This window comes from Microcoleus sp. (assembly GCF_041354475.1).
Classification (GTDB): Bacteria; Cyanobacteriota; Cyanobacteriia; order Cyanobacteriales; family Microcoleaceae; genus Microcoleus.
On sequence record NZ_JBGJZU010000044.1, the window covers coordinates 1 to 52,501 of the forward strand.

The window sequence follows — 52,501 nt, forward strand, 5'->3', positions numbered from 1 at the left end:
CCCCCCCTAGGGGGGATGGAAGAAGAAACCACCCCCTACCCCCAAGGAAGAACCCCCCCCTACCCCCCCCTAGGGGGGATGGAAGAAGAAACCACCCCCTACCCCCCCCTAGGGGGGAAACAAGAAGAAACCCCCCCCTACCCCCCCCTAGGGGGGAAACAAGAAGAAACCACCCCCTACCCCCCCCTAGGGGGGATGGGGGAAGGAAGAAGGAAGAATTGGATTACTTATTTGTTACCGGGAATTTTGTGTTTAATTTTGCATATTGTGGGGTGGAGTTTATATAATCGCCCCTTAATTGAAGAGCCGGGAATGGCGTTAAAAATAGGAATTATTCAAGGTAATATTCCGAACGAGATTAAGTTTGACTCCCAGGGCTGGCGTCGGGCCTTGGAAGGTTACACGGCGGGATACAAACAGTTAGCAGATAGAGGCGTGGATGTTGTGCTAATTCCAGAGACGGCTTTGCCTTTTTTCTGGACAAATGACTATCAGCGTTCTACTCTGTCTTTTTATCAAGCAATTCTCGATCGCGGTGTTCTGGCTTTGGTGGGAGGCTTTGGACAGGAAGGGGATGGTATGACTAATAGCTTATTGGCGATCGACAAAACCGGAGAAATTCTCAGTCGCTATGATAAAACTAAGCTCGTACCTTTAGGCGAATATATCCCTTTTTATGAAATTTTAGGGGGGATGATTAATCGGCTTTCTCCTTTAGACGCGCATTTAGTACCGGGAAATTCCAAACAATTGTTTGATACACCTTTTGGCCGCGCAATTGTCGGTATTTGTTACGATTCAGCGTTTTCAGAAATTTTTCGATATCAGGCGGCGAATGGGGGTGAATTTATGCTAACAGCTTCCAATAATGCTCATTATAAACCGCCGATGTTGGCTCAGCACCATGCTCTTGATGTGATGCGGGCAATTGAGACGGATCGATGGGCGGCGATCGCAACTAATACGGGTTATTCTGCTTTTGTGAATCCTCACGGTGAGACGCTGTGGATGTCGGGAATTAATACTTATGAAGTCCAAGATGCTACTATTTATCGCAAGCAAACTCAGACTTTGTATGTACGGTGGGGCGATCGGCTGACACCTTTACTGTTGGTTTTGGCTGGATTGGCCGTAGTTTGGTACCGAATCGTCTAAATTATTTTAAAGCTGTTTTCAAAGATTTATTTCTTGGTTTATGCGCTAATTTTAGGGATTTGTAAAAGTAAATACATCTATTGATTTAGGATTGCTATAGTTAATGTTTGTTTAAATTTTGTTTAAAAGTTTAGTTGTCTGCGATAAATCCAGTTTCAATACTTGCTATAAATAGACCATGAGTTATCATTAAAAAAACCTTCGTCTTGTCGATTGAGAGTATGACTGCCATTCCTCAAGCTCAATCTAAGTTGATTCACCACTGTATTAAATATCTCACGACTGAGTATCAGTATATTTACGGAGAAGAACAGCGGGAATATCTCGATTTATTTAGTTTGATAGGTCCACAGATTCTAGAGGCGATCGCGAATTGCGATGCGCCCTATCACAATCTAGAACACACTGTTCAAGTGGTTTTAGTTGGTCAGGAAATTCTCTCTGGCAAACTCCTTTGCAAAGAACAGGTTTCTGCCCATGATTGGCTGAATTTCATTGTGTCTTTACTTTGCCATGATATTGGCTACCTGAAGGGAATTTGCAGCCAGGATTGCATGGCAGAACATATTTTCGTGACAGGGGTTGATGGTGATAGTATTAACATTTCTCCGACAGCTACGGGTGCTAGTTTAACACCATATCATGTGGATCGTGGTAAGTTGTTTGTAATTGAAAATTTTAGTAAGTATGAGTTGATTAATTTAGATATTATTCAATTAAATATTGAATTAACTCGTTTTCCTGTTCCTAAAGACCACTTACACCAAGACACACTTGATTTTCCGGGTTTGACTCGCGGGGCTGATTTAATTGGTCAGTTATCCGATCCATCTTATCTGTTTAAGTTACCTGCTTTATTTTCCGAGTTTGAAGAAGTAGGTAGTAATAAGTTATTGGGATACTCAAATTATCAAGATTTAAGGGCTGGTTATCCTCGGTTTTACTGGCACGTTGTATCTCTTTATCTGAAAGATAGTATTCGCTATTTGGAGATGTCTCCCTCTGGTTGTGCCATTCTGGATAATTTGTATGGCAACCGCACTACTGTAGAAAAAGAGCTAGATTGTCTTTATAGTGGTAGCAAGACTAATATTTTTAAGAGTTTGTCAAGTTGGTTAAATAAACATTATAGCAATGAGATAATTTGAGATAAAACTAAGGAACACTATATGCCAGTTGCGTAAGTCGTGTGGGTATGCAGTTTTTTGGTTTTGTAGTTATTAATTGTTACTTAAATAAACAGTTACTATTCCTTAACGTTAGCATCGTAGTATCTGTCTTTGGGAGTGAACAACGATCGCAAATTGGGAAAAAGTGCTATGGCCACCAAGTTAATTATTTCGGGCTACATGGCAAATCCAGCCGGTACAGATAGCCCTTACGAGTATTTGCAGGTAATTGCTACAGAGGCGATCGACTTTGCAGCGACTCCCTACACCGTGGTGTGGGCAAATAATGGAACTGCACTCGCCAACGGATGGGTTAGCGGGGCTGCTTTGACTTACGGTTTCAGTCTTAATTCTGGCAGTCTTGCTGCTGGACAAGTTGCTTATGTAGGTGGTTCTGGCAAACTAATTAACGGTGTCGCCACTACAGATATTTCTGGGGCAAATTGGCTGAAAACTATCAACACTGGTACAACTGCGGGTGATGGTTTTGGAACTTTTAACACTACCGGTGTTTTTGGCAATGGAGGCCCTAATGCTGACGGGATTGCAATTTTTGATTTTCCGGTTGCCAGTATAACTAACACAACTGTTCCGATTGATGCTGTATTTTTTGGCACGGGTGTAGGGACGGCAAATCCGGCGAGTGGCGGTTATGTATTGCCAACAAATGATATCTACAACAACGCCCAAGGAACTTTTGGGGATGGAACTAATACAACTCTTTTTCCCGATACTGGTAGCGGCGGGGCGTATACTAAATTAACTGGAACTTACAATGCCAGTACGGGTACTTGGACGACTGCGCGCACAGGTACTATTGTGAGCAATCCTACTGCACTGGCAAATATTGCTACAGGAGTTACGATCGCCACAACCACTCCTTTACCCGACTTAACCATCACCAGCAGTGCCCCTGCTACAGCAACTGTTAACACTCCCTTCAACTACACGCTGACATTGGCCAACAGCGGTACTGCTGCTGCGACGGTCGTTCGCGCCAATTTCACTTTACCTGCGGGGGTGACTTACAATTCGGCCTTGGGTACGGGTTTTACTGCGACTCAAGCGGCGGGAGTTGTAACTTTTACTGGCGGTACGATCGCGGCTGGCAGTAGCATTCCTCTAACTGTTAATGTGACTCGTACTACTGCGGGCACTGTCACCAGCCCTGTTGGGGCCGCAGTTGCAGATCCGGCACCTGGTACGATCGCCGAAAGCAACGAAACCAACAATTCCTCGACTACCGCCGTCACTACAACTGTGACAGCGACTGCTAACACTCCGCCGACGATCGCACCGAGTGCAGCTTCTACATTTTTAACAGTTCCTAGCTTGTCTGGCGTCATCAACGACCCCACAGATCCGGCTAAGAATTTCGGCGTTAACTTTACTCTAGCTGATGCCGAAACTGCTGTTGCCAACCTGACATTAACCGCAACCAGCAGCAACACTGCTGTGGTTCCCAATGCCAATTTAGCTATTAGCGGAACTGGCGCAAGTCGCAATCTGAAAATTAATCCTGTGGGTGTCGGCTATGCTGACGTGACTGTAACTGTAAGTGACGGTATAAACACAACATCTACTGTTCTGAAATACGCGGCTTCGGCTGCTTCTGTCACTCCGACAATTAGCCGTTTTCTGACTGGAACAAGCGATGCGAGTACGGCGATCGCGATCGACTCTAACTATATGCTAGTTGGCGACGACGAAGACCAAGCCCTTCGTTTGTACGATCGGGCCAATTCCGGTTTACCAGTCAAAAGCTTTGACTTTACCAACTCTCTTGGTTTGACGGATATCTCCGGCGGCCTTCCCAGAGAAGTGGACATCGAAGCTTCTACCCGACTCGGCAACCGCATTTACTGGATGGGTTCCGAAAGCAACGCTAGCAGTGGCAACTCGCGGCCGAATCGCAACCGCTTGTTTGCTACCGATATCTCCGGTAGCGGTGCGACAACCAATCTGACTTTTGCTGGCAGATACGACAACCTGAAAGGCGATTTGATCGCGTGGGGAGATACTAACGGTTTCAATTTTACTGCTAGTGCGGCTGCGGGCAAAATCCCAGAAGCTACTACCTTAGACGGTTTCAATATCGAAGGTTTGACGTTTGCACCTGACAACACTACTGGCTATGTGGCATTCCGGGCTCCGCAAGTTCCAGCAAGCGATCGCACTAAAGCTTTGATCGCACCGATTACCAACTTCACAGACTTAGTAACGGGAAAGGCTGCTAGCGCTACAATTGGTGCTCCAATTCAATTAGATTTGGGTGGCCGGGGAATTCGCAGTATCGATCGCAATGCTAACAACCAATACCTAATTGTCGCAGGCCCAGCCGACAGCGCTACGGGTACTGCCCCGAAAGATTTCCGGTTGTATACTTGGACTGGAAATGCTGCTGATGCGCCTCAAGTGCGATCGGCAAACTTGACTGCTTTGAATGCAGGTGGCAGTTTTGAATCAATCGTAGAAGTGCCGAGTAACTTAACCGATAGCAGTCAAATTCAGCTATTAGTTGATAACGGCGACAATGTGTGGTACGGCGACAACATTATCTCAAAAGAATTGCCCCAGGACAACTTCCAAAAGTTCCGCAGCGATACGGTAACTTTAGGTAGTTCTCCGGTTCGCATCCGCAACATTCAAGGCGCAAGTCATACATCATCTTTAGCCACTCAAACTGTTAGCAATGTTCCCGGTGTAGTCACAGCCTTAATTGGGACTGGTAGCGGGCGCGGTTTTTATATGCAAGACCCGACTCCCGACACCGGGCCTAATCCGAATTCTACATCGGAAGCGATTTTTGTGTTCCTAGGAAGTTCAACAATACCCAATCCTACTGTCGGACAATCGGTACAAGTAACTGGTCGAGTAGACGAATTCCGCCCTGCTAACAACGCCACCAATCTTACTACTACCCAAATTAATGCTACGGTTGCTGGGGCTGCTGTAGGGGCGATCGCATCTATCGGTACAATTACTCCAACTATCATCGGTACCGGCGGCCGCATTCAACCTACAACCTTCATTCAAAACGATTTCACTACTGCCGGCAATGTAGAAACTGGTGGTGATTTCGACCCGACAACAGAAGGCATCGACTTCTACGAAAGTTTAGAATCAATGCTAGTACAAGTCAACAATCCCGTAGTTGTCGGCCCCACAAACGAGTTTGGCGAATTCTACGTTTTGCCAGATAACGGCGCAAATGCTACGGGCAGAACTAATCGCGGCGGAATTGCCGTTTCTGCGACTGATTTTAATCCCGAACGGATTCAAATTGACGATACTCTGCTGAATCCTCCCACCAATGGCAGCTTGTCACCTGTTACCAACGTCGCCGACAAATTAAGCACAGTTACGGGCGTTATCGGTTACAGTTTCAGCAATTACGAGCTTTTAAATACCACTCAAATTCCTCAAGCCAGCGTTACATCTGGCGGACTGACTAAGGAAGTTACAAACCTAACTGGAAATGCCAGCCAGCTAACAGTTGCTACTTTCAACGTCGAGAATTTAGACCCCAGCGATACTGCCAAATTCCCAGCCATCGCCAGCCGCATTGTCACCAATCTCAAAAGTCCTGACATTATCAATGTAGAGGAAATTCAAGACAACAACGGCGCGACAAATGACGGTGTAGTTGCTGCGGATACAACTTACAACACCTTAATTTCCGCAATTAAAACAGCGGGTGGTCCGACTTATGAATTCAGGCAAATTAACCCTGTAAACAACCAAGACGGTGGCGAACCGGGCGGCAATATTCGTGTCGGATTTTTGTTTAATCCCAGCCGCGTTACTTTTGTCGATCGCCCTGGCGGCACTTCCACAACCGCAACCACAGTTAACACGGTTAGCGGCGCGCCCGTACTGTCAGCAAGTCCAGGCAGAATTGACCCGACAAATGCAGCATTTAATACCAGCCGCAAGCCTTTAGTCGGTGAATTTGTATTCAACGGCCAGCAAGTGTTTGTAATTGCCAATCACTTCAACTCCAAAGGAGGCGACCAACCGCTTTTCGGCCCCAGTCAACCACCTGTTCTCAGTTCAGAAACTCAGCGCCTCCAACAAGCACAAATTGTCAACAATTTTGTGGATAGCATTTTGGCAGTAGATGCCAATGCGAATGTAATTGTGGCTGGAGATTTGAACGATTTTCAGTTTTCAGAACCGCTGAATGTTGTCCGGGGAATACCAGGGGGTAGCGGTACACCTGTGCTGCAAAACTTAATCGAAACTCTGCCGATAAATGAGCAGTACACCTATAATTTCCAAGGCAACGCGCAGGTTCTAGACCACATTTTAGCTAGCAATAACTTAGCTAAAAACTTGGCCGGATTTGATGTTGTTCACATCAACTCAGAATTTGCCGATCAAGACAGCGATCACGATCCGAGTGTCGCCCGGTTTAACATTGCCTTGCCTACTGTCACTATTACTGCGACAGACGCAGCAGCAGCCGAATCTGGTGCAAATCCTGGTATTTTCCGCATTACGCGATCGGGCAGTACCGCACTCCCGCTGACAGTCAATTATACAACTGCTAGCGGTACGGGTTTTGCCACCAGCAATGATTACACACCAAATTTAACGGGTAGCATTATCATTCCGGCAGGTCAATCTTTTGCGGATGTTACTATTACTCCCATTGATGACAGCCTTGTGGAAGGTAGCGAGGCTGTGAAGCTGACTTTAGTCGGTGCGGCTGCTTACAATTTGGGGGCTGCTGGTACTGAAACTGCTTCCGTGGCGATCGCCGATAACGATATATCAGCGCCGGGAACCTTTAATTTCAGCAGTGGCACTTACAGCGTTAATGAAAATGGCACAACCCAAACAATTACGGTTAATCGTACAGGTGGCAGCAATGTCTCCGCCTCTGTCAGTTACGGCACTGCTGACGGTAGCGCCACCGCCGGAAGTGACTACACTGCTACATCGGGTACGTTAAACTTTCTTTCTGGTGAAACTAGCAAAACTTTCACTATTCCCATTACTAACGACACCTTAGTAGAAGGTAATGAAACTGTAAATCTCAGCTTGACAAATGCCACAAATAATGCTAGTTTGGGCAATCAGAAAACGGCGATTTTGACGATCGTAGATACGACACCCACTCCCACACCAGCGCCCACTCCCACACCAGCGCCTACTCCCACACCAACGCCTACTGGTACGCCCACACCCGATCTAACCTGCATTGGCGATCGCATTGAACGACCAAACCTCGATCGACCAAATCCAGTCGATAATATCATCAACGGCAATTCCGGCATCCCGATCGGTACTCCCAAAAATGACGGTTATTTTGGCAGCAACAGCCCCAATATATTCGATGCCAAAGCAGGTAACGACAACCTAATTGGTGGCAACAGCGCCGACATTTTAAACGGCAACGAAGGCAACGATTTCATTAACGGCTACAAGGGAGACGATATCCTGTTGGGTGGCAAAGGAAACGACATCATTCTTGGCGGTTTTGGTAAAGATGTTATTTTCGGAAATCAAGGAAACGATTCACTTAACGGGCAAGAAGATGATGACTTAATCTTGGGTAATGAAGGTAACGATTTTATCGATGGCGGTAAAGGAAACGATACTTTATTCGGCGGAAACGGTGAGGATTTAATGCTAGGTAGCGAAGGCAATGATACTCTCTTCGGAGAAGTTGGGGACGATACTTTGTCTGGCGATGCCGGAAATGACCTAGTTTATGGCGGTCAAGGCAATGATTTAATTGACGGCGGTAAGGGCAATGATTCGATTTATGGAGACCAAGGTAACGATACGCTTCTCGGTTGCGAAGGCAACGATATCTTGTTTGGAGGTTTAGGCAACGACAGCTTAATTGGCGGTTTGGGCAATGACACGTTTGCGATCGGCAATAATCTGGGATTGGATATTATTTCCGACTTTGTGAAAGGAGAAGATGTGCTAGGATTGTCTAGTGGCTTGAGTTTCAACCAATTGGAAATTAGCCAGAGTAATAACAGCACTCTGATTAAAGTGAATGGTATTGCGATCGTCTCTTTAACCGGAGTGAATGCTTCACAAATTGGACTTAACGATTTCCGACTGATTTAAGCAGATCAGATCCTATCTATCGGTAAGGTACGCAGTGCGTACTTTACCGATAAGTAATATCAAATCCGGTAGCATCTGAATGATTCAGATCTCTATTCTCTCCCTCTGTGTCCTCTGTGTTCTCTGCGGTTAAATCATTCCGATGCAGCCGGAAACGATATAACTCCGAAGTTTTTATCTTAATTGATTGCTCTGACTACTACTTTTCCACATGATTGTGAACACTAGGAGACAAAGAAATTAAATCTTCGATATTGCGCTGAATGGTAGCACAAATATTATCCAAGGGCAAATCATTAGTATCGTGACCAAAAGGATTTTCGATTTCAATGCCGATTTCTTCGATTCCGAACAAAGTAAAACTAATTAAAGCTACTACTGGGGCCGTTCCCCAACCCAAATCTTTCACCATTTGAAATGGCAGTGCTAAGGAATAAAGTAACAATAGCTGTTTTAGATGAATCGCGTAAGCTAGAGGCATAGGGGTTCTCAAAATTCGCTCGCAACCACTCAAGGCCTCAATCATGTTATTGACTAACTGATTCATCGCAGTCAACCGATAGACATCAAGGTTATTTTTATCGTGCTGTTGGGTCAAGTAATCTGCAATCCAAAAACCAATTTCGAGTGGGGGATTGTTCATTTGTTTGAGAACTTCATACTGATATGGCAATACAAACGGCTCTATTTCTGAGTTAATTTTCTCTTGGCGTAGGTGCAACTTCAGTGCGATTGCAAAAGCAATTAATAACCGTATAGCTGACTTTTTCTCAAGGAAATCCTCCGGCTTATTGTCGCTAATAGATACCCATATTTGACGCGCCAAATTCCGAACAGCAATGATTAAAGTTCCCCAAATTCTCCTACCTTCCCAAAAGCGATCGTAAGCCGTATTTGTCCGAAAGACTAATAATAAACCGAGGACAATGCTGGGCACAACGCTAGACAAGATTGGTAAAGATACTGGAATACCAAGAGAGTACAGCAGTGAAATAAAAAAACCAAAACCAGCGCAGAGTAAAACACGAGGTAAAATTGAGGGAATGACAGACCCACGAAACTTTAATGCAGTTTGAAACCATGGTCGTTTTTCAGCAGTCATCTAAATCTCCTCTTTAGCTAAAATCAAGAATCAGGGAATGTACGGGCTGTGTAAATGCTTGCTAGGCTTCATTTTTACCTCCCAGGGGAGTTTGAAAGTATAGCATCTAGGTAAACAGTCTTTGAATTTTACCAAAAGACTCATCTTTAGGACAATTTTCAAATCTAAAATTTAAAATCTAAAATTGATTAATTCCGGTACTTAAATTAGCTAATATTAGCTATGTATCTTTAAACGCAATTTTCCGTGCCAGATATACCCACTTCTAATTCCTCCCATCTTCATCGGTTGCCGAACCAACGGTGGCAAATCTATGCGCCTCAACCACAGCAAGCGGAACAGTTTGCTAGAGAAATTGGTTTGTCGCCACTGTTAGCCCAGGTACTGATTAATCGGGGCATCGATACACTGACAGAAGTGCAAGGATTTGTAGAGCCGGAATCTCTGGTTTTGCCACAGCCAATGGATGAGTTTCCTGATTTGGCGGTGAGTGTGAGATTGTTGCGGGAAGCAATTGCCAAAGGAAGCAAGATTGCGATTTGTGGGGATTATGATGCTGATGGGATGACGAGCACGGCTTTGTTGCTGCGAGCTCTGAGGGCTCTGGGGGCGAAGGTGGATTATGCGATTCCGAGTCGGATGCGGGAAGGTTATGGGATTAACGATCGCATTGTAGAAGAATTTCACTCGGAAGGTGTCGCTCTAATTCTCACTGTAGATAACGGAATTGCCGCTTTGGGGCCGGTGAAAAGAGCGCGAGAACTTGGCGTACAAGTAATTATTACAGACCATCACGATTTGCCGCCACAACTACCGCCGGCGGATGCGATTCTGAATCCGAAATTAATTGCTGAATCTTCGCCTTATCGCGGTTTAGCTGGGGTTGGTGTGGCTTATGTTTTGGCAATTTGTTTAGCTCAGAGTTTGCAGCAAGTTGGCGGGTTGGTGAATCCGCTGCTGGAGTTATTTACTTTGGGAACTATTGCGGATTTAGCACCTTTGACTGGGGTGAATCGTCGCTGGGTGAAGCGGGGTTTGCGGCTGTTGCCTCACTCGCAATTGGCGGGGATTCAGGCTTTGATTCAGGTGGCTGGAGTGCAGCATGGAAGTGCGGAAACTCCTTTGATTCCCAACTTTAAACTCAAGGGCGGGCACGGGGGCACCGCCCCTACAACTCAAAATTCCTTAAAACCTGAAGATATTGGTTTTAGACTTGGACCGAGGATTAATGCTGTGGGTAGGCTGGCTGACCCTCAAATTGTGATAGAATTGTTGACTACGGACGATCGCGATTTGGCTCTGCAAAGGGCGATGGAGTGCGAACAAATCAATCAGCGCCGCCAGGAGTTGTGCCAGGAAATTGAAGAGGAAGCTATTGCTTGGTGCGAGGAAAGTTCGCTGAATTTGCAGCAGGAACGGGTTTTGGTTGTGGTAAGGCCTGGTTGGCATCACGGGGTGATTGGGATTGTGGCTTCTCGGTTGGTGGAGCGTTATGGTGTGCCGGTGTTTATTGGTACTTTTGAGGGCGGGCACGGGGGCACCGCTGAGGGCGGGCACGGGGGCACCGCCCCTACGGATGCGCCCTCTCAGATTGTGCGGGGTTCGGCGAGGGGAATTCCTGAGTTTAATGTATTTGACGGGCTGAATTTTTGTGCGGATTTATTAACTAAATTTGGTGGACACAAAGCAGCGGGCGGTTTTTCTATGCCTGCGGAGAATCTGGCCAAATTCCGCAGTCAACTTGCGGTTTTTGCTAATCAATGTTTGCAGCCAGAACATCTCAAGCCGCTGGTTTCTGTGGATGTGCAAGCGGATTTATCTGAGATTAATTTGGAGCTTTATCGACAAATTGATGCTCTGGAACCTTGCGGGATTGAAAATAAGGCTCCTGTGTTTTGGACACCGAATGTTTGTATAACTGAACAGAAAATTGTTGGGAAAGGAAATCATCTGAAACTAACTGCCAGTCAAACTGGAAAAGTATCAGCAAGTTTACAGGGTATTGCTTGGCGTTGGGGTGAATATTTTCCTTTGCCTCGGTTGGTTGATATTGCTTACCGATTGCGGGAAAATTCTTTTAATGGCAAGATATCGGTGCAGTTAGAGTTGTTGGGTGTTCGACTGGCTACTGGTGAGGCTGATTCTAGGCCGTTGGTTTCGGGGAAGGCTGAGTTTGATTTTTCCGATCGCACTTATGCTTGTAGTTTATCTCGATCGGGCGATCGGACTGAGTTGAGAATTCGCAACTCCGTCGGGCAGGTGTTAGCGGTTTCGCCTGGACAAACCACTGGTTTGTTGGGTAATAGCCGGGAAAATGCTAGGGAAGTCGATTTGTCTAAACCTTTCTTTTACAGCTTGATTCAAGCTGCTAAAAATGCCTTGGGGATTTGAAGTAAACTCTAGGGGGAGTGGAAAATTGGCAATTGGCGATCGAATTTTGAGAAATCTGAATGGTTAACAACTCAAAGCTCCCAACTCTCGATCGCCCGGTATCATACTAATCTTAGAGATCGCCGCCTCTAGCAGCCAATAGAAAAATCACGATCGGGCCAGAAAGCACGACTGCTGCGAGCAAAGCGACCTGAACAATTAGTTGGATGTTGACACTGCCAGCACCGCTGAACAGATCGGTTATAAAGTCCATGTGTCCTCCTGACTGTAGTTAGTTAGTCTAGATTGTTGAATTAGAAAATCCGTCTCTGATTTTACCGGGCGAGGGGCCCTATTTTTTAAGAAAGTTTACAAAATTCAACTTTTTAGCGATCGGCTTCATCCTCCGCCCTCAGACAAAGGGAGGGGGCTGGCGAAACGGGTATCGCCCGATCGAGCCACCAGGGCTAGATCCGGAGATCGCCATCCCAAGTTTTGACCAAAAGACGAGCGGGAAGCCCCTGATATCATTTCCGGTTACACCGTCAGGTGATGTTGACAGTTGACGGTTGACAGTTGACGGTTGACGGTTGACGGTTGACGGTTGACAGTGAACTCGAATTTACTATTCCGATGAAGAGAGGATTTGATATGACTTGAGGGATGGGATAGATTGTACGGGTTTTTTGAACAGAAATAATCCGCAGCCGCCACACAGTGCGATCGTCAATACACCACTAATTATAGAAAATTTACCTTTTTTTTGAATCATCAAGTGTCTGCAATTTCCCTGTGGTTAATGGTGATAGGCGATCGCACTGCCCTGTCTCATGGCGTTTAATTCAAGGCCCAATGCACCAGAGTCCGAACTCCAAAACCCGTAGCCCCAGGGCCGTTGTAGCCATTTTCTTTTTCAATCCAAACCGGGCCAGCAATATCTAAATGCGCCCAAGGAGTATCCTTCACAAACTGCTTTAAAAATAGAGCCGCCGTAATCGAGCCACCAGCACGAGGGCCAGTGTTTTTCATGTCAGCGTGCAAAGCTTTCAATCCCTCAAAATACTTCTCTTCCATCGGCATTCGCCAAAACTTTTCCCCAGCCATTTCTGAAGCAGCGACAATTTCCGATGCCACACTATCTTGAGGACTCCACAAACCAGCAATATCATCACCCAAAGCAATTACACAGGCACCGGTGAGAGTTGCTAAATCTACGATCGCATCCACTCCCAATTTATCAGCAAATACCAAAGCATCAGCCAGGGTTAAACGCCCTTCTGCATCGGTATTGTTAACTTCGATAGTTTTGCCATTAGAAGCTGTGAGGATGTCTCCAGGGCGCATAGCGTTGCCGCTGATCATGTTTTCAGTCACGGCACTGATAAAGTGAACTTCCACATCGGGTTTGATGTGACCGATCGCCTTGGCAGCACCCAAAGTAGCCGCCGCACCGCCCATATCGACTTTCATGATTTCAATGCCACTGCCCGTTGGTTTGATGTTCAAACCGCCGGAATCGAAAGTTAATCCTTTGCCCACAATGGCGATTTTGCGTCGCGGTTTGCCTTCTGGTTTATAAATCAGGTGAATGAATTTTGGTGGCAAGTCCGATGCTTTGGCAACGCCCAGAAATGCTCCCATACCCAGTTTTTCGCAGTCTGCTTGCTCCAATATTGTTAATTCTAAACCGCATTCAGCAGCAAGACTTTGGGCAGTTTCTGCCATGGTAATTGGGGTCACGAAATTGGCTGGGGCTGCGACTAATTCCCGTGCTAAAATGACTCCGGCAGTGATTTGTCTGGCGCGGACGATCGCGCTTTCGCTACCGACAAAACCCAGCAAGTCTACTTGCTCGATCGCACCGCTTTTGTCTTCGGATTCCGACTTGAAACGGTGATCTTGATGGACGGCAAGTTCTACACCTTCGACGATCGCACTAGCTGTAGCATCCGGCGCATTTTGCCACACCGGAAAGCTAAGAGCGAGGGTTTTACATTTTTCCTTTTTCGCTAGCTTGGCACACATACCTGCTGCTTGTCGCAGAGTATCTAATTTTAAGTTTTCAGCAGAACCTAAACCGACGATCGCAATTTTACGTAGCAGACTTTTGCCCCCAACACGGGTAATGGCAATCGTACCAGCTTTGCCCTGAAAATCTGTTTCCAGTAGCAGCTCTTTCAAAGTGCCTGTAAGCTGTTCATCTAATTGTGCCAAGTCGCCGGTGAGCTCTACCGCGTCTTCAAATAGACCAATTGCCAGGGCATCTCCTGTCCACACAGAGCGGGGTGTATCGGTGACTCGAAATTCCATGTTTTGATTTGCTGTTAAGATTTTAGATTTTGATTGTACTTTGTCCGGCCTGGTTTGTCGCTTTTTATTTTTCCAAAATATATAGAGCGATCGGACAAATTCCCCAGTCCGCGTCAAAATAAATTCTGGTACTATACGGCGAAGTCTCCCTTTGCTGATGTCAGGCACCGCCGTCAATCATCTGTTTCCAGGCAGGCTAGAACCTCCTTACTTTCTTAAATTATCCCATGCTAAAGCGACGCAAAACTCAACTTTCTGTTTTAATGGGTGTTTCAATTTGCGTTATGGCGATCGGCTCTTTGCTGATCTTCGCCAAATTGATGGGTGTCGGCCCGTTCCACAAAGCTCAACCAGCTAAGGACATAGCCAATGCGGAATCGGAAGTTACAAGCCTGGTATCCCTGTCTGCGGTGGAGAGGGCGACGAAATTAGATGCGATCGCCACCAGTAAGTCTGCACCGACAAATCCCCAACAGCAAGTCTCCTCTCAAAGCCGCGCCCGCTACCTCCTGGCCACGGATTTAATCCAGCAAGGAAATCCCGCCAAAGCATTAAATTTATTGGACAAATTAGAGCAAGAATATCCACTTTTAGCCTCTCACATTGCCCTGAAACGAGCAGAAGCTTACCAATTAAGTGGCGATCGTGACAAAGCCGAAACAGCTTGGCAGTCACTGCTGAAAAATTATCCCAATGACCCAGTAGCTGTGGAAGCCTTATATGTTTTAGGCAAATCCAAACCCGAATATTGGCAGCAGGCCATCACTCAATTTCCCGCCCATCCCCGCAGCGTAGAAATTGCCCTGGCTAAGTTAAAAGAAAATCCCAATCAGCCACCGTTGATGCTGATAGTAGCAAAACACGGTCATTATGTCAATAATTATGGTACAATTTTAGAACAATTGGTGCAGCAAAACAGCAGCGCCTTGAAACCGGAAGATTGGGAAGAAATAGCTTTTGGCTATTGGGAAAAACAAGATTACGGCAAAGGAGCGATCGCCTACGGGAAAGCTCCCCGCACCGCCAAAAATCTTTACCGCCAAGCTCGCGGTTTGTGGCTAGATGGGAAAATACCAGAATCGAAAATTGCCTATCAAGAATTAGTCAACCAATTTCCCGATGCCGAAGATACCGGTTTAGGCTTAATCAGGCTCTCGCGCTTGAACGAACCCAAAGATGCGATCGTTTTGCTCGATCGAGTCATTAGCAACTTCCCGAATCATGCCGCCGAAGCTTTATTCGATAAATCCCAACTCCTAGACAAATTAGGCAGCGCCACCTCTGCCTCCGACACCCGCAAACTACTCTTAAAAAAATACAACAATTCCGATAAAGCAGCAGAACTGCGATGGACTGTCGCCCAGCAATTTGCCAAAGCCGGAGATCTGAACTCAGCTTGGCAATGGGCCAGAGAACTCACCACCCACAATCCCGAAAGCGAACTAGCACCAGAAGCAGCATTTTGGGTAGGCAAATGGGCAAAACAAATCGGTCGGGAACAGGACGCAAAAACAGCTTTTGAATACACTATTTTACGCTATCCCGAATCCTACTTTGCATGGCGATCGGCTGTAGTTCTCGGCTGGCCTGTAGGCGACTTTACCACAGTCCGAGACCTATCTCCCAATGTAGTCCGCCCCCCTCAGCGCCTGGAACCAACCGCAGGTTCTCCAGTTTTGAAAGAACTCTATCAATTAGGTCAAGACAGAGATGCTTGGAAACTGTGGCAAATAGAATTTAAAAACCGAGTAGAACCCAGTATTTCCGAGCAATTTACCGACGGTTTAATGCGAATTGGTGTCGGAGATAACCTAGACGGTTTGTGGATGGTTGGGAGTTTGCGCAACCGGGAACAACCAGAAGAAAAAAAGGAATATTTAGCCCTGAGACAGCAGCCAAATTACTGGCAAGCATTATATCCATTTCCTTACTTACAAAATATTGTACAATGGTCTCAAGAACGCAAAATTAACCCACTTTTGGTGACATCATTAATTAGGCAAGAATCCCGATTTATGCCCAAAATTAAATCCGCAGTGGGAGCCACAGGTTTAATGCAAGTCATGCCGGAAACAGCAACCTGGGTTGCCGATAAAATTAACCTCAAAAAGTATTCATTGGAAAATGTAGACGACAATATTAAACTCGGTACATGGTATTTAGGTCACACCCACGACGAATACAAGAATAACTCAATGTTAGCTGTGGCTAGTTACAATGCTGGACCTAATGCAGTAGCAGATTGGTTGAAGAGATTTAGTTTTAGTGACCCGGATGCTTTTGCCGAGAAAATTCCGTTTCCTGAAACAAAAGGATATGTGAAATCGGTATTTGAAAATTACTGGAATTATCTGCGAATTTACAATCCTGAAGTTAGCAAGTTAATCGCCGATAATTATGCTGCTTCTCAAACAAAACCTAAGCCTTAATCGAAGAATCCGGAATAAATTTTATGGTCTCAGAAAGAGATGACTAATTACTACTAACTACTCCCTCACCATGCTAGAGCTCCTACTAATCAGTATCTTAGGATTTATCGGCAGTTTTGGACACTGCGCTGGAATGTGTGGCCCGCTGACAGTGGCATTTTCCTTGTCCATTAACCCCAAAGATAAATTAGCTTCTTTCCGCTTTAATTTACTCTTAAATTTGGGCAGAATTTTTGCCTATGCCTTAGTTGGGGCAGCCATTGGTGGAGTAGGTTCGGTATTAATTGCTGGGGGACAAATGGCTGGGATTGGTAGCGGAGGGCGACGGGCGATCGCACTTCTTACTGGTACTATGCTAATTTGGTTTGGATTAGTACAAATTAAACCAGATTTACTGCCACATTTGCCATTATTGCACCCAATTTCCCACCATCGCATCAGTCATGCAATGACTAAGATTTCCACTCAAAAAAGTTGGTGGATACCATGGGCTTTGGGTTTGCTTTGGGGTTTCATTCCCTGTGGTTTCCTGTATGCAGCACAAATAAAAGCCGCAGAAACCGGAAACCCAATTTTGGGTGCGACAACGATGTTGGCATTTGGAATGGGTACGCTACCAACAATGCTGGGAGTCGGGTTTTTTGCTAGTAGATTCAGCGCCCACAAACGCAGTCAACTCTTTCGCGCTGGTGGTTGGGTGACAATGGCGATCGGCATAATTACTCTGTTGCGAACCGATGAAATGGTTGATGTTACGGGCCACGCATCCCTACTATGCTTGATGCTAGCACTGATTGCGCGTCCGGTTAGTCAGTTTTTCGCCCCACTTTTGCGCTATCGTAGAGCTTTGGGTGTTGGAGGGTTTGCGATCGCCCTTGCCCACACATTTCATATGCTAGATCATACCCTGCAATGGAATTTTGACGCCCTATCTTTTATGTTGCCTCAGCATCAGTTAGGGATGATAGCTGGGATAGTGGCGCTACTGTTGATGATACCGGCGGCGGTTACAAGTTGCGATCGCCTTCAAGACTATCTAGGCAAACTATGGCGGCAAATCCACCTATTAACTATACCCGCTTTCTTGCTGTGCACCCTTCATGCAGCCCTCATCGGTTCCCACTATCTCGGCGGCTTTGAATGGAACTTGCACAATCAACTGTTGACAGCCGTGTTAGCGCTGGTTACGCTATTAGTTATTTTTGTGCGATCGCGCCTATTTTGGTCTCTCTTATCACTGGATAATTTCTATGTTTCGCCTGTCAAACAAAAGTAAAAATTTAGGATTATTAGTTTTCTTGGGATTGCTAATTGAAACAGGAATAAGTCCCATGCCCCCCTTAAAATTAACTTCAGTGTTAGCCCACGAAGTCGAAGTATCAGGAGATGTCGCCACCACCTTTCACCTAGAACCAAACCACAATCCCCGCGCCGGAGCAACCGCAAAAGTGTGGTTTGCACTAACTCGCAAGGGCGGTATAATTATCCCCTTAGAGCAGTGTAACTGCAACTTAGCCGTTTATTCCCAAGGTCATAAACCAGGCGATAAACCCCTGATTGAACCGGCATTAAAAGCAGTATCTGCCGAGCGTTACAAAGGGATTCCCGGAGCTGATATTGTATTTCCCAAGGCAGGGATTTACGAATTAGAACTGAGCGGATCGGCGAAAACAGCAGCTAATTTTAAACCCTTTAAACTGACTTATAAAGTCACCGTTCGGTAAGATAGTCTCCGCATCAATCAACATAAATCTTGTAGGGGCGGGTTTTACCAACCATAATTGCCTAAAATCCCCAATCTCCTAAACCCGCCCTCCGCATCAATCAACATAAATCTTGTAGGGGCGGGTTTTACCAACCATAATTGCCTAAAATCCCCAATCTCCTAAACCCGCCCTCCGCATCAATCAACATAAATCTTGTAGGGGGCGGGTTTTACCAACCATAATTGCCTAAAATCCCCAATCTCCTAAACCCGCCCCTCCGCATCAATCAACATAAATCTTGTAGGGGCGGGTTTTACCAACCATAATTGCCTAAAATCCCCAATCTCCTAAACCCGCCCCTCATCTACCTCTATATTTTAAAACCCAATAAAATACAACCCAAATCTGTATAAAACCTTAAAATTGGCTGACTCCAAAAAACATCCTAAATTCTTACATTACACTGTAGTTAATGTCAATTCCAGGAATTGTGCAAACAAATCCCTATTGAACTGACCAAAGGATCAAAAAAAACATGGATATCTTATCTAACACCGTAGCGCTATCGCGAATGCAATTTGCGCTAACCGCTATATTTCATATGCTGTGGCCAGTTCTCACTACGGGAATGGGAATTTATCTGGTAATTGTTGAGGGAATGTGGCTGAAAACTCGCAATCCTGACTATTACCATCATGCTCGTTTTTGGTCTAAACTGTATGTATTAAACTTCGGCATTGGAGTAGCTTCCGGCATTCCCATGGAGTTTCAATTCGGCACAAATTGGGCACCATTTTCCGAAGCAGTTGGTGACTTTTTTGGCAGTATTTTAGGCTTTGAAGCTTCCATGGCTTTTATGCTAGAAGCCGGCTTTTTAGGAATTATGCTGTTTGGTTGGGGGCGCGTTCACCCGATCGTCCACTACATTGCTACAATCATGGTAGCCTTCGGCGCAAACCTATCAACAGTCTGGATTCTCGTCGCTAACTCTTGGCTGCAAACACCCGCCGGCGGAGAAATGGTTAACGGCAAGTTTGTTGTCACCGATTACTTCCAAGCAATCATGAACCCCTTCGCCTTAAACAGCATTCTCCATATGTTTTTTGCGACGCTAGAAACTTCGCTGTTTGTCATTGGAGGAATTAGCGCTTGGTACATTCTGAATCAGCGCAACGAAGCCTTTTTTTCCAAATCTTTAAAGATTGCCATAGCTACCGCCATTGCCGTTGCACCTTTACAGATATTCATCGGACATTTGAGCGCCGAACAAGTCTATCACTATCAGCCCACAAAATTAGCAGCCATCGAAGCTAAGTGGGAAACCTCCCCAGCCGGAAGTTCCGCCGATTGGACTTTAATGGCTCTTCCTAATGAAAAAGCCCAAAAAAATGACTGGGAAATTAAAGTTCCCAATGGCTTGGGATACGTTCTAGAATTCAAAGAAAAGCTCTCCGAACCAGTCCTAGGATTAAAAGAATGGCAGCCAGAAGATAGACCCAAAATGGTAGGTTTAATCTACTATTGTTTCCGCATCATGTCCGGCATTGGATTCTTCTTTGTAGGATTGATGCTGTTCAGTACAATTCAGTGGAGTCGAGGCAAACTTTCCGCTGAAAATATTAGCAGTCAACCTTGGCTAATGCGCGCTTGGGTATTAGCAGCGCCCCTAGGTTATATAGCTGTAGAATCGGGTTGGATAGTGCGCTGTGTCGGCAGACAACCTTGGGTTTTATACGGACAAATTCGCACGGCTGACGCGGTGTCAAACATCCCCGCTAGCAATGTTTTAACTTCCCTCAGTTTCTTTGCAGTTATTTACAGTTTTTTGTTTGTTTGTGCCATGTATTTTGGCAGTCGCATTATCCGCAAAGGGCCTAATTTAAATCTGCCAGTGCCTGGTTTAGACAATCAACCAGCCATCGAAACTGAACCCGCAGAACACATTCCCGATCGACGTCCCGCAGAAGCACAACAATAGGAGATTTTATGCAAGCTTTGGAGCATTTTCTCCCGCAAGTCTGGTTCGTAATTTTGGGTCTATTTCTATTACTCTACGTCATGCTAGACGGTTTTGATTTAGGAGTAGGAATCTTGTCTCTGACTGCTGATGACGATGAACGCAGGGGCATCTTAATGACAAGTTTGGGCAACGTTTGGGATGCTAACGAAACTTGGTTAGTTTTGATGGGAGGAGCTTTATTTGGGGCTTTCCCGCTAGCTTATGGCACGATTTTAACTGCCTTGTACATACCCATTTGTATGATGCTTTTTGGGTTGATATTTCGGGCTGTAGCCTTTGAATTTCGCGAGCATTCTAATCGGAAGTTATTCTGGAATTATGCCTTCGGGGCCGGTAGTTTTCTGGCTGCTTTAGCTCAAGGATTTGCCCTCGGTGCGGTGCTCGAAGGCATTGCGGTGGATGAAGCAGGTCACTTTGTGGGTACTACTTGGGATTGGCTGGATTGGCGATCGATCTTAGTGGCTTTAACGTTAGTTCAAGGTTACGTTTTGATTGGTTCTACCTATCTGATCATGAAAACAGATGGGGAACTGCAAACCACTCACTATCGCACCGCTAAAATTGCGGCCGTGACGACATTAATCGGAGCCATTTTGATTACCATCGCCACTCCCATTTTTTATGAAAGTACCAGAGCAAGATTGTTCGAGAAACCGCTAGTTTATGTCTTTGCGACAATTCCTGTGCTGGGATTGTTGCTAGTTGGACTCTTGCTAAGAAGTCTAGAAAGGAAAGAAGAACGCACGCCGTTTGTCTGGACAATTTTGATTTTTTTGCTGAGTTTTATCGGCTTGGGATTGATTGTTTTTCCGTACATAATTCCCACGCAACTCACGATTTATCAAGCGGCGGCCGCACCCAGCGCCCTGGTATTTATGATTGTGTTTATTGGCTTTCTGATCCCGATTATGATTTTCTACAACATCTACAATTATGTGGTGTTTCGGGGTAAGGTTGCTGGCGGACACTACGGAGAATAAAGCCTCATAAAAAAAAACCGCAAATATACGCAAATATACCAGGTATAAGTAGATAATTGCCACTCTATAGCAATCCTAAATGAGTCGTAAAGTTTTTTTACCCCACCCCAACCCTCCCCTTAGTAAGGGGAGGGAGTAAGAAATTCACAAATGATTTAGGATTGCTATATATCTGCGTATACCTGCGTGTATCTGCGGTTAAAAATTATAAATTATTCTTTTCTGATACCATCACAACTTACTGGAGTTTAGACTAAAAAACGAGCACATCTAAAAGTAGCTGCTCATATTGTTACCGGAATTGATAGGACACTTTCCCTTAGTCCTGTTTGAAAAAAATCTCGGATAAAATAGTTCTTAGCTATCGATACTCTTAGCGATCGCACTTTGTATACTGCGATTGCTAAGAGTATGGATGGCTCTGCTCATGATATCATAAGACGGTGGAAGACCAAAATAAAAATCTCAAATCAATCCCGATGGTAACTTAACTGCCACAAGTTTTTTCAAAAATTGCTTAAAAGTGAATATTTTCTGTGAATGACAAGCCCTGGGTGCTGTAGCTTTTTTAAAAATTCACTAAATAAAGACTTGAGCAATAGCATTCGATCCTGATTTTCATCACTTGTTGTAGGTCTCAAAAAAATATGAAATTAGTCCCGCTCAAATTCCAGTCAATCGTCATGAGCCTATTTATCCTAACCCTGGCATCTACCATGTTGCTACATGGATGTGTCGGGAAACAGAACCTCTCCCTTAAATCCTTGCGAGTCGGGATGAACAACTGGCCAGGGTATGCGATCGCCCTCTATGCTAAAGAAGCAGGCATATTTAAGAACCGCGGACTCAACGTAGAATTAGTTCGATTCAACAACCAGCAAGATAACATTCGCGCCAGCCTTCGCGGGTCCCTAGATGCCAGCTTTGTACCGCTGTGGGAGGCCATGCAGGTAGATCCGGGGAATGATCGCCCAGCTTATTTGATGGCGGTAGATATTTCCTCCGGTTCCGATGGAATTGTCGCTGGATCAAAGGTGAAATCGATGGCGGATTTGCGCGGTAAAACTGTAGGAGCTAAGCTGGGGACAGTCAGTCATTTGATTTTGTTAGAAGCTTTGAAATCCCAGAATCTCCAACCAAGCGACATCGAAATCAAAGACATTTCCAATGACACAGCAGTTCAACAGCTCAAGGAAGGTAAAATCGATGCAGCAGTCGTTTGGGAACCACTATTAAGTCAAACAGCTACAGCCATTAAAGGAAAAATTATTTTTACGACTAAAGATGTAGATAGTCTCGTCATTGATGGTTTAGCGACTCGCAGCAGCTTGGTAACCCAAAATGAAGCAGAATTTACCCAATTTATCCTAGCATGGTTCGATACAATTCATGCAGTAGAAACCAAACCCAACGAAGTCTTTGAGAGTGTAGCTCGGCAATTAGGACAAACCAAAGAGTCCTTTATGCAAGATTATTCAGGACTAAAAAAAGGAGATATTGCCATGAATAAACGGATGTTTGAAGGTCGTTTGGAGTCGGCAAAGCAACAAATTATTCAGTTGCTTGCCGATTCTCGCCATCGTCAAATCATCCGGGAAGATATTGATATTAACGATCGGCCGCTTAAGGCTGCCATTGAGCTATGGAAACCTTGAAGTCTAGAATTTCGCTCAAGCGGCGCAGTCTCCAGAGGCAGTTGCTTGGTAGTCTTGGTGTGTCTCTTGTCGCCGTCGGGCTAACTACACTGGCAGTCAACTATCAATTGACTCGGACCAATTTAGAAAAACAAGTGGAACAGAGAGCTTCGTCGATTAATCAAGGTTTGCAGTTTGCTACTGAGGGGTTAATTGAGCTTGACAATACGAGTGCTTTGCAGCGGGTGGTTCAAAATTATGCTACTTTGCCCGCGGTGGTGGAAATTGCGATCGTCCGTCCCAATGGCACGGTGATGGCTCATAGTTCTGGGTTTATCCCCAGTCGTCCCTATGGGGCAATTCATCCAGAGTTGGCAGTTGTGATGGAGAAGGCTGCTAGGACTGGGGTAGAAACTAGCGATCGCCTCAATGTGCAAAACAAGGCTGTGCTGGTGGGTTTGTTGCCTTTTAGCAGCAGGTTATTTAAAGCTAGTGGGACGCGGGGGTTGGCGATCGTGATACTGGATGCTGAGCAAATGGAGCGGGGTATTTGGCAAACTTTTCTGGTGTCAATGCTCACCCTCACCGCAGGTATTGGGGCTATATTAGCCCTCACGGGAGTTTTGATTCGCCTCTTGGTTTTGCAACCGATTGATCGCTTGCGTCAAGCGGTAATCCTCAGTCAGGAGACAGGGAACTTTGCCCTCCCGCCGTCTATTTCTAGTAATGAAATTGGTTTCCTGGCTGCTACGTTTAATCGGATTTTTAAGCAAAATTTAGATTTACTGGAACAAGCTCGTCAACAGGCTGTTGTTTTGTCTGAAGCGAAAAAGCTGGCTGATAGTGCTAACCAAGCTAAGAGTGATTTCTTAGCCAATATGAGTCATGAGTTGCGAACTCCCCTCAATGGCATTCTGGGCTATGCCCAAATCCTCCACCGCAGCGAACCTCTGACTGAGCGAGGGAGTAAGGGGGTTGGCATTATTTATCAATGCGGTTCTCATCTCCTGACTCTAATTAATGATGTTCTGGATCTTTCTAAAATTGAGGCTCGCAAAATGGATATTCGCCAGGGCGATTTTCATTTGCCTTCTTTTCTGGAGGGGATTGCGGAAATTTCTCGGATTCGGGCAGAACAAAAGGGTATTGATTTTATTTACACGCCTGGTGAGTTGCCCTTGGGGGTGCGATCGGATGAGCAGCGGTTGCGTCAAGTTTTGATTAATCTGTTGGGTAATGCTATTAAGTTTACCGATCGAGGTTGTGTCACTTTCAGGGTGAATATTGAGTCGGCTCATACACCGGGTTGCTTTCTGGCTCGGTTCGTAATTCAAGATACGGGTGTGGGGATGGCGACAGACCATTTGCAGAAAATTTTTCTGCCTTTTGAGCAAGTTGGTAGTAGTAAAAAACAGTCAGAAGGGACGGGATTAGGACTATCAATTAGCCAAAAAATTGTCGAATTAATGGGCAGTCATCTTCAAGTAAAAAGCGAGCTTGGTGTTGGCAGTACCTTTTGGTTTGAAGTTGAGTTAACTGAGGCGGCAGAGTGGGCGATCGCTTCTCGGAAAAATATCCACGGAAATATCATCGCCTATCAGGGGGAAAGGCGCAAGATATTAATTGTGGATGACCGATGGGAAAATCGGGCTGTGATTGTGAATTTGCTGGAGCCGATCGGCTTTACAATGATCGAAGCCTGTGACGGGAAAGAAGGCTTGGCGCAACTTGTCCACAGCCCAGATTTAGTCATCACTGATATTGCGATGCCGATTCTTAATGGCTTTGAGATGCTCAAACATCTGCGCCAAAATCCAGCTTACCAAACCTTGCCTGTGATTGTATCTTCCGCCAGCGTGTTTGAGCTAGACCAGGACAAAAGCATCGCCGCCGGAGGTAACAGCTTTTTGGCCAAGCCAGTCCAGGCGGAAATCCTGCTAGACAAATTGCAAGCACTGCTAAAACTGGAATGGATTTATGAATCTGCTAACCCTAGTTTGAATCAAACAGTCTCTGAAAGTCCCCCAGCAATAGTTCCACCGGCGATCGAAATCCTACAATATTTAGCTCAATTGATAGAAGAAGGAGACCTTTTCAAAGTCGAGGAAGAGTGTCATAGTTTGGCTCAGTCCCAGCCTGGGTGTGCTCTTTTTGCTGAGGCTGTAATTCAACTGGCTGAGAGTTTCCAAGCTAAAAAATTAATGGCATTCATTCAAGAGTATCTGGAGGCGGCATCATGAGTGGCGGATTTATATTGGTTGTGGATGACAATCCTACCAATCTGGCAGTAATTTCCCAAGCACTCCGGAGTGTGGGCTGGCAAGTCCGCATTGCCATAGATGGCGAAGATGCCCTCAGCAAAGTAGCACAAAATCCGCCGGAGCTGATCTTGCTGGATGTACAGATGCCTGGAATCGACGGCTTTGAGGTTTGTCTGCGACTGAAGGCTAATCCGAAGACTGCTGATATTCCCATTATTTTTATGACGGCCCTTTCTGATACTACTAGCAAGGTGAAGGGGCTATCTCTGGGGGCGGTGGATTACATCACTAAGCCTTTTGAGCAGCAGGAAACTATTGCCCGCGTGCGCGTCCACCTCCAACTGCGTCATCTGACTCAAACTCTGGAGCAGCAGGTGCGGGAGCGCACGAGCCAACTGAGTCTGGCTCTGGAGGAACTCCAGCGTTCTCATCTGCAAGTTATTCAAAGCGAAAAGATGTCGGCTCTAGGCAATTTGGTGGCTGGGGTGGCTCATGAAATCAATAATCCGATTGGCTGCATTGTGGGTAATGTGGGTGCGGTAAATGATTATTTTGCGGTTTTGTTTGGCATCATTGAACTCTATGGCCAGAGGTTGCCCCATCCCGATCCTGAGATGTTGATGGCGTTAGAGAGGGTTGATTTGGACTATGTGCGCCAAGATTTGCCGAAGCTGGTGAAGGCGATGAAGGAGGGTGGCGATCGCATTAAGGCCATTAGCCAGAGTCTGCGTACTTTTTCTCGTGCAGATACCGATCGCCCTGTGCCCTATAACATTCATGATGGCATCGACAGTACGCTAATGATTCTTCAACATCGTCTCAAGGCTAATGAGTTGCGTCCCGAAATTCCTGTAGTCGCGAACTATGGGGATTTGCCACTGGTGGAGTGCTATGCGGGGCAGTTGAATCAGGTGTTTATGAATCTGTTGGCTAATGCGATCGATGCGATCGATGAGAGCAATCAAGAGCGAACTTACGAGGAGATTGAAGCTCTGCCTAGGCAAATTGTGATCACTACGGAGTTATCGGGCGATCGAGAAGCAGTGATTCGGATTAAGGATGGGGGTAAAGGAATGACTGAAGAAGTGAAACAAAGAATATTTGAACATTTATTTACTACGAAGGGGGTCGGGAAAGGTACGGGGTTGGGATTGGCGATCGCCAGTCAAATTATCGTTGAAAAACATGGTGGTAAACTTACTGTTAATTCAGTACCTGACCACGGTACAGAGTTTGCGATCGCCATTCCTGTCAAATCATAAAATAAAATGGAATAGAATATAAGGAAAGGTTCTAATTTAAATCTCAACATTAAAGCAATTTGATATATATCTACCTGAATCACCAAATTTAGAAGCTAATGAATTAGCAGCTAAATTTTACCTGGGGGAAATAAAAAGTGGCGGCTGGCTATATCTATCTGCGTGATTGTGCGATCGCTCCGTGGATATGCGGGTTTACCATCACAGATTATGGTTGTATTAGCATTACAAATTAGGCAATTATACTGAATTAGTAATTTGACCAGCAAATCAACTATCTTAATTGAAAATCATCATTTAACTGTGATATCATATATGCCTAACAAGCTGCAAGTGCGATCGGCACTTTAGATCGCTGGCAGCCCATTTATCATTCCCAATCAGTTATAATCCAAATGCAACTATAGGATTTACCATAGGATTTACCCCTTAAATTGCATATTTCTCCTTACCTGGGTAGGGTGCATTTCAATTTTGCATAGGCGAAGCATGACCGTAGTAAATCTCTGGTTATAACTAATAAATTGTCTGCGGTCATGCTTCGCCCCTACTAATATATAGCGGTTCTCAAAAAAGTGAGGTATGCCCACGGAACCCTATGCCCTATGCCCCATGCCCCATGCCCCATGCCCTATGCCCAGTCGTACCTCATCTTTCTGAGAAAGGCTATATTTGCCAAACTGGGATGCACCCGCTGGGTAACTTCTAATACCAATTTTTTATGAGGCTGCATAGAATCCGATCCCCCCTAGCCCCCCTTAAGAAGGGGGGGACAAGAATCTTCTCAAAGTCCCCCTTCCCCCATCCCCCCTTGGGGGGGGGCAGGGGGGGGTGGGGGGGCTAGGGGGGGGTGGGGATTTAGGGGGATCGAAATATGTGCAACTTCACATTAAATTGGTATAACCTTTTTTGTAATTTCTGGACTAAAATCTCCTAACTTAAGCCACTGCGACGGTGCATCTGAGAGCAAAAACTAGGATTAGTCAATAACTTGATAAGAGCAGTGTTTGTTGCAGGAATATGAGAGTTAAATTAGTAAAATTTGCCAAAAACAGCGAACGTTTTTAACATCCCAGTTTAAAATCTATGTCCCAATCCTTAGAACAGAATCAACCAATTAATCCCTTAATCACTGAAGACGATCGCCCTTTGCTATCCACCAGAGACAGACAATTGCAGGCTGTGTTTGAAACCGTCCTAGATGCGATCGCGATCGCCGACGACGAAGGCAGATATCTCGATCTCAACCCCGCCGCCTGTAAATTATTTGGCCAAGACAGAGATCAACTCCTCGGACGCTCTATTAGTGATTTTACTGAGCCTGGAGTTGATTTTACACAACTATGGCAACAATGGCGACAACCAGAAACAGCACGAGGGGAATTGAGCCTAGTGCGGGCTGATGGAGAAATCCGCACCGTAGAATATGCGGTGACGGCAAACTTTGTACCCCAGAGCCATCTGTTAGTCATGCGAGACATCACAGATGGCAAACTAGCAGAAGCACAAGTCGAAGAACTTACCCGCCAACTCGCCCAAGAAAGAGCCCAAGTGCGATCGGCCAACATGGAGCCCGCCAGCCCAAATGTTCCGCCAGAGTATCATCGCCTAGATGAAATTGCCCGCCACATCGGGGGAGTGCTGTATCAATTTCGGATGCGCCCTGATGGTAGTTTCCATTTCCCCTACGCCAGCGAAAAATTGCGAGAGATTCATGCAGTTTCCCCCAAAGAAGTGTGCGAAGATGCCTCTGGGGTATTTAAAGCAATCCACCCGGATGACTTCGATCGCGTCCATCAATCCATTCTCGATTCCGCCGCCCATCTGACACCTTGGTATTGCGAATATCGAACTTGCTTACCCGATGGGCGAGTGCTGTGGTTGCGCGGTAGTTCTACACCCCAGCGAGAAACTGATGGCAGTATTATTTGGTATGGCTATATTCGAGATATCACTGACATCAAAACTGCCGAAGCTGATACTCAACGTCTGCTGGCCATTTTAGAAACCACCTCAGATTTCATCGCCACTGCTGATGTCACAGGTAAAGCCATTTATCTCAATCAAGCTTGGCGAAAATTCCTGAATCACGATGAGGAGGCTATAGCCTCCGTCGAAATCTCTAATGCTCATCCCCAGTGGGTTTTAGATCGTATTTTCAATCAAGTTTTACCGGAAACAGCCCGTTGTGGTACTTGGCGGGGCGAGACATTTTTACTAGATCCGGCAGGAGGTGAAATCCCGGTTTCTTTGGTCGTCCTAGCTCATAAATCGAAAGATGGAACAGCAGAACACTTTTCCGTAATTATGCGGGATATCACAGAGACTAAAGCCACGGAACTAGCACTCCGAACCAGTGAAGAAAAATTCCGCAGCATCATTGAAAATATCAACGATCTGGTTTATGTCATCAATCCCGATCGCACCTTCAGCTATCTGGGTCCCCAATTAAAAGATATGACGGGATACGAAATAACAGAATTGTTAGAGCGGCCTTTTGCTCCTTGGGTTTATCCAGCAGATTTAACAATTTGTGTAAATGCCCTGCATCGTTGTTTGCAAGGTGAGAAACTGCGGGGAATTGAATACCGACTTTTGCATAAAGATGGCAATTATTACTGGCATTCTGCCAATTTAGCACCCTTGCAAAATCACGATGGATTAGTGGTTTCCTGTTTGGGGATAGCGCGTAATATCCACGCCGAAAAGCAAGCAAAAATCGCTTTAGAAGTAAGCAACACCCGCTGGGAATTAGCCATAGAAGGAGCAGGAGACGGCACTTGGGATTGGAACCTCAAAACGAATGAAGTTATCTTTTCTCGGCAGTGGAAAGCGATGCTGGGCTATGCAGAACATGAAATTACGAATGTTTTAGCAGAGTGGGATCTGCTGGTGCATCCAGAAGATAAAGCTCGATGCTATGCAGATTTTGCCAAACACTTTGACGGCGAAACCTCTACCTATCGCAACGAACATCGCCTGCGCTGCAAAGACGGTTCTTACAAGTGGATTTTAGACCGTGGCCAGGTGGTTGAGTGGGATACTGAAGGTAAACCTTTGCGGTTTATTGGCACTCATTGTGATATTAGCGATCGCAAAACCGCTGAATTAGAACTCGAACAGTTTTTTAGCCTTGCTATCGATTTGCTCTGCATTGCCGATGTCAGCGGCCATTTTCGTCGCCTGAATCCCGCTTGGGAAACAGTTCTCGGCTACAGCACTCAAGAACTAGAAGGTCAACTCTTTCTCGATTTGGTTCATCCCGACGATCTCGCCTCAACTCTAGATGCAATATCTAATTTGAGCCAACAGAAACCAATTCCCCAGTTCACTAATCGCTATCGCGCCAAAGATGGTAGTTATCGATATATTGAATGGCGTTCTGCTCCCTGTGGAGATTTGATTTATACCGCCGCACGGGATATCACAGAGCGCAAACAAGCAGAGTTAGAAAATTGGCGGGTTCAGAAGTTCCTCAGCTCAGTCATTGAAAATATCCCCAACATGGTATTTGTCAAAGATGCCGTCGATCTTAAATATGTGAGCTTCAACAAAGCTGGCGAAGAACTAATCGGTTATCCGAGAACAGCATTACTAGGAAAAAATGACTACGACTTGTTTACAGCAGCCGCAGCCGATTCATTCCGCTCCCAAGATCGAGCAGCCTTGGCCAGCGGTCAGGTTTTGGATATTCCTGAAGAACGGATTCAAACGAGTCATCAAGGCACTCGAATTTTGCATACAAGGAAAATTCCGATTCTCGATGAACTTGGCAATCCGAAATACTTATTAGGGATTTCTGAAGATATCACAGATCGCAAACAAGCAGAAGATGCTCTACGAGCGAGTGAAGAAAAACTGCGATCGCTCTTCGACTTGTGTCCTTTGGGAATTGCACTCAACGATATGCAAGGTCGTTTCATCGAAGTCAATAGCGCCGCCGAAACCATCTATGGCTATACTCTTGAGGAATTGAAGCACTTAAGCTATTTGGATTTAACCCCTCAAAAGTATGCCGCTGCTGAAATCCATCAATTAGAATTGCTCAACACCATCGGTCGTTACGGCCCTTACCAAAAAGAGTATATCCGCAAGGATGGATCTTTGTTGCCCGTGGAATTGCTCGGAGTATTGGTGACAGGTAACGATGGGAGTCAATATATCTGGTCAGTGATTATTGATATCAGCGATCGCAAACAAGCCGAAATGCTAATTCAAAAAAGCCAAAAACGTTATGAAACCCTAGCAGAAGCATCACCAATTGGCGTGTTCTTAACTGATGCCAAAGGAGACTGTCTCTATGTGAATCTAACTTGGTCGCAAACTACGGGATTAACTCAGGAAAAAGCCCTGGGTCCAAATTGGGCTCGGACTCTCCATCCTCAAGACCGAGAGCGTGTTTTTCAGGAATGGTATGACAGCGCCTTAGTTAAACAAAAATTTCAATCAGAGTGCCGCTTTCTGCGGCCCGATGGTAGTGTCGCTTGGGTCATCGGTCAAGCTTTACCTCTGATTGATAGTAGGGGTGAAATCGAAGGATATGTGGGCACTGTCACTGATATTAGCGATCGCAAACAAGCTGAAATCAAGTTAGCCACATCTCAAGCAGAGTTAACGGCATTATTTAATGCCATACAGGATGTGATTATTGTCCTGAATACAGAGGGACGCTATCTCAAAATAGCAGGTGGTTCATCAACTCTGTTATACCGACCTTCCCAGGAACTTTTGGGCAAAACTCTTCACGAAGTCTTACCCCAAAATCTCGCCGATACTTTCCTCAATGGTATTCACCAAGCCATCATTACTCAATCCGTCACTCAGTTGGAATATTCCTTACCCCTAGGCGATCGTTTATTGTGGTTTGATGCCAGGATTTCTCCCATGTCTCAAGAGCGAGTAGTTTGGGTAGCCAGAGATATCACCGATCGCAAACGTCAAGAACAAGCTCTCCGCTTAATTGTCGAAGGTACGGCGGCGAAAACAGGGGAAGAATTCTTCAAAAGTTGCGTTCAATATCTCGCTCAAGCCTTAGAAGTCCGTTATGCTTGTATTTCCGAATTTGTTAACTCCGAAAAATCCATCGCCACAACTCTTGCATTTTGGGCTGGAGACGACTTTGGCGAGAATTTTACCTACAATCTATGTGGGACACCCTGTCAAAATGTCCATCGCATCGCTGAGGTGTGTCGATACCCAAATCTGGTGCAGTGCTTGTTCCCCAAAGATGATGATTTAGTCACTCTCCAAGCCGAAAGTTATGCTGGTTTGCCGATTGTAGATGCGACGGGCAATCGTTTGGGACTATTGGTAGTTTTAGACACTAAACCCATGGTACAAGATATCGAAATGCAGTCAGCTATCTTGAAGATTTTTGCCACCCGTGCCGGTGCGGAAATGGAACGGATGCAGGCGGAAGCAGCCTTGCGTCGCTCCTCGATGCAACTGCGGCTGCAATCAGAAGAATTAGCCGCCACCCTCAACAAGTTGCAACAAACCCAAAGTCAGTTAATTCAAGCCGAAAAAATGTCTAGTTTGGGGCAATTAGTAGCCGGAATTGCTCATGAAATTAATAATCCCGTCAGTTTCATTTATGGTAATCTGCAACCTGCCACTGATTATGCGAGCGAATTAATTAAGGTAATTCACCTTTACCAAAAATACTATCCGAGTCCACCGCAGGTCATTTCGGATATTCTCCAAGATATGGACTTTGAGTATCTGGCAAGTGATTTTTCTAAGCTCTTGGAATCTATGAAAACAGGAGCCACAAGAATTAGAGATATTGTCAAGTCTCTGCGGACTTTTTCGCGCTTGGACGAAGCAGATTTCAAAAAAATAGATATCCATGAAAATATGGATAGTACCTTAATGATTTTGCAAAATCGGTTGAACGGTAGGGCTGGAAAACCAGAAATTAATATTACCAAGAATTATGGCGCATTACCTTTAATTGAATGTTATGGTGGTTTATTAAATCAGGTGTTTATGAATTTGTTGATGAATGCTATTGATGCCATCGAACAACGGCAAGAAAATCTCGAAATTAGCGCCCAATTAGATTACTTTGGTCACATTAGCATCGCCACTTCTATGGCTTCGGAAAATTGGGTTCGCATCTCTGTTCAGGATAATGGCTGCGGCATGACTCCCGAAGTTCAAGAAAAAATATTTAATCCATTTTTCACGACGAAACCTATCGGAAAAGGTACGGGGATGGGGTTAGCAAATAGCTATCAAATTGTCACGGAAAATCATCGTGGTAATTTGCGGTGTATTTCTACACTGGGAGAGGGGACTGAGTTGGCGATCGAGTTACCGATTTGTGAGTTAAAACCCACATAAATTTACGTGTGGAAAAGCGGACATTTCCAGAAATGGGGTTGAAAAACCCGTGTTTGTAGCACGCTTTGGGCTAGAATGGTAAAGTTTACGTGCCAATTCTTAAACGATGACATGGCCCCAAACGATCGCCCTTTGCTATCCGCTAGAGACACACAATTGCGGGCTGTGTTGGAAACTGCCTTAGATGCGATCGCGATCGCCGACGACGAAGGCAGATATCTCGATCTCAACCCCGCCGCCTGTAAATTATTTGGCCAAGACACAGATGAACTCCTCGGACGCTCTATTAGTGATTTTACTGAGCATGGAGTTGATTTTACACAACTATGGCAACAATGGCGACAACCAGAAACAGCACGAGGAGAATTCTCTCTAGTGCGGGCTGATGGAGAAATCCGCACCGTAGAATATGCCCTCACGGCAAACTTTCTGCCCCAGAGACATCTGTTAGTGATGCGAGACATCACAGATTGCAAGCGATCGCAAGCACAAGTCCAAGAACTTACCCGCCAACTCGCCCAAGCCCAACTGCGCTTAGCTGCTATGGAACCAGTAAATCCAGCTATCCCCGCAGACTATCATCACCTAGAGCAAATAGCCCGCCACATCCCCGGCGTTATTTATCAGTTTCGGCTGCGCCCTGATGGTACTTCCCATTTCCCCTACGCCAGCGAAAAGTTGCGAGAGATTCATGCAGTTTCCCCACAACAAGTGCAGGAGGATGCCTCTTTGGTGTTTAGCGCGATCCACCCGGATGACATCGATCGCCTCCATCAATCCATTCTCGATTCCGCCACCCATCTGACACCTTGGTATTGCGAATATCGAACTTGCTTACCCGATGGGCGAGTGCTGTGGTTGCTCGGTAATTCTACACCCCAGCGAGAAACTGATGGCAGTATTATTTGGTATGGCTATATTCGAGATATCACTGAGATCAAAAGTGCCGAAGCTGATACTCAACGTCTCCTTGCCATTTTAGAAACCACCTCAGATTTCATCGCCACTACTGATGTGACAGGTAAAGCCATTTACCTCAATCAAGCTTGGCGAAAATTCCTCAATCACGATGAAGAGGCTATAGCCTCCGTGGAAATCTCTAATGCTCATCCAGAATGGGCTAAGGAGATCCTATTCAATCAAGCCTTACCCGAAGCCGCCCGTTGTGGTACTTGGCGGGGCGAGACGGCTTTACTAAATCCGACACGAGGTGAAATCCCGGTTTCTTTGGTCATCCTAGCTCATAAATCGAAAGAGGGAACAGTAGAACACTTTTCCGCAATTATGCGGGATATCACAGAGACTAAAGCCACAGAACGAGCACTCCGAACCAGTGAAGAAAAATTCCGCAGCATCATTGAAAATCTCAACGATCTGGTTTATGTCATCAATCCCGATAGCACCTTCAGCTATCTCAGTTCCAACTTTCAAGAAGTTATGGGATATGACATAACAGAATTGTTAGCTCAGCCTTTTGGTCAGTGGGTTTACCCAGCAGATTTACCAATTTGTGTAAAGGCCCTGCATCGCTGTTTGCAAGGTGAGAAACTGCGGGGAATCGAATACCGAGTTTTGCATAGAGATGGAAATTATTACTGGCATTCTTCCAATTTAGCAGCCCTGACAAATAACCAAGGGCAAGTGGTTTCTTGTTTGGGCATAGGCCGTTATATCCACGCGCAAAAACAAGCAGATATCTCCCGACAGGAACTTACGCGACAACTGGAAGAAGCACAACGAGTTGCCCAGATTGGAAATTGGTCCTTTGATTTAACTACGCAAAAAATTACTTGGTCAGCAGAATTATTTAGGATTTTTGGTATGAATCCCGAACAGGGAGAACCAAAGTTTGCAGACCATATCAAACAATATTATGGGGAAGATGGAGAATTATTTGTAAGTTATGTTCAGGCCGCCAGCGAGCAGGGAATTCCCCAAAATTTTGACCTGCGAATCTCTCGATTAGATGGTGCTATCCGCTATATCAATGGTCGCATTGAAATCGATCGCCAAAATGGAAACATTGTGCGTTTGTTTGGCACGGCGATGGATATTACCGATCGCAAACTTGCCGAAACTCAACTGAAGGAAATATCTGAGCGTTTGTCATTTTCACTCCAGTCAGGGGGTATTGGCTGTTGGGAATGGGACATCATCGACAATACCCTCGTTTGGGACGATCGGATGTACGAGCTCTATGGTGTCACTAAGAACTCAGATTCCAGATTAGCTTACGAGATTTGGGCCACGGGGCTACATCCTGATGACCGAGAGGCGATCGAAACATTAATCAATCAAACTGTTTTAGGACAAGCTGAATACAATACAGAATTTCGTGTCGTTCATCCCGATGGTAGTATCCATTTCATTAAAGCCTTTGGTTTAGTTCGGCACAACGACAAAGGCAATCCGCACAAGATGATCGGGGTTAACTTTGATATTAGCGGAGCAAAAAAAGCCGAAATTCAACTCCAACAAAGCCAAAAACGCTATGAAACCCTAGCAGAAGCATCACCAATCGGCGTGTTCTTAACTGATGCCAAAGGTGACTGCCTTTATGTGAATCAAACTTGGTCGCAAACTACGGGATTAACTCACCAAGAGGCTATAGGCCCCGATTGGGCTCGGACTCTCCATCCTCAAGACCGAGAGCGTGTTTTTCAGGAATGGTATGACAGCGCCTTAATTAAACAAAAATTTCAATCAGAGTACCGCTTTCTGCGGCCCGATGGTAGTGTCGCTTGGGTCATCGGTCAAGCTTTACCTTTGATTGATAGTAGGGGTGAAATCGAAGGATATGTGGGTACTGTCACTGATATTAGCGATCGCAAACGTCAAGAACAAGCTCTCCGTTTAATAGTCGAAGGTACGGCGGCGAAAACAGGCCAAGAATTCTTCAAAACTTGCGTTCAATATCTCGCCCAAGTCTTAGAAGTCCGTTATGCTTTAATTGCTGAATTTATTGATTCCGAAAAATCCATCGCCACAACTCTAGCATTTTGGGCCGGAGACGACTTTGGCGATAATTTTACTTACAATCTCAACGGAACACCCTGTAAAACTATTAACAGTATGGATGAGGTGTGTCGCTACCCAAATGCCTTGCAATGCTTGTTCCCGGAAGATGAGGATTTAGTCGCTCTCCAAGCCGAAAGTTATGCTGGTTTGCCCATTAAAGATTCCGCTGGCAATTCTTTGGGAGTGCTGGCGGTTTTTGACACTAAGCCGATGCTCAACAATCTCGAAATGCAGTCTGCTATCTTGAAAATCTTTGCCACTCGTGCGGGCGCAGAAATGTATCGGATACAGGCCGAAGCAGTCCGTCAATCAGAAATTCAACTGCGGGTGCAATCTGAAGAATTAGAAAAAACCCTCAAAAAGTTGCAAAATACCCAAACCCAGTTAATTCAAGCCGAAAAAATGTCAAGTTTGGGTCAATTAGTAGCCGGTATTGCTCATGAAATTAATAACCCCGTGAACTTTATCTATGGCAATATTCAACCCGCCACCGATTATGCTAGCGACTTAATTGAGCTAGTTCGCCTTTACCAAGAGCATTATCCCAGTCCGCCGCAGGCAATTTCTGATTGGATCGAAGAGATCGACCTTGAGTATCTGATCGGCGATTTTTCTAAGCTGCTGGAATCCATGAAAACTGGAGCCACGCGCATCAGCGATATTGTGAAGTCTTTGCGGACTTTTTCGCGCTTGGATGAAGCAGATATAAAACCCATCGAGCTTCGTGAAAATATCGAGAGTACCTTAGTGATTTTACAAAATCGCTTGAACGGTAGGCAGGGAAAACCCAAGATTTCTCTCACCAAGAATTACGGCAAATTACTCAAGATTGAATGTTATGGTGGTTTATTAAATCAGGTATTTATGAATTTGTTGGTCAATGCTATTGATGCGATCGAACAACGGCAAGATAGCCTGGAACCTATGGCACAGTTAGATTATGTGGGTCAAATTGCGATCGCAACTTCGATCTCTTCTGAAAATATGGCACTCATCTCTATTCAAGATAATGGTTGCGGGATGACTCCCGAAGTTCAAGAAAAAATATTTAATCCATTTTTTACGACGAAACCTGTCGGAAAAGGTACGGGGATGGGCTTAGCAACTAGCTATCAAATTGTCACGGAAAATCATCGGGGTAATTTGCGGTGTATTTCTCTAGCAGGAGAGGGGACTGAATTTGTGATATCCTTACCAATTGGCAAGTTAAAAATGCGGTAAATGTTAGTATACCAAAACGGGGTTTTTGATACAGCATATTAAAATTCCCTACAAACTAAAACCTAGAATCATACGGATGCGATTTATGTTGAATAAAACTATATCCTCTAGCTTCGGCGAACTCTCTGGCAAGTTACCATTACGCACTGTTCTGATTGTTCCTTTTGTCTTCCAAACATTTTTGGCAGTGGGAATTGTCGGATATCTTTCCTTTAAGAATGGACAACAAGCTGTGAACAATGTGGCAAATCAACTCAGAGGAGAAATTACCAACCGCATTGATTTAAACCTGAAATCTTATCTCACAATTCCCCATCAAGTAAATCAAAGTAATGCAGTTGCTTTAGATTTAGGACAACTCAAACTACAAGATTTAGTCGGTTTAGAACGTCATTTTTGGCGGCAAATTCAAATTTTTGACAGTTTAACCTTTGCTGGGATTGGATTGGAAAATCAGGAAAATTTAGGGGCAGAACGAGCCGATGATGGTTCCCTAACTGTCAGAGTTTCGACTATTGATAGTAACTTTGATTTTCGTACCTACGCTATGAATCAAAAAGGCGATCGGACCAAACAACTGAGTAACAAACCTAACTTCGATCCTCGCACTCGTCCTTGGTACAAAGCAGCAGTGGCGGCCGGAAAACCAACCTGGAGTCAAATCTATCCCCATACCAAAGGTATTACGTCTTATTTAGGGGCAGCCATGCCTTATAAAAATGAATCTGGTCAACTGCAAGGAGTCCTACTAACAAATATTAATCTATCCCAAATTGGCAAATTTTTACAAAGCTTGAAAATTGGTAAAACCGGACAAAGCTTTATTATCGAACATGATGGGATGCTGGTTGCAACTTCCACTGGAGAAAAACCAATTCGCACGGTGGCTAATAAAGATTTTGGAGCAGAACGAATCAAAGCAATTGACAGTAGCAATCCCCTCACCAAAGCCATTGCCCTATTTTTGGCCCAGAATGCGATCGCCCAAAAACAGACCGCACAGCAACTAGAATTCAACCTCCAAAACCAGCGACATTTTCTACAAGTCTTACCTTTCAGAGACGATAAAGGCTTAGATTGGTCCATAGTCGTGGTAATTCCAGAATCCGATTTTATGGCAGAAATTGATGCCAACAACCGTACTACAATTTTGCTATGTATAGCAGCTTTAATTCTATCTATACTAATTGGTATTCTGACGGCCCAGTGGGTGACAAAACCCATTTTGCAGTTGAACGAAACCGCCAAGGATATTGCCAAAGGCAACTGGAATCAATCGGGAGTAATTAACCGCAGAGACGAAGTTGGACAACTTGCTAAATCCTTTAATAGCATGGCACATCAGTTGCAAGAATCCTTTGCAACTTTAGAGCAAAAAGTCGAAGAGCGAACATCAGAATTAGCCACCTCGAACCAACAACTAGAGCTTGCGAAAGAAAAAGCAGAAGTGGCAAATCAAGCAAAAAGCACATTTCTAGCTAATATGAGCCACGAATTGCGCTCTCCCCTCAACGCAATTTTAGGCTTTGCTCAAATCATGCTCAGAAGTCGATCGCTCCCATCCGAACATTTCGAGAGTGTGGGGATTATTACTCGCAGTGGCGAACATTTACTAACATTAATTAACGAAGTATTAGACCTGTCTAAAATTGAAGCTGGTCGCACAACAATCAATGAAAAACAATTCGATATGTATCGATTAATCGATGATGTAGAAGATATGTTTCGCCTCAAAGCTGATGATGCTGGATTGCAGTTGCTATTCGAGCGCGGTTCTGATGTTCCCCGTTACGTTCGCACCGACCAAGTTAAACTCCGTCAAATTTTGATTAATTTGCTCAATAATGCCATTAAATTTACAAAAGAAGGTGGAGTTTGTGTGAGAATTTGTATGAATAGCGGATTGCTAAGTTCAGGTCAACCAAATAAAAATAGTCAAGAAAGAGTGGCAAATAACCAACAAATTTATTTTGAAGTAGAAGACACAGGTATGGGAATTGCACCGGAAGAATTAGATAAACTTTTTGAAGCATTTATGCAAACTGCATCGGGAAGAAATGCTCAAGAAGGGACTGGGTTAGGTTTAGCAATTAGCCGTCAGTTTGTGCAACTTATGGGTGGCGATATCACTGTCAGCAGCAAAGTAGGAGTTGGCACAATTTTCAAGTTTGATATTACAACTCAGGTTGTTGATACCGCTGACGATGAAGCAGAACAAAACAAACGTCGCGTCATTGCACTCGAACCAAACCAACCTCGCTACCGCATTCTCATCGTCGATGATAAACCTCTTAACCGTCAGTTATTAGTTCAATTACTCAATCCATTAGGGTTTGAATTGAAAGAAGCCACTAATGGTCAAGAAGCCGTGGATATTTGGCATGAGTGGGACCCACATCTCATCTGGATGGATATGCGAATGCCCGTGATGGATGGTTACGCGGCTACACAAAAAATTAAATCCACGACGAAGGGACAGGCTACTGCTATTATTGCTCTAACAGCTAGCGTTCTGGAAGAAGAAAGAGCTGTCGTTGTATCGGCTGGCTGCGATGATTTTATGCGGAAGCCTTTTCGGGAGCAAGAAATTTTTGCAGTAATGAACAAACATATCGGGGTGCGCTATATTTATGAAGAGTCAATCGATAAAGCAGCTCAAACTCTATCGAAAACTGACATCAAAGACGTGCTTGAACCGGAAGCCCTAGCTACCTTGCCACCAGATTTACGGGCAAAGTTAGCTAGTGCAGCCAAAAGTTTAGATATTGGTGAAGTAGACCATCTCATTCAGGAAGTCAAAGCTATAAATGCGTCGATAGGAAATGCGTTTTTAGTATTAGCTAATGAATTTGAATATGGTAAAATTGCATCCTATATCGAAGCAGTCAAGTAATTAAATTTTGAATTTCTCTTGTACAACCAATATGAATGACATGGCTTTTACTTCCGATTCTGCTAATATTTTAGTGGTAGATGATACTCTAGCAAATTTACAACTACTCGTGGGTATTTTAACAAAACATGGCTATAAGGTGAGACCTGCAAAAGATGGAAATCAAGCTCTATCTGCAACTCAAATTATTCCTGTAGATTTGATTTTGCTAGACATTAATATGCCAGAAATGGATGGCTATGAAGTCTGTACCAAGCTCAAATCCGATCCCAAAACGCGGAATATTCCAGTCATTTTTATCAGTGCGCTTAATGATGTGCTTGATAAAGTTAAAGCCTTTGGTGTCGGCGGTGTAGACTATGTAACCAAACCGTTTCAGGTAGAAGAGGTTTTAGCTCGCGTCGAAACCCATTTAGCATTGCAACGACTCCAAAATAACTTGCAATCAAAAAACGCAGAACTGGCTCAAACGAATCATGAGTTAGCCAATACCTTAAATCAACTACAAGCAACCCAAGAAGAACTCATTCAATCGGAGAAAATGGCAGCACTCGGACAGCTAATTGCAGGGATTGCTCACGAAGTCAATACGCCTTTAGGTGCTATTCAATCTTCCGTCAGTAATATCTCTAAATATTTGGAAGAAATATTTGAAGATTTGCCCCGCTTTGTAAATACACTTTCTGCTAAAGAAATTCAATTGATTCTCAAGATAGCATTATGTTCTATTAACAATAAGCAGCTATTTTCTGCCAAAGATAGTCGCAAAATCAAGCGAGCTTTAACTCACGAACTAGAAGAAATGGGAGTACCTGATGCAGATACCATAGCTGATACGCTATCCGATATGAAAATCCATGAAGACATCGAGTCATTTTTACCGATACTGACTCATGCGGATAGCATTAGAATGCTGGAATTTGCGTATAATATTTCAGGATTGCAGCGAGGTGCAAATACGATAGAAACCGCAGTAGATCGTGCTGCTAAAGTTGTATTTGCCTTGAAGACTTATGCTCATTCGGATCAAAGAAATGAGCTATTTAAATTTAATTTGATAGTGGGAATCGAGACTATTTTGACCCTGTATCAAAATTCTATCAAACAAGGGGTTGAAGTGGTGCAAAACTACGCAGAAATTCCACTGATTTACTGCTATCCAGATGAACTAAATCAAGTATGGACAAATCTGATTCATAATGCTATTCAAGCAATGGATAACAAAGGAATACTAACCATTGATGTTACGCAAGAAAGAGGATTTGCCAAAATCAGTATTACCGATGGTGGCAAAGGAATTCCCGAAGAAATTAAAGACCGAATTTTTGAACCTTTCTTTACCACTAAACCTCCGGGCGAAGGAAGTGGATTGGGATTAGATATTGTTCGCAAAATTGTGAAAAAACATGAAGGTGAAATCGAAGTAACTTCTGTCCCCGGAAAAACAACATTTACAGTTTATTTAAGTATGAATCTCCAACCAGATAGTTCCTCCTAGGAGCAATCACCCATTCCCAATTACCAATTACCGATTACCAATTACCCTTACCCATTAATTACCATGTCTAAACCTGTAATTTTGTGTGTTGATGATGAAGCCGTGATTTTAGAAAGCTTGAAGGCTCAATTGAGAAAAGCATTAGGAAGTTCCTATGTTTATGAAGTAGCCCAAGATGCTGAAGAAGCCTTAGATATTATTGATGAATTAAATGAAGATGAGGTGAGCATTTTATTGATTGTTTCCGATTGGCTGATGCCAGGAATGAAAGGCGATGAATTTATGATTCGCGTGCATCAAAAATTTCCTAATATTGTCAAAATTTTATTGACAGGGCAGGCAGATCAAGAAGCTATCGATCGAGCTTATGCAGCAGCTAATTTACATCAATGTTTGTTTAAACCCTGGTCGGAAAAAGAGTTGATCGAGACGGTAAAGTCTGGATTAGAAAAATTATGACAAAATTTTATAAAAAACTTGTGATTGTTTGTGTAGATGATGAAGCTACTATTTTAACGAGTTTGAAATCGGAACTGAGAAAAGCCTTCGGAGAGGAGTATAGAATCGAAATAGCTGAAGGGGGTGAGGATGCCTTAGAGTTACTGGCAGAATTAATTGAAGAGGGTGATGAAATTCCCTTGATTATTTCCGATTACATTATGCCGGATATGAAGGGAGACGAACTATTGCGTCGCGTTCACGAAATTTCTCCAAAAACTCTGAAAGTAATGCTGACTGGGCAAGCTACTATTGAAGCGGTTGCTAATGCAGTCAAATACGCTAAACTTTATCGTTACATCGGTAAACCTTGGCAGGATGAAGATTTAAGACTAACGGTAACAGAAGCAATCCACAGTTATAGTCAAGATAAACAACTGGCACAAAAAAATTATCAACTTATAGAAATGAATCAAGAGTTAGAAACCCTGACTCGCAGGCAAGCTAAACTAATTGCAGAACTTCAAGAAAAAGAAAGTTATTTACAAGCACTTAATGAATCTTTTTTACGTTTTGTTCCTCGTCAGTTTCTTCAATTATTAAAAAAAAATAGCTTTCTAGATATTCAATTAGGTGAACAAATTCAGCAAGAAATTTCGGTGTTATTTTCAGATATTCGAGATTTTACCAGTTTATCAGAAAGGATGACACCGGATGATAATTTTAAATTTATTAATGGTTATCTCTCTCGGATGGAACCCGCGATTATCGAAAATAATGGGTTTATTGATAAATATATTGGTGACGCGATCATGGCTTTATTTAGTGGAGATGCGGATCGGGCAGTCACAGGTGGAATTGCTATGCTACAAAGGCTAGCGGACTATAATACCACGCGCACGAGACCCGAACGTCCGCCGATTAAAATTGGCATTGGCATTAATACGGGGATATTAATACTGGGAACTGTGGGTGGTACATCTCGGATGGATGGAACTGTCATCGGCGATGCGGTGAATTTAGCATCTCGTTTGGAGGGATTAACTAAAGAGTACGGCGTGCCTTTGCTGATTAGCGATCGCACATTTCGAGCCTTAAAAAATCCTGAAAATTATGACATTCGTTTGATCGATCGCGTTCGAGTCAAGGGGAAATCGGAACAGGTAGGCGTGTATGAAGTTTTTAATGCCGATCCCCCGGCATTGCGAGAAGGGAAGTTAGCCATGCAAAGCAATTTTGAACGGGCGATCGTTTCTTATCATGCCTCTGATAAAGAGGTGGCAATTCGACTGTTAGAGCAATGTTTGCAAGCCAATCCTGGGGATACAGTGGCTAGAATGTATTGGCAACGCTGTCAGTAAATTGACCATGATATTTAAAATACCCGACTTTTGGAACAAATCGGGTATCCATTGGCGATCGCCCACTAATCTCGAACCTAACGCCTTCTACGGCTTCCGAAAGCCGGACTCCGACTGGGTGTACGAGAGTTTCCACCGCTACCAAAACTTGGAGTGCGCCTTTGCTGCGGGGAAGTTGGTTTTGTCGATCGTCTCAAAGTGCTGCCACCATAACCCGAACCGGTCGATCGATTGGCATTGGGCGGTACTGGGCGACGAGTTGCTGGGGCGTTGGATGTGGGCGATCGCAAGCGGCCAGTAGTCCTTAAAGCTTGACGGTTTCTGACAGCGGCTGGGGGGGCTTGATAGCGAGTTTGATATTGATTAACAGCCTCGCGGTAAGTGTTACCGTACCCGCCATATCCTGTGAGAATCACTCCCGGCTGATAGACTGGTGGCACATAATATCGCGGTGTGAATAACAAACTGCCGATCGCCTGACCGGCCAAAGCCCCAGCAAACGGAGCCCAGAAACCAGATTGCTGTCTCACTACCACTGTTTGTGGCTGACCTGTTTGAGGATTACTTACTGTTTCGGTCACGTTATGAACGTACTCTATTTTAAAATCTTCAGTCAAATGCAAACTGGTTTTATCTTTTTGTAAATTCAGATAACTTTTTTTACCCTGGGATATTTCCTCATCCGTTAACCTAGCCATTTGCAAATCTCTCGATCGATAAACAGAGGAAGTACCGGGGGGAGTATTGAGTAACATCAAACTATATTCCCCCTCACTATCGTCGTAGGTAGCTTGCTGTAAGGGATATTGGCCTGGACTTAAATTATTATTGCTAGGGGGGGCAGAACGGACAGTATTAACATTCTGATTTGCCTTCGGCGTCGTGGGACTGGGAGAACCACAGGCTATAGTGGTCACGCACAATGTTAAAGCCATGAAATAAACTATCAATCTTCGCAGCATAAATACTAATTGGTTATTGGTTATTGGTTATTGGCGTCGCCCTGCCCTTCGACTACGCTCAGGAACCGCGAAGTCGAAGGGTTATTGGCGTCGCCCTGCCCTTCGACTACGCTCAGGAACCGCGAAGTCGAAGGGTTATTTGTTATTGGTTATTGGTTATTGGTTATTTTAGGCACAGTCTAATTACTAACTAATGACTACTAACTAATGACTACCAACTACTAACTACTAACTAATGACTACTAACTAATGACTACTAACTAATGACTTCCCTAGAGAGGAATGAGCTCGGAAAAATTTACCAACAATTGGTCGTTAGTAAGTTCGTCTCCCAACTGTGCGGGCGAAAAGTGAATTTGGATAGCTCTGAGCCTTTGCTGATAGTATAAATTAATCAGTGCTTTTAAACCCTCTTTTAGGGCGCTGATGTCTGCTAGGTCTGTTTCCAGTTGGGGAACTTCGCCTTCATAGGCTACTGTCAGCATCACCACGACATTTCTAGTCACGGGCAAAGATAAGGGAGAATTGCGATCGTCCACAGAGTTGCTGTATTGAGGTTCGCTCAGATAGCGTTCTGCTGAATCTGTAAACAGTTCATCTACATAATCGCCTGCTTCCCCTTCATCCCAAAAAACGTCACCTTCGTTGGCCGCTGATTGCCAGTAGTTATCGTACTGCAATAGGTGATTGCAAACTTCTACCAAGCCTTCTCCGAGGACTGTTAAATCCCCATCGGCGTCTATGGCATCTCTGGCAGTGCTGTTGAGAACTCCCAACAATGGTGCAACTTCTTCACCAGTGAGGTGAATGAACACGCGACAAACTGCAAATCGCGTTTTACCTGTAAATTGATTGAATCGATCGCCAATAGCATTCATAACCCATGGTTTTAATCTATAGTCATATATTTTACAGTTTAAAATGAAAATTTTATGTCTATCTTGTGATGGATTTTGAGTAATCGGTGAGTACCTGAAGTAAATCGGAGTTCCGATTTACTCCAAATTGGTGCTACCGCAAGATTACTATTGGACGATCGCACTTGGGGCAGATTCGATCGGGCGAGACGATCCCAAATCCAGTTCGCCACCTGGTGCTTCCGGGTGTTCCCGAACTACTCCCAGGGGTGATGCACTTTCAGTTGCAGCCATCGGGGACTCGGAGTCAGTATCCGTGGGAACTTCCAGGTATGCTTCCATCGATTCATCGGCGATCGACTCTTGAAAAACTTCAAAATTATCACTCATGGCAGCGCAAGCAGCCTGAGCCCGCTTGCCTACGCGGTAACTCATGTAAGCAGCACCACCGCCCAAAACCCCAGCTAAGCCGAGAAAACCCAAAGCTAATGTTTTGTAAGATTTACAGGGATTCATTTGAGCCTGGCCACCGGAACCAACTAGGGTTGTTCCAGAACCAGATTGAGCAGCATTGGATTTGCTGTAGGGACAAGGAAAAGCCAATGCTGCGTCGCCTAGTGCAATACTGCTCGCGATCGCAACGGTGGAAGCAATGCCAGCTAACACTTGAAACTTTTTCATGGTCCTCTGGATTTTGTAAAGGATAATTAAAAAAATAATGGTAACAGCTCTTCACAAATCTATCAACTCTCAGAGCACCCACAATCGCGACTCGATCGGCAAATATCCACAATCAACAGCAATCACCACTGCCAATTGCGTGTCCCAACAAACAACCCAAAGCCTTGTCTGGCAAGCATTTGAGCGAATACAGAGGGGTTGCTTTCCGGAGGTGTCGCCCAGAGTGCGATCGCACCCCCCATGAAAAAATCTGATATCAAAGAGTAGAAAATTTAATTACACAGTGACAAATACTTGGTGACAAACTACTTTTAAGGTTATTTTTGAAAAGACTTAGTTATGGCAAGCAATGTCAGTAACTCAGGTCTAAAGACGCTGAGTTTCCCACTTACCGGACTTTTTTTATGACAGACAGCAAGGATCAAGGCCAAGTACGATCACCTCGCCGATTGTTGGTAACAGGTGGCGCTGGATTTATCGGCTCCAATTTTGTACATCACTGGTGCAGTAGCTATCCAGGCGATCGGGTAGTGGTACTCGATGCTCTCACCTATGCAGGAAACAGAAAAACCCTAGCCAGTTTGGAAGGGGGAGAAAATTTTCGGTTTGTACAAGGGGATATTTGCGATCGGGCCCTGATCGATACCTTACTTCAAACCGAAAACATCAACACAGTCGCCCATTTTGCAGCAGAATCCCACGTCGATCGATCGATTATCGGGCCCGCAGCCTTTGTCCAAACAAACGTTGTCGGAACCTTCACCCTTCTCGAAGCCTTCCGCAAGCATTTTGAAGCAATAGACGACTTGTCCCTCAAAGCACAAATGCGCTTTCTCCATGTTTCCACGGACGAAGTTTATGGCAGTCTTGGCCCCGACGACCCAGCATTTACTGAAACAACCGCCTACGAGCCCAATAGTCCCTACTCAGCCTCAAAAGCCGGTAGCGACCACCTCGCCCGCGCCTATTTCCATACCTACGGCGTCCCCACAATTATCACCAATTGCTCTAACAATTACGGTCCCTATCACTTCCCCGAAAAGCTAATTCCATTAATGTGCATCAATATGCTTTTGGGCAAACCATTGCCAGTTTATGGCGACGGTCAAAACGTCCGAGATTGGCTATATGTACTCGACCACTGCCGAGCTTTAGATGCCGTAATCCACAACGGTAAGCCGGGAGAAACTTATAATGTAGGCGGCAACAACGAAGTAAAAAATCTCGATTTAGTCAAGATGCTATGCCAACTAATGGACGAGTTGGCAGAAGATTTACCCGCCCGTCCCTGCGAACAATTAATCACCTTTGTCAAAGACAGAGCCGGACACGATCGACGTTATGCTATTGATGCAACCAAAATTAAAAATGACCTAAATTGGACTCCTTCAGTCACAGTAGAGGAAGGTTTGCGGCGTACTGTGGAATGGTATTTAGCCAATCGTGATTGGTGGGAGCCACTGCTGTCGGAAGAATATCAGAGTTACTACCGCAAAGTCTACACTAATTAGTCAGTAGTCAGTAGTCAGTAGTCAGTAGTCAGTAGTCAGTAGTCAGTAGTCAGTAGTCAGTAGTCAGTAGTCAGTAGTCAGTAGTCAGTAGACAGTAGTTATTGGTTATTAGTTATTAGTTGGCTGTTATTTGTTATTGTTATTAATTAGTGGTTGGTAATCATTAGTTAGTAGCTCCAATAACCAATAACCCTTCGACTACGCGGTTCCTGAGCGGAGTCGAAGGGCAGGGCACCGCAAATAACTAATAACCCATAACCAATAACCCTTCGACTACGCGGTTCCTGAGCGGAGTCGAAGGGCAGGGTACCGCAAATAACCAATAACCAATAATGAAAGCTTCCACTACAAAGAGAAAGCAACAATGACCGAAATGAAATGGATCGATCGCCTCCTGGAACCTAAATACTGGCTGTTAGGCATAGCCTCCGGTTTGATTGTCATACACCTGACTCTCACTGCTAGAACAGACAGTACAGACCTATTCGGCACAATGTTACTCTTCTGGGGAGTCGTAGCATTTCTCATTTGGGAAAGACACGAAACCTTAACTTTAGAAAGCGGAATTTTTAGCAGTTGCTTTGGAGCATCATTAATTGCTTTCATATTGCTCAAAAGTTCGTCCATATATGGCTACGACTTTTTTATCAGGATCACACCTTTCTTATCTGGCATCAGTCTGGCTTTGCTAGCTTCAGGAACCAAAGGACTGAAACAATATTGGCAGGAACTTCTAATTCTCGCCTATACAGGTATTCCTCCCGGATTCATCGGAATATTTATTAATGTTGCCCTATTAACTGCTAAGTTTTCAGCTTTTATCCTCCACTATTTAGGATTTGAAGTGGTTCGTCAAGGAGTATTTCTCATTCTAGAAAAAGGCAGTGTGGAGGTATATCATGGCTGTTCTGGAGTGAATGCAATCCTACAATTATTAGGACTAGCAATCGTGTTTTTACTAATGTTTCCTACAACCAACGCACAAAAAATTGTAGTGCCGATAGTTGCAGTCCTTATTGGATTTGTAGTCAATGCAGGTAGAGTTGCTCTCATGGCTGTACTGGTATCACTATCTCAACCGGAAGCATTTAAATACTGGCATGAAGGAAATGGATCAGTAATTTTTTCAATGATTGCCGTCTTCCTGTTCGGGTTATTCTGTTGGTTGGCAATCTTGCAAGACACGCCCCATCAAAAAACAACTAATCACTAATGGCTATTACCTATTGGAAAACCGCGAGAATTTCACTTTTAGCGGTTACGTTTACAGGGGTTTTATTAGTTATAGGAAGATTGACACTCTATTCATCGGCCGATAATTTTTCCCTGACTCCCTTTGATTTTCCAGAGTCCGTACCTCTAAGTGATTGGCAAATGCAGGAGAGTACACCTCTGAAAATTAGCGATAGTTCTCAAATCAAAGTTGGGCGAAAGTATGAATATCAAAAAAATACCACTACTCTAGAAATAGAGATGCGTTATGTGGTTGGAACCAGCGGAGATGTTGAAAATATGATGAAGGGACATACTATTCTCAAGTCGTCTCCTGGTAAACTAGCATTGGCAGAAACTCAAGCTGTGGGTTTTTACGGAATTTTGCCCCAGCAAAATCGACTATACCTGAGTTCCTGCATAAATCCCCGCGGCCGTGCTACAGTGACAGCCGAACAGTTTAGATACAATCGAAATACTCGTGACTGGAATTTCAACCGTATTTTGTTTTGGCTATTGGGTAAGGGAAATATTCAAGATCAGCGCTGTTTGTGGACCCAAATGTCTATACCTTTGAACCAAACAAAGCCTGAAGATGCCAAGAAAATTCTAGAGAATGCTTGGGTTTCTTGGTATGGGTGGTGGCAGCCCAGATTTCCCGAACCTTAAGTCAAGTCAACAGAGATTGTTCTTAACAACAGGCGTATTATTTTGTCAGTAACTCAGGTCTAAAAACGCTGAGTTTCCCACTTACCGGACTTTTTTTATGAATGACATACAAGGCGAGCAAGGTTTTTCTATATACAGGCTGCGTTGGATTGGCTACGGTCTATTAATTTTGTCATTATTAGATACGATCGCTGTTCTGATACCAGCAAATTTTGGCAATCGTGTGTGGGAATTGCAGACGATTGGGGCTGTGGTAGAACGAGTACCAGTTCCTCTGTTGGCCATGACCCTCATATTTTTTGGAGAAGGTTACGATCGCAGAAGCTTGGAAGACATCTTTTTGAAGTTTTTGTCTTGGATTTGTCTATTACTGGCCCTGGTATTTCTGTTAATGCTACCCTTGGGGATTTTTGGCACTATTTATGTGAACAATCAAAACAATAAACAGATTACCAATCAAGCAAACCAACAATTAGCTCAGTTGCAGCAAGTGGAAGAAAGGCTGAATAAGGGTACTCCCGAAGACTTAAAGAATTTGGGTACTGAACTAAATCGCCTGGGAGTAGCAGCGGATACGCAAAACCCCCAGGAATTGAAAACTAAAATTCTTTCGAGAATTACTCCGGCGAAGGAACGTTTGCAGGCCCAAAGCGCAGTGGTGCAGTCAAATCAGCGCTTGGGGCTATTCAAAAATGCGATTAAGTGGCTGTTGGGGGCGCTGATTTCTAGCGTTTTGTTTTTTATGCTGTGGCGCGGTACTGATTGGGCTCGATAGTAGTGTTGAGTTGTAAGTTTTGAGTTAAATATCAGGTGCGCAATGCGCACCTGACGAGCTGATAAATAGGGTTAGTCATAGTAACTTGATTTAAAGGTTAAATAGCAGAAAGAAAAACAAGTTAGTATAGTTTAACGCGCTACTTTGAAATTGGAATCTTCCGATTTTCAGTTTTAATATAAATAATTTTTGTTTTAGCATCTCGTTCAAGGCTGAGAGTTCTCGAATTTTCGTAAGAATCGTCTGAATTGTCACTAGGCTCGAAAGGGCTAACTGCGTAGCAATCACAGCGGATACCGAAACGATCGCATTTGCCAATGATATAAAAATTATCGCCGTCAATTGCCGTTCTCAAGCCTAAGTTGTATCTATAGCCGTCAAACTCAGCACTGGCTAGGTGATCGTAGCCGACAAACAACTGTGAAAAAAGACTGAAAACCGCGATCGCCAAAGCTAGCACAGACAACCCAATTGCAGCCCAGGTAGTAGAGGAATTTGTCTTCTTCGTTGCTTCATACAATGGAACAACCATGAGCACCAACACCACCAGCAAAATTATGCCAGTCAGTGGCATACCTCCATGATTGTAAAAAAGCACTGCCCAGTAAAAAACAGTGATTTTGTCGATTGGTCTATCATTTTCCAAATCGCCTTGCAAATTAGCTGGTTCCCCTCCTAAAAACCCAGATATGCTAATCAACACTGCCAGTACCAGAACACCAATACCAAGCAACATTTTCCAATTTTTCCAGCGATTTTTTTGTAACATTTCTGTTTTTTACACTTGATTTTAGTAGATTATACGGTTGGCTCTATATTGGTATTTACTACTAATTTAGATGCTGACCAAGAGTATGTTCTAGTTTGTCGGCAATGCCTTCAACCCAATTTTCATCTTGTTTTGTATAGCTGCGAGGCGCGTTAGCACCTAAAATTAAAACGCCTTGATTGCCGATGGGCTGACAGATAACTCCTTGAGTATTTTCAGGTAAATAGTCAAATTCAATTTTGCCGGGATAAATATTCAAATTTACTAAATAAACTGGTTTGTTTTTATCGAATACTCGCTGCAAGATTGGGCCTGGTTTAACTTCGGGATTGACTCCTAAAATGCCGCGTCGCAATAGAACTTTTCCTTGATATAAAATAACGATCGCCCTTGTGGCCGTATTTGTCAATAGCAAACGGGAGGCCCAAGCCAATTCTATTTTCACCACATCCGGCAAATCCGGCGCAAATTCAAAACCTTCTTCGCCAATGAGTTGGACTGAATCGGGCGATCGCGCCTGCACCTGCTGCCATAGCAAACCTGTTAAAATCAGTACAGCACTGATAATGACCCCCAGAGCATCGGAGCGAGCTTGAGAATCAGTGAGTTGCTCAGTCAGCAAGCGATTGACCATCAGCAGCGTACCGGCTAATCCTCCTGCAACTAAGGGCAATTGCCGCAAAACTCTATTTGGGTCAGATTTTGTCATTTGTCAATTGGCAGTTGGCAGTTGGCAGTTGGCAGTTGGCAGTTGGCAGTTGGCAGTTGACAGTTGGCAGTTGACAGTTGTGGTTTTTCTGATAACCAATAACCAATAACCGCTGACTGCTGCCAACTAGCTACTGACTAATGACTACTGACAACTGACTAAACTTTAACCAACTTCCCCAGGTTCGACAATGCGCTGGAACAGATAGCCGGTGCCACGGGCGGTGAGAATTAATTCAGGATTGCTGGGGTCATCCTCTAACTTGGCTCTCAAGCGAGAGATGTGAACGTCCACTACACGGGTGTCTACGTGGCGCTCAGGCGTATATCCCCAAACTTCCTGCAAAATTTCCGATCGCGAAAAAGGCTCTCCAGAACGGCTGACAAGCAGCTCTAACAAGCTGAATTCCATACCAGTGAGCCGAATCCGTTCGTCACCTTTATAAACTTGGCGTTTGTTGGTGTCAATCCGAATATTCGTTACCTGGATGACTCCCGAACTGGGAATTCCCGAAGCGCCGTTTTTATCAACTCTGCGCAGTACGGAACGGATGCGAGCTTCTAGTTCCTTGGGAGAAAAAGGTTTGACGACGTAATCGTCTGCGCCTAATTCTAAACCAGTGATGCGATCGGCTACATCTCCCAAAGCAGTTAGCATGATAATAGGCACATCAGATTCCTTCCGCAACTCCTGACAAACCCCATAGCCATCCAGCTTTGGCATCATCACGTCCAAAACCACTAAATCTGGTTCGGTGTTGCGAAATATATCGAGAGCTTCTTCACCGTCGGCTGCGGTGACAACATCATAGCCAATCATGGAAAGGCGAGTTTCCAGAATCCGCCGGATGCTGGCTTCGTCATCGACCACCAGAATTTTTTCTTTATGGTTTTCCAAGTTACTCAACACTCCTTAAGTTAAATTCGAGATAATGTTTATTTTTTTGTACTCTATTATTAAGACACAAGTGCGATTCGTTTAACCTAGCGCGACCTGAAATGGTCGTTTAGTATGCGGAACCGCCTCCGCTAAGGGAGTCACACCCCTTACCCTCACGTAAAAGACTCTCAAGAGTCCGGTCACGGCCCAGTAGG

At 44.6% G+C, this 52,501-nt stretch carries 31 protein-coding genes; 22 read left to right on the plus strand and 9 right to left on the minus strand.

The genetic code is table 11. The features are described from left to right. The 3 genes from lnt to ACBR23_RS16990 all read left to right on the plus strand — a co-directional run. Positions 1-1,155: apolipoprotein N-acyltransferase (lnt, locus tag ACBR23_RS16980; protein WP_371125665.1), on the plus strand; the 1,155-nt coding region annotated here is incomplete at its 5' end. Positions 1,156-1,376: 221 nt separating this feature from the next. Continuing rightward, positions 1,377-2,303, plus strand: coding sequence for a metal-dependent phosphohydrolase (locus tag ACBR23_RS16985; protein ID WP_341736711.1), 927 nt, complete (start codon positions 1,377-1,379; stop codon positions 2,301-2,303). 171 nt (positions 2,304-2,474) lie between these two features. Next, entirely contained in the window at positions 2,475-8,414 is a 5,940-nt protein-coding gene (locus ACBR23_RS16990) for a Calx-beta domain-containing protein (RefSeq protein WP_371120005.1), read from the plus strand. A gap of 199 nt (positions 8,415-8,613) precedes the next feature. Here the strand turns inward: ACBR23_RS16990 and ACBR23_RS16995 are convergent, their stop codons facing one another. Beyond that, positions 8,614-9,516 (minus strand): bestrophin family protein, encoded by a 903-nt coding sequence (locus ACBR23_RS16995; RefSeq protein ID WP_371120006.1) that lies wholly within the window; start codon positions 9,514-9,516, stop codon positions 8,614-8,616. Between the two features lie 246 nt (positions 9,517-9,762). Here ACBR23_RS16995 and ACBR23_RS17000 point away from each other — a divergent pair, with 246 nt between their 5' ends. Beyond that, on the plus strand, positions 9,763-11,907 hold the full coding sequence (locus tag ACBR23_RS17000) for a DHH family phosphoesterase (protein WP_371120007.1): 2,145 nt from the start codon (positions 9,763-9,765) through the stop codon (positions 11,905-11,907). Positions 11,908-12,019: 112 nt separating this feature from the next. On the opposite strand, the gene psb30 is transcribed toward ACBR23_RS17000, so the two are convergent. Together psb30 and ACBR23_RS17010 are read right to left on the minus strand one after the other, a co-directional pair. Beyond that, positions 12,020-12,160 (minus strand): photosystem II reaction center protein Ycf12/Psb30, encoded by a 141-nt coding sequence (gene psb30 / locus ACBR23_RS17005; RefSeq protein WP_340525940.1) that lies wholly within the window; start codon positions 12,158-12,160, stop codon positions 12,020-12,022. Between the two features lie 563 nt (positions 12,161-12,723). Next, complete coding sequence (locus tag ACBR23_RS17010; protein ID WP_371120017.1) at positions 12,724-14,196, minus strand: leucyl aminopeptidase; 1,473 nt, start codon at positions 14,194-14,196, stop codon at positions 12,724-12,726. Positions 14,197-14,423: 227 nt separating this feature from the next. On the opposite strand from ACBR23_RS17010, the gene ACBR23_RS17015 reads away from it, so the two are divergent. From ACBR23_RS17015 to ACBR23_RS17080, 14 genes are all read left to right on the plus strand, one after another. Next, positions 14,424-16,625 (plus strand): transglycosylase SLT domain-containing protein, encoded by a 2,202-nt coding sequence (locus ACBR23_RS17015; protein ID WP_371120008.1) that lies wholly within the window; start codon positions 14,424-14,426, stop codon positions 16,623-16,625. 70 nt (positions 16,626-16,695) lie between these two features. Then, on the plus strand, positions 16,696-17,901 hold the full coding sequence (locus tag ACBR23_RS17020; RefSeq protein WP_371115063.1) for a sulfite exporter TauE/SafE family protein: 1,206 nt from the start codon (positions 16,696-16,698) through the stop codon (positions 17,899-17,901). Between the two features lie 55 nt (positions 17,902-17,956). Continuing rightward, positions 17,957-18,349 (plus strand): hypothetical protein, encoded by a 393-nt coding sequence (locus ACBR23_RS17025; protein ID WP_371120009.1) that lies wholly within the window; start codon positions 17,957-17,959, stop codon positions 18,347-18,349. Between the two features lie 517 nt (positions 18,350-18,866). Continuing rightward, positions 18,867-20,309, plus strand: a complete 1,443-nt coding sequence (locus ACBR23_RS17030) for a cytochrome ubiquinol oxidase subunit I (RefSeq protein ID WP_371120010.1) — start codon at positions 18,867-18,869, stop codon at positions 20,307-20,309. An 8-nt stretch (positions 20,310-20,317) separates the two neighbouring features. Beyond that, the gene (gene cydB / locus ACBR23_RS17035) at positions 20,318-21,331 is read left to right on the plus strand and encodes a cytochrome d ubiquinol oxidase subunit II (RefSeq protein WP_341733200.1); all 1,014 of its coding nucleotides are present in this window, start codon (positions 20,318-20,320) and stop codon (positions 21,329-21,331) included. Between the two features lie 716 nt (positions 21,332-22,047). Beyond that, on the plus strand, positions 22,048-22,986 hold the full coding sequence (locus tag ACBR23_RS17040) for an ABC transporter substrate-binding protein (RefSeq protein WP_371120018.1): 939 nt from the start codon (positions 22,048-22,050) through the stop codon (positions 22,984-22,986). After that, entirely contained in the window at positions 22,974-25,205 is a 2,232-nt protein-coding gene (locus ACBR23_RS17045) for an ATP-binding protein (RefSeq protein ID WP_371120011.1), read from the plus strand. Before ACBR23_RS17040 ends, ACBR23_RS17045 begins: the two co-directional genes overlap by 13 nt. Then, a complete protein-coding gene (locus ACBR23_RS17050) occupies positions 25,202-26,488 on the plus strand; it encodes a sensor histidine kinase (protein WP_371120012.1) in 1,287 nt (428 codons plus the stop codon). Before ACBR23_RS17045 ends, ACBR23_RS17050 begins: the two co-directional genes overlap by 4 nt. Positions 26,489-27,574: 1,086 nt before the next feature. Continuing rightward, positions 27,575-32,833 carry a PAS domain S-box protein gene (locus ACBR23_RS17055; protein ID WP_371120013.1) on the plus strand — a complete coding sequence of 1,753 codons (5,259 nt, stop codon included), beginning with the start codon at positions 27,575-27,577 and terminating at the stop codon, positions 32,831-32,833. A 75-nt stretch (positions 32,834-32,908) separates the two neighbouring features. Further along, positions 32,909-37,072, plus strand: coding sequence for a PAS domain S-box protein (locus ACBR23_RS17060; protein ID WP_371120966.1), 4,164 nt, complete (start codon positions 32,909-32,911; stop codon positions 37,070-37,072). An 85-nt stretch (positions 37,073-37,157) separates the two neighbouring features. Next, the gene (locus ACBR23_RS17065) at positions 37,158-39,965 is read left to right on the plus strand and encodes an ATP-binding protein (RefSeq protein WP_371120015.1); all 2,808 of its coding nucleotides are present in this window, start codon (positions 37,158-37,160) and stop codon (positions 39,963-39,965) included. Between the two features lie 40 nt (positions 39,966-40,005). Next, positions 40,006-41,463: a response regulator gene (locus ACBR23_RS17070; protein WP_371120016.1), complete on the plus strand. Its 1,458-nt coding sequence runs from the start codon at positions 40,006-40,008 to the stop codon at positions 41,461-41,463. 63 nt (positions 41,464-41,526) lie between these two features. Beyond that, the gene (locus ACBR23_RS17075) at positions 41,527-41,922 is read left to right on the plus strand and encodes a response regulator (protein WP_371115072.1); all 396 of its coding nucleotides are present in this window, start codon (positions 41,527-41,529) and stop codon (positions 41,920-41,922) included. Then, entirely contained in the window at positions 41,919-43,262 is a 1,344-nt protein-coding gene (locus ACBR23_RS17080) for an adenylate/guanylate cyclase domain-containing protein (RefSeq protein ID WP_371115073.1), read from the plus strand. Before ACBR23_RS17075 ends, ACBR23_RS17080 begins: the two co-directional genes overlap by 4 nt. Positions 43,263-43,339: 77 nt before the next feature. Here ACBR23_RS17080 and ACBR23_RS17085 read toward each other — a convergent pair whose 3' ends face one another. The 3 genes from ACBR23_RS17085 to ACBR23_RS17095 form a co-directional block, all read right to left on the minus strand. Beyond that, positions 43,340-44,224 carry a hypothetical protein gene (locus tag ACBR23_RS17085; RefSeq protein ID WP_371115074.1) on the minus strand — a complete coding sequence of 295 codons (885 nt, stop codon included), beginning with the start codon at positions 44,222-44,224 and terminating at the stop codon, positions 43,340-43,342. 272 nt (positions 44,225-44,496) lie between these two features. Beyond that, positions 44,497-45,102 carry a DUF1517 domain-containing protein gene (locus ACBR23_RS17090; protein ID WP_371115075.1) on the minus strand — a complete coding sequence of 202 codons (606 nt, stop codon included), beginning with the start codon at positions 45,100-45,102 and terminating at the stop codon, positions 44,497-44,499. Positions 45,103-45,249: 147 nt separating this feature from the next. Further along, on the minus strand, positions 45,250-45,762 hold the full coding sequence (locus ACBR23_RS17095; protein WP_371115076.1) for a hypothetical protein: 513 nt from the start codon (positions 45,760-45,762) through the stop codon (positions 45,250-45,252). A 404-nt stretch (positions 45,763-46,166) separates the two neighbouring features. Here ACBR23_RS17095 and rfbB point away from each other — a divergent pair, with 404 nt between their 5' ends. The 4 genes from rfbB (at position 46,167) to ACBR23_RS17115 (ending at position 49,929) form a co-directional block, all read left to right on the plus strand. Then, positions 46,167-47,273 carry a dTDP-glucose 4,6-dehydratase gene (gene rfbB / locus ACBR23_RS17100; protein ID WP_341736731.1) on the plus strand — a complete coding sequence of 369 codons (1,107 nt, stop codon included), beginning with the start codon at positions 46,167-46,169 and terminating at the stop codon, positions 47,271-47,273. Between the two features lie 364 nt (positions 47,274-47,637). Further along, positions 47,638-48,486, plus strand: coding sequence for a cyanoexosortase A (gene crtA, locus ACBR23_RS17105; protein ID WP_371115077.1), 849 nt, complete (start codon positions 47,638-47,640; stop codon positions 48,484-48,486). Next, positions 48,486-49,154: a cyanoexosortase A system-associated protein gene (locus ACBR23_RS17110; RefSeq protein WP_371115078.1), complete on the plus strand. Its 669-nt coding sequence runs from the start codon at positions 48,486-48,488 to the stop codon at positions 49,152-49,154. The genes crtA and ACBR23_RS17110 overlap by 1 nt, the downstream gene beginning before the upstream one ends. A 97-nt stretch (positions 49,155-49,251) precedes the next feature. Beyond that, positions 49,252-49,929 (plus strand): HpsJ family protein, encoded by a 678-nt coding sequence (locus ACBR23_RS17115; RefSeq protein ID WP_371115079.1) that lies wholly within the window; start codon positions 49,252-49,254, stop codon positions 49,927-49,929. Positions 49,930-50,068: 139 nt separating this feature from the next. Here the strand turns inward: ACBR23_RS17115 and ACBR23_RS17120 are convergent, their stop codons facing one another. The 3 genes from ACBR23_RS17120 to rpaB all read right to left on the minus strand — a co-directional run bounded on the left by ACBR23_RS17120 (position 50,069) and on the right by rpaB (position 52,304). Then, positions 50,069-50,698 carry a hypothetical protein gene (locus ACBR23_RS17120; RefSeq protein ID WP_341736734.1) on the minus strand — a complete coding sequence of 210 codons (630 nt, stop codon included), beginning with the start codon at positions 50,696-50,698 and terminating at the stop codon, positions 50,069-50,071. A gap of 61 nt (positions 50,699-50,759) precedes the next feature. Further along, positions 50,760-51,407: a cofactor assembly of complex C subunit B gene (locus ACBR23_RS17125; RefSeq protein ID WP_341736735.1), complete on the minus strand. Its 648-nt coding sequence runs from the start codon at positions 51,405-51,407 to the stop codon at positions 50,760-50,762. A 165-nt stretch (positions 51,408-51,572) separates the two neighbouring features. After that, positions 51,573-52,304: a response regulator transcription factor RpaB gene (rpaB, locus tag ACBR23_RS17130; protein WP_340525754.1), complete on the minus strand. Its 732-nt coding sequence runs from the start codon at positions 52,302-52,304 to the stop codon at positions 51,573-51,575. Positions 52,305-52,501: the final 197 nt, after the last annotated feature.

Bases quoted from the DNA above. Each gene is read 5' to 3' on its own strand.
- psb30 (WP_340525940.1), bottom strand. From the start codon at position 12,160: ATGGACTTTATAACCGATCTGTTCAGCGGTGCTGGCAGTGTCAACATC.
- crtA (WP_371115077.1), top strand. From the start codon at position 47,638: ATGACCGAAATGAAATGGATCGATCGCCTCCTGGAACCTAAATACTGG.
- ACBR23_RS17120 (WP_341736734.1), bottom strand. From the start codon at position 50,698: ATGTTACAAAAAAATCGCTGGAAAAATTGGAAAATGTTGCTTGGTATT.
- cydB (WP_341733200.1), top strand. From the start codon at position 20,318: ATGCAAGCTTTGGAGCATTTTCTCCCGCAAGTCTGGTTCGTAATTTTG.
- ACBR23_RS17045 (WP_371120011.1), top strand. From the start codon at position 22,974: ATGGAAACCTTGAAGTCTAGAATTTCGCTCAAGCGGCGCAGTCTCCAG.
- ACBR23_RS17025 (WP_371120009.1), top strand. From the start codon at position 17,957: ATGCCCCCCTTAAAATTAACTTCAGTGTTAGCCCACGAAGTCGAAGTA.
- ACBR23_RS17080 (WP_371115073.1), top strand. From the start codon at position 41,919: ATGACAAAATTTTATAAAAAACTTGTGATTGTTTGTGTAGATGATGAA.
- ACBR23_RS17030 (WP_371120010.1), top strand. From the start codon at position 18,867: ATGGATATCTTATCTAACACCGTAGCGCTATCGCGAATGCAATTTGCG.
- ACBR23_RS17010 (WP_371120017.1), bottom strand. From the start codon at position 14,196: ATGGAATTTCGAGTCACCGATACACCCCGCTCTGTGTGGACAGGAGAT.
- rfbB (WP_341736731.1), top strand. From the start codon at position 46,167: ATGACAGACAGCAAGGATCAAGGCCAAGTACGATCACCTCGCCGATTG.
- ACBR23_RS16995 (WP_371120006.1), bottom strand. From the start codon at position 9,516: ATGACTGCTGAAAAACGACCATGGTTTCAAACTGCATTAAAGTTTCGT.
- ACBR23_RS16990 (WP_371120005.1), top strand. From the start codon at position 2,475: ATGGCCACCAAGTTAATTATTTCGGGCTACATGGCAAATCCAGCCGGT.
- ACBR23_RS17015 (WP_371120008.1), top strand. From the start codon at position 14,424: ATGCTAAAGCGACGCAAAACTCAACTTTCTGTTTTAATGGGTGTTTCA.
- ACBR23_RS16985 (WP_341736711.1), top strand. From the start codon at position 1,377: ATGACTGCCATTCCTCAAGCTCAATCTAAGTTGATTCACCACTGTATT.
- ACBR23_RS17075 (WP_371115072.1), top strand. From the start codon at position 41,527: ATGTCTAAACCTGTAATTTTGTGTGTTGATGATGAAGCCGTGATTTTA.
- ACBR23_RS17020 (WP_371115063.1), top strand. From the start codon at position 16,696: ATGCTAGAGCTCCTACTAATCAGTATCTTAGGATTTATCGGCAGTTTT.
- ACBR23_RS17070 (WP_371120016.1), top strand. From the start codon at position 40,006: ATGGCTTTTACTTCCGATTCTGCTAATATTTTAGTGGTAGATGATACT.
- ACBR23_RS17115 (WP_371115079.1), top strand. From the start codon at position 49,252: ATGAATGACATACAAGGCGAGCAAGGTTTTTCTATATACAGGCTGCGT.
- ACBR23_RS17050 (WP_371120012.1), top strand. From the start codon at position 25,202: ATGAGTGGCGGATTTATATTGGTTGTGGATGACAATCCTACCAATCTG.
- ACBR23_RS17055 (WP_371120013.1), top strand. From the start codon at position 27,575: ATGTCCCAATCCTTAGAACAGAATCAACCAATTAATCCCTTAATCACT.
- ACBR23_RS17110 (WP_371115078.1), top strand. From the start codon at position 48,486: ATGGCTATTACCTATTGGAAAACCGCGAGAATTTCACTTTTAGCGGTT.
- ACBR23_RS17090 (WP_371115075.1), bottom strand. From the start codon at position 45,102: ATGAATGCTATTGGCGATCGATTCAATCAATTTACAGGTAAAACGCGA.
- ACBR23_RS17125 (WP_341736735.1), bottom strand. From the start codon at position 51,407: ATGACAAAATCTGACCCAAATAGAGTTTTGCGGCAATTGCCCTTAGTT.
- ACBR23_RS17085 (WP_371115074.1), bottom strand. From the start codon at position 44,224: ATGCTGCGAAGATTGATAGTTTATTTCATGGCTTTAACATTGTGCGTG.
- ACBR23_RS17095 (WP_371115076.1), bottom strand. From the start codon at position 45,762: ATGAAAAAGTTTCAAGTGTTAGCTGGCATTGCTTCCACCGTTGCGATC.
- ACBR23_RS17065 (WP_371120015.1), top strand. From the start codon at position 37,158: ATGTTGAATAAAACTATATCCTCTAGCTTCGGCGAACTCTCTGGCAAG.
- ACBR23_RS17040 (WP_371120018.1), top strand. From the start codon at position 22,048: ATGTTGCTACATGGATGTGTCGGGAAACAGAACCTCTCCCTTAAATCC.
- ACBR23_RS17060 (WP_371120966.1), top strand. From the start codon at position 32,909: ATGGTAAAGTTTACGTGCCAATTCTTAAACGATGACATGGCCCCAAAC.